Below are 56658 nucleotides of genomic sequence, written 5' to 3'. Positions count from 1 at the left end.
ATCGGAGGCGTCTCGGACCTGGAGGAGCGTCGTGCGGTCAGTTCGTACTCGGCTGAGGTGAGGGTGGCCAGGTAGAAATCGAGACCGCAGCGGGTCTGCTCGTCGAGTTCACCGTCCGTCGCCTCGGCCACCGCCCGGTGCCGGGCGTACGCGCGGACCTCGTCGTGGAAGCCGTACACCGTGCCCCGGGCCGCGTCTTCGCGCACCGTGATCAGGAGGCCGGCGCCCGCGAGGGCGGCCAGCTCCTCCTCGGCCTTCTCCAGTGGGAGGCCGCAGACGGCGGCGGTTACTGCCGCGTCCAGGTCGTAGGGGGAGAGGTGGCCCATGCTGCGGAAGATGCGGGCGCTCGGGCGGGGCAGGCCCCAGTAGGCCTCGCTCAGGGAGCTGTTCATGGCGACTCCGAAGGGGGTTAGGCCGTGCGTCGAGGCGATGACCTGCTGGCGCCTGTGGGTCAGTGCGGTGGCCAGCTCGGCCAGGGAGCGGTCGGGGTGGGAGGTCAGTACGGTCCCGGCCAGGGCGAGGGAGAGGGGAAGCCCGGCAGCCAGGGAGGCAATGGCGTGCGCGCCCTGTCGGTCGCCAGCGACGCGGTGTTCGCCGGCAACGGTCGTCAGGTATTCCTGGGCGGCTGCGGGGGAGAACGGCTGAAGGAGGTGGTGGGCTCCGTTGCGACCGAGATCAGTCAGCGGCGTCCGACTGGTGACCACGAGCAGGTGTTGGCGCCCGCCGGGCAGTAGCGCGCGCACCTGATCCGCCGCGACGGCGTTGTCCACGAGCACCGCAACCGGCCGACTGGAGCGCTCGGCCGTAACTGACCTCCACCACGCGGCACGCTCCTCCACCGCGGCCAGCCGCTGGTATCGGCCCGCGCCAAAGTCGGCCACGACGTGCTGGTGCTCGGGGGCGAGCAGCCGCTCCAGCTCGTCCAGGTCCTCGTCGGCGAGCCCGTAGCAGCGTGTCAGGGCCAGCGCGTGCGCGTGGGACCACGCCGCCCGGCCTGCCTCCCGGCGGCGGATCCGTGTCTCGGGCAGTTTGAGGTAGGCGGCGGCTCGAGCCGGGGAGATGTCGGCCCGCTCGCGCGCGGCACGGAGGACGGTGCCGAGGATTACGTCGTCCACGGATATGTCGCGGCATCGATCGCCCTCGCAGGAGGGGCCGCGCCTGCCTGGTGGGAGAGCGTTCAGCACGCCGCCCTCCTGAAGTCCGCATCGGCCCCACGGGCTCCGGCCTGACCGTGCCGACGGGCGTGTGGCGCCCATGGCCCGCCTCCCTGCATGGCTTGCCGGAGCTCGTGAGCGCTGATCGCCACCGAGAGTGCCCGCTGGGCCGCGGCCTCGAGCACCTGCCGCTCCCGGCGAGCGGGGGGACCGTTGCGCACCAGGGACGGCTGTCCGGTCGCGTGCGCGACGTACAGCTGGCGCCGCTCGCGTTGTGCCGCGCGTCCGTCCCAGCCCCGCGCCGTGAGGGTCCACTGGGTCACCACCCCCGGCTCGATCCTGAAGCTGGCCGGGACCAGCCGGACGCTGAGCGCTTGGGCGTCGAGGAGGCCGACCAGCTGAGCAAGCTGTTCGGCTGAGAGCCAGTCCAAAGCGGGTTCGTGCAGCAGCAGCGTCGCAGTCCAGCGGGCCTGCTGAGGGCTTGGGGCGACGACGGCCGCCGCAGCGTGAAACGCCGGCTGGAGAGGGCCCGTCGTGAAGATCACGGTCTCCCGGCTGGCACCCCTCAAGGCCGCCGCCCACGCCCCGCTCCCCAGCGGTTCGGCACCGGCCTCGTGCACATGGTCGCTCCCGCTCCGTTCCACCAGGGCAGCGGCGTAATGCATCTCCTCCTCCGGCGCGCCGTACACCTCCAGCAGGGAGCGCGTGACGCGTTCGCTCAGCAGCTGCCGCGCCAGCTCGGTCTGGCTCACACGAGAGGTGGGTATCCCGGCAAGCCGTCCGGCCTGTGCGACGGAGAGGCCTTTCACGCTGCGGTGGTGGCGCAGGAGGGCGCCGACCAGCAGCTGCGACACGGAGGGAAAACCGCATGGCGGTGTGCACGACCGCAAGGTGAGGGCGTCAGGCATGGCGAGCCCCCTGAAGAGGTACAGGGGCGGTGAAGCGGATCATGGAGACTTCCTACGAAAGCGGGTGCTAACGGGGCTAAGTGGGCCGCCGCTGGGGGGTGAAGCCGCGGATGCCCTGGGCGATGCCGAGCCGCTGTGGCGGTGGAGGGGTGGCACCGTCACCGCCCGGTCCCGGAGACGGGCCGGGCCGGCTCCCAGCCAGGACGGGTTCCTCCGTGCGCGGCGGTGGGCCGGATAACGGGTTCTTCTTGGCGAGTCGTTCGCGCAGGCCCTGGAGTCAGACACCCACCGGCTGGTTGAGGATGCTGCTGAGCTGGTCGCTGTCGAGGGTCAGGCGCAGGATGTGGTGGTCGGAGAGGTCCTCGTCGACCTCGATCACATCGAATCCGGTGATGGCCGGCAGCAGCTCGGGGGTGAGGTAGGCGCGGTCGACTCGACTGTCGGGGCCGTGGGTGTCACAGGCGTTGACGGTGCGGGAAAGCGCGCGCGGGTCGCCGTGCGGGGCGGTCGCCCGGTACAGCGCCGCGTCCTCGAGGCCGGCTGTGCGCAACGCGGTGTCGGGCCGGGTGTCGGGCACGCGCTGGCCGGACGGTCCGGCGTACGAGCGGTGGAGGCGGTGAGGCAGGTTCTTGACGGTGGAGAGGTCCGGCAGCGGCAGGTCGCCTCGCGAACCGGTGGGGTAGGAGTTGTTGTCGCCAGCGTAGATCGCGGGGAGGGTGTGGCGGTGTCCGTCGGGCATGGCCCAGCCCTTGTCAGCCCAGGTGGTCAGCCACTCCGCTTCCAGCAGGCGCTGCTCGGCGCTGGCGTAGTTGAGGTGGTACGAGATCGCGTTGAAGGGCAGCGCGTTGGGCCCGGCGGCCTCGTGGCGGAGCGTGAGGGCGGTGGGCAGCATGACGTAGTGCGGTGCCCGGCTCTGGGTCCAGTCCCGGACGACGGAGAACTTCGCCGGGTTGTAGAAGAGGGCCGTGCAGGACCCCTCGCCGAGGACGCCCTGCAGCCCCAGGGTGCGGATCTGCTCGTTGAAGATGACCTTGCCGTCGGCGCCGGCGTCCCACAGTTCCTGGCGGAAGATGATGTCGGCGTTCAGCGACCGGAGCAGCTCGTCGCCGGCGCGCCGACGCTGGGGGTCGCTCTTTCCGTTGTTCTCGAAGTTCCAGCAGACCAGGGTGAGGGTGTTGTTCATGCGCGGGTTGCTCCTTCGTGGTCGGTGCGGGCGTCGGTGGGGCGGTACATCGCGGGGGTGGCGTGGAGGACGTCGCGCAGGCGCGCGAGGTCGAGGGTGGCGCGCAGGGGGAGGTGGTCGGACAGGCGGCGCAGCTGCGGGGTGTCGCAGACCTCGTAGCTGGTCAGGGTGGGGGCGAGTTCGGCGCTGAGGTAGCCGCGGTCGATGGTGTGCCGGGGGCCGGGAGGCCTGCCGGGGTGGTCGCGGTAGCCGGAGGTGGGGGCCAGGGCGTCGGGCTGGCCGAGGTGCTCGGCGGCGTGGCGGGCCATCTCGACGTAGCCGGCCGCCAGCAGTTCCCGGTCGGGGCCGACATCGGTGTGGCGACGGCCGGCATGCTCGTAGGTGCGGTTGGCGACGAAGGCGTGGTCGGTGTAGTCGTCCCAGCGGATGTCCGTGCCGACGCGGTAGCTGTTCCAGTCGCCGAAGATCACCGCGAGCCATCCGGGCTTGGCGAGCGTGGTGCACCAGCGGGCCTCGGTCAGGCGCAGCTCGGGTGACCAGTAGCAGCAGTGCGCGCTGACGGCGCTGATCTGCCGCGGGCTGAGGGCGCCGTCGGCGTCGCGGAGCCGGACGGCGATGTTCGCCGGGGCGTGCCAGGGCGCCCAGGCCTGCGGGTACTCCTCCGTGCACACCAGCGGCCCGCCGGGGCGGACGAAGATGGCGTTGTCGTTGGAGCTGCCGGGGCGCGGAACGGCGATGTGTCCGTCCATCTCCAGCAGTTCCGACAGCCGGGCGAGCTGGTCGGGCTGGACCTCCTGCTGGAAGAAGAGGTCGGGACGCTGCTCGCGGACCCAGCGGGCGCCCGCTTCCAGGTTGATGCCCTTCTCCAGGTTCCAGTTCAGGACGGTGATCGACTCGGTCATGCCGCGTGCCTTTCGCTCGTGACCGGGGCCGGTCCGATGAACGCGGTCACCGCCGGGCCGGGGCCGGCGAGGTGGTGCCGCGCGAGCAGAGCGGCTTGCTCGTGCTGGGGCGGCAGTCCGACGTCGGCTCGCCGCTTGTCCAGGCCGTCGGGGTCGGCGACCGGGTGGAGTTCAATCCGCCCGTCGCACAGCCAGTACTGCGTGCCGTACTCCTGCGGCCCGCTGTGTACGAGACACCGGTCGTGCAGGCGCGCCCACTGCGCGGTCGTGGCGTCCCCGCGGCGGGAGGCCTCGGCGAGCATCCTCAACAGGGTCTTCTGGAACGCCGGGTCGTGGTCGGCCTGCAGCGCGATGGTGAGCGCGGCTTCGGAACCGCTGTCGCCCACCAGGCAGCGGCCGGGCCAGCCGTGCTTGGTGACGAGCCGGCGCAGGGCCTGGGTGTCCGCGAGTACGGCGTTGTGGGCGGCCTCTACATCGTCCGCCGTCGCGGCGCCGCGGACGTGAGCCGGTGCGCGCCACGTGCGGCGGGCTGCCTCGACCCGGCCGATGAGGTCCTGGGCGATGTCCGCGCGGGCGGGGTATGCGGTCAGGCTGGTCATGAGGCGTCCGCCGGGCTGGTTGACGTCTTGCGCTGATAGCCCTTGGGTCGCATGGTGACGCCGTTGGCCGTCAGCAGGCGGTGGATGGCCCCGTAGGAGCGGCCCGTCTCCGCACAGATGCTGCGGATCGACTTGGTCTCATACGCCTTGATGACGTCTACGGTGAACCGCTTGGCGGACTCGCCGGTCAGTCGTCGGCCCTTCTCGATCCGTCGCAGGCCGGAGTCGGCGCTCGTCGACGAGGCGGTCTGTTCGTCTGGCGGCTGGGACGCGGTGGTGGCGATGCTCATGGGTGGCTCCCCCCGGAGGTGGTGTCAGATGCTGGTCTCGCTGCGGGCCAGCGCGAGGAAGCCGCTGCGGGCCCGGAGGACGGCGAGGGTGTGGGCGTAGATGTCGTGGAATGGGCTGATGTCGACCTGGGAGACCGCGACAATGCCGTGGATCTCGCCGGCGTCCAGCGCCGCGAAGAGCCGGGCTATCTGCGGGCGGAGCGCCGGGTCGCCCGCCCCGGTGCTGTCGAAGGTGGTGACGAAAGGCGTCCAACGTCGGCGATGGACCACGGCCTGGGTCTCGGCAAGACGGTCGGCCGGGTCCTGGCGCGGCTCGACGAGGCTGTAGCAGCCAACCCGCACGGCCGTGCCGGCGTCGGCGAGCCGGGCTAGCGCACGGTGGAGGTCGGCCTCCCTCAGCGCGCGCAGTTCGGCTGCGTCGGGCCGGACCGCACGCTGTGGGGGTGCCTTGGGCGTGTGCGCGGGCGGCCGGCTGCTGGTGGTCCAGGTCTCGAGTCGCGTCGGGGGGCGCAGGCCAGCCGGTGCGAGCAGGGTCTTCACTGGGCTTCCTTCGGGGCGGGTGCCAGACGGGATGCGTTCCGGTCGGCGATCTGGGGGAGGGCATCGGCCATGCGGGGGCGGGAGAGCACGACCTCGACCGCGTGGTGATCACTGAAGCTGGTGGTGTCGAGGACGGTGACGTCGACGACGGCCTCGATGAGCCATGCGTCCAGGTAGATCCGGTCGATACGGCACGGTCCGCCCTGGCTGGGCTTCCCGTGGCCGGCGGTGGCGCCGAGGGCACCCTGCCGATTCAGGGCGCGGGCGGCGTGCCGGGCCGGGTCGCACAGGCCGGCGGCCGTGAGGGTGTCGTCGACGTAAGTGCAGGCGACCCGCCGTCCCGTAGACGGGTCCTCGTTGGTGCGGTGGGCCATGTGCAGCCGGTCGGTGACCGTGCCCCAGTCGATCGGTGGGACGGCCTCCCCCTCCGGGTTGGGGGCCTCGTTGCAGTCGCCGCCGCCGATGAAGGCCGCTCCTTGGTTGATCTTGTCGGCGAAGGCGAGGATCTCGTCCGTTTCCCGCTCTCTGCTGCGGGGGCTGTTGAAGGCCAGGTGCCAGCTGATCGCGATGATGTCCACTTCGGGGGCGTCCCACAGGCGCAGCACGGTGTGGGTGGGCGGTGTGCGCCACGGGTGGACCTGGTGGGTGACGTGCTGGTGCACCACGAAGGTCTCCTCGCGCACGAACATCCCTGTCGGGTTACGTCCGAGACCGGCCGTGCCGAGGAACCCGCGCATGCCCAGAGCGCGTTCGGCCGCGTGGAGACGCCGGTGGTGACTGTCGCGGCTGTAGGTCATCTCCTGGCGCAGGAGGAGGTCCGGGCGCCGCGAGCTGACCAGCTCCTGCGCCTGGTGCCACGCCCGGGGCGGGCGTCCGTCGACGTCCTGACCGCCGTCGTGCTCCAGGTTCATGGTGAGCAGGCGAACGACCGGCTCGTCTCGCGTTGTTGCCGTCATGTGGGCTCCGTGGGAAGAAGAGGAAGGCCGGCGTGGGGACGCTCTGCGGGGCGTCGGCCGACGGTCAGCCGCCGCCGACGACGGTCAGCCGCCGCCACCGGCGGCGGTCAGGCGCAAGGCGGTGTCGATGAGCGGGACGTGGCTGAAGGCCTGGGGGAAGTTGCCGACCTGGCGCTTCAGGCGCGGGTCCCATTCCTCCGCGAGCAGTCCCAGGTCGTTGCGGATGCTGAGGAGCTTCTCGAACAACTGCCGGGCCTCGTCGACGCGGCCGATCATCGCGAGGTCGTCGGCCATCCAGAACGAGCAGGCCAGGAAGGCGCCTTCATCGCCGGGGAGGCCGTCCACGCCCGTGTGCTCGCCGTCGGTGGGGTAGCGGAGGATGAAGCCGTCCGGGGTGGACAGCTCCTGCTGGATCGCCTCGATGGTGCCGATGACGCGCTTGTCGTCCGGCGGCAGAAAGCCCATCTGCGGGATCAGCAGCAGCGACGCGTCCAGCTCGCGCGAGCCGTAGGACTGGGTGAACGTGTTGCGCTCCTTGTCGAAGCCCTTCTCGCACACGTCCCGGTGGATCTCGTCACGCAGTCGCTGCCAGCGCTCCAGCGGGCCATCGACCGCGCCCGATTCGATGAGCTTGACGGTGCGGTCCACGGCCACCCAGGCCATGACCTTGGAGTGGACGAAGTGGCGGCGCGGGCCGCGTACCTCCCAGATGCCTTCGTCCGGCTCGTCCCAGTGCTTCTCCAGGTACTCGATCAGCTTGAGCTGGAGGCCGCTCGCGTAGTCGTTGCGGGCCAGCCCCGTCATGTGGCCGAGGTACAGGGCTTCGGTGACCTCGCCGTACACGTCCAGCTGGAGCTGGTGCGCGGCGCCGTTGCCGACCCGCACGGGGGCGGAGTCCTCGTAGCCGGGCAGCCAGTCCAGCTCCGCCTCGCCGAGCTCGCGCTCGCCGGCGATGCCGTACATGATCTGGAGGTTCTCCGGGTCGCCGGCCGCCGCGCGCAGCAGCCAGTCCCGCCAGGCGCGGGCCTCCTCGCGGTAGCCGGTGCGCAGCATCGACGTCAGGGTGATCGCCGCGTCACGGAGCCAGGTGTAGCGGTAGTCCCAGTTGCGCACCCCGCCGATGTCCTCGGGCAACGAGGTGGTCGGCGCGGCGACGATGCCGCCGGTCGGGGCGTACGTCAGGGCCTTGAGCGTGATCAGACTGCGGATCACGGCCTCGCGGTAGGGGCCGCGGTAGGTGCACTGGTCGACCCAGTCGCGCCAGAACGCGGCGGTCGCCTCCAGCGCGCCCTCGGGGTCGGGCCGGGCGGGCGGCTCAAGGTGCGAGGGCTGCCAGCTGAGACTGAAGGCGACCCGCTGGCCCTCCAGAACGGTGAATTCCGCGTGCGTGGTCAGGTCCTCGCCGTGGCTCTCGGTCGCGGAGTCCAGCCATACCGAGTCCGGTCCGGCGACGGCGACCGTACGGTCGCCCACCTTGTGGACCCAGGGCACGACGTGTCCGTAGGAGAACCGCATTCGCAGCGTCGAGCGCATCGTCACGCGGCCGCGCAGGCCCTCCACGATGCGGATGACCTGCGGTGCGCCGTCGCGCGGCGGCATGAAGTCGGTCACGCGCACGCTGCCGCGGCCGGGCTCGTCCCACTCCGAGGTCAGGATGAGCGAGTCGCCGTCGTAGCTGCGGCGGTCCGCGGCGCGCGGTCGGGCCCCTTCGCCGGGGACGGGGCCTATCCGCCAGAACCCGTGCTCCTCGGTGCCCAGCAGGCCGGCGAAGACGGCGTGCGAGTCGAAGCGGGGCAGACACAGCCAGTCGACCGTTCCGTCCCGGCAGACCAGGGCCGCGGTCTGCGTGTCCCCGATGAGCGCGTAGTCCTCGATGAGTCGAGACATAAGTGGTAAATCCGTCCCTTTTGGGCGTAGTGCGGCTCGTGTGCGGTGCTCGGGTCCGTCAGGGCGCCGGTTTTCTGCGGGGCCGGGTGCCGGCGAGGGCGACGGCCCGGGCCAGGCGCCAGGCGGTCCCGTCCAGGGGTTCACCGGCGAGGCGGAGGTGTGCGGTGATCAGTGCGCGCAGTACGGCGTCCACGTCGGGGCGTGAGGTGGCGGCGTCGAGTGCGGCGCGATGCTTGCCCAAGGCGGTGTGCCGGTCCGACCACGGGCGGTCCACGAGGTCGTCGCCGAACGGTAGGGCCCGGAGCGCTGTCCAGCCGCCGTCCGGGACGGCGAGCGCGCGGGCCTGCTCCTGCATCTGCTTGGGGAGCCGCTCGGCGGCGGGCGGCTTGGGCTGGGCGGCCAGCCAGCGCAGCCCGTCCGTCGCGTCCTGGTGGAGACCGGCCGCGATGCTCACGACGTTCGCGGCCGCGAGCACCGAGGGGGGAGGCAGGTGGCGCTGGTGGGCGTGCTGGTGGGCATGCACTGCCGAGTCGGCCGCCAGGACCTCTTCCGCGGCCATCAGCGTGGCGCGGGCTCCCCACAGGCCCGTGCGTGGCCGGTACGGAGTGAAGGCGGCATCGCTGACGACGCCGGCGCCGATCAGGCGTTCGGCCCACGCACCGAGCGTCCCCATCGCGGCGGCGGCCTGCGCCGTCTCGGCCAGCCGGACGGTCAGCACGGTGTGCGGCAGCTCGTCCTCGTCCCGGGGCGTCAGCCACCAGATCGAGCGCGGGAGTTCGGCGACGAGTTCTGGCAGGTGATCGACGAGGAAGGCGTGCCGGGTCGGCCCCTGGCAGTGCAGGCGGAGGGACATGTAGGGGGAGGCGCCGGGCAGTCGGGCTTCGCTGCGGTGCGCGATCGGCGCGCCGCGCAGGGGTGGTGCCGGCCGGCGTGGCGCCGCGGAGGCGAGGTGGGTGACGATCTCGTGGGGCCGGCCGCCGCACCATCCAAGTGCGTCGTCCGGCTCCGCCTCGATGAGGGTGAGCTGTCCCAGCGACCGGGGCCGCTCCAGGTGCATGCGCAGCAGTGCGCGGTGGGATGCCTGCTCCAGATCCAGCGGCAGTCGTGAGTCCCAGTGCTCGAGGTGGACGTGCCGGGGCAGGCGCCACCGCTCGCTCAGCGCAGCGAACTCCTCCTCCCACTCGTCGACAGACGCGTCGGGGCCAGGCAGCCCGGTGTGCACCAGGCGCCAGGAGGCCGGGCTGAGGACGCTGCGGCCGACGCGGACCCGCGGCTGGAAGGCCAGATGCCGGGCAGCGCCCCAGTCCCAGGCGGACAGGTTGCCGATGCTGCCGATGAGCCGGCTGCTCTGGCCGCGCTGCATCTCGTCGAGCAGCCGGGCGACGGCCGGGGTCTGGCACTCGATCTGGAGCGGGTGCGGGATCGCGGCTTCCAGTACCTGCCGACGCGAGAGGGAGACCAGGTGCAGCCGTTCCTCGTGGCAGATCACCGCCAGGTCGTCGGGTGCGAAGACACCGGGATCGGGCTCGCGGAACTCGGACAGGGAGATCAGCGGGGCGAGCAGGCGGGGCGTGTGCGTGATGTGCAGGGCCCTGGGCAGCAGCGAGGGGAACGCGAGCTGTACGGGCAGGGCACCATGCACACTGGTTGGGCGGCGGGCCAGCGTGCCCAGCAGATCGCTGGGACGGTCCTGGTCAGCGAGCAGGGCGGCGAACCGGCCGCCGCTGAAGTGCCCCCACCCGCGGCCGACGCGGCGAATGGCCAGCGTGAACTCCCCGGCGTTCAGCTGCTGGGCGCTGGCCGCGTGCACGGAGACGGCCAGCTCCACATGGGCGGGGGCGTCTGCGGCGGTGGCGGGCCGAGGCCCGGCGAGCTGCTCGATGAGGTCCTCGTCCAGGACGAGGTCCTCCCCGGCGGCGGCGGCGCGCTGCGCGAGCGCCACCAGGACGCGGTCACGCCGCGCGGTGTCCGGCTGCGGGGCCCGCTCGGTGCCGTGATAGTCCTCGGGCAGACCGAGCCCGGTGTGCGGGTCGACCAGGTCCAGCAGCGGCACGAGAACGCCGTCGCCGTACCGGTCACGAAATCGTGCGCGGTAACGCGTCCATGCCACGGTCCCGTGCGGCTCTGGTGTGACGCGGGCCAGCACACCGGCGGCCGCCTGCGCTTCCCAGGCCACGACGCGGGGCACCGTGAGGTGCCCGTCCATCCGCACGTCCACGGCGAGCGGCGTGGGCCGGTCGACGACCTGACGCATCTGCCCGGTCACCGTTGCCCGGCGCTGCTGCGCGTGGGCCGGGTCCTGGCCGTACCGGCGGTCGAGCCAGCCGATCTGCGCGTGGATCTCCCGGACCGCCGCGACCAGACTGGCCGCGGGAGACGACGGGAGTACACAGGCGCCTTCCAGCTGCCGCACCACATGCCCGAGGGCGTTGGTCTCGGTGCTCGCGGGCTGGAGGCTGGTCAGGAACATGCGCTGGGAGATCAGCAGATCCAGCAATTCTTCGGAGCCAGTGACGCCGAGCTCGGGGTGAGCGACGGCGAGCTTGCCGGCCACCTCGCGGTAGGGCACCGGCGAGACCGCCATCTGCACGGCGGCTTCGACGGCCGCGGTGCGCCGGATGGCCACTTCGCGAACGGCGGTGCCGGTCGCCTCCAGAGCCCGCTGCTGCCAGGGCAGGACCAGCCGCTCACCGCGCGTGCGCAGGGCGTTGTTGGTCATGACCCGCAGGCTTCGCCGGATCTCCGGGACGCCTTCGAGCTGTTGAACGACGGCCGCCACCCACTCGCCGTCCGCCCGGGTGAGCAACCGATGCTCCGAACCCCACCAAACAGCGGCCTCCGAACCGAACTCGCCCTCCGTGACGCCACCGAACAGACCGAACGGCGTCGGGCGCGACAGGCGCAGCACGTAGCTGAGCAGCGACAGCGCCACACGCCGTACCTCGTCGCCGCTCCGCTCGGTCAGCTCGTCGATCTCGCGGCCGAGGGCGGGACTCGCGTGGCAGACGGCGGCCGCGACCTGCGGGATGTTCCAGACCCGCAGGATCCAGCGTCGCCAGGCCGCCGGCGCACCATCCGCGAGCGGGGATGAGTCCGGAAGCGGGGGAATCGGCAGGTCGTGCAAAAGTACGGAGCGCACCAGAATGCCGCGCTGGGCGCGGAAAGCGGGTTGGGAGCTCATCGCCGTGGCCTTCTTGCTGAGGGCGGTCAGGGAAGCGGTGCGGGAGGGTCAGACGTCACCGAAGAAGTGGTCCAGCGCGTCAGCGGTTCGGGGCACCTCGGCTTCCTGAAGGTCGATGACCTCGGCCAGAGCCGGACCCTCACGCCCATCGACCAGGCCCTTGGGGCGTTCAGGAGCAGGTCGATCGGCCTGGGACAGCGCTGTGGTGAGGCAGGCGGTGGGCATGGTCAGGCCTCCGGTGCGGGAGAGACGGAACAGGTGACTTCGGCGGCGAGGAGGGCGACGATGGGGTGGAGCAGCAGCGGGCGGCTCAGTGGGTCCCCGTCCTGGCTCACCCACCCGCACGTGCCGTCGCCGTCGGTGAGTCCCCAGGTGAAGGGCGGCAGCGTGACGCACGTGTCGGCCTTGAGGTACGTGGTGCCCGGCGGCCAGGCGGGGTCGTCGGACTGCTCGGGCAGGAAGACACCCCAGTGGCCGTCGTGCGCGAAGATCCAGCCCAGGGCGTGCGCCGCCGCGGATCGCGTGATCGCGTCGGTGACGATCCGGGCGAACGGCTCGGGCATGAGCAGCACCTCCCAGCCCGGCCCGACCTCCCGCGTCCGCGGACCCGCAGAGGGCCTGGGCGAGAGGTCAAGTCCCCTCGGCTGAGGGAGCGTTGCGAGGCTCATGATGCGGGTCCTTGGGGGCGTGCCTGCGGCAGGTCGATGCCGGCAGCAGCGGTACGGGGGGACAAGTCGACGGCGATCGCGGCCTGGCTGTAGCCGCGCAACAGGTTGTTGAGGACGCGTACGGGCTCCCCGTCGAGCGTCAGGTGCGTGCACCGCGCGGCCAGGGCCCGAAGGATGGACCGGGCCTGGAGGACAGCGAGCGGGACGCCGGCACACAGATGCGGGCCTCCGCCGAAGGCGAGGTGGTTGTCGTTACGGGGGCGCCGGATGTCGTACGTGTTGGCGTCGTCCCCCCAGCGGCGGTCGTCACGGCCGGCGGATCCGTACAGCAGCCACACCTGCTCGCCCTCGGCCAGGTCCACGCCGCCGAGGGTGGTCGGCTCGGTCAGCCGCCGGCCGAAGCCCTGTATCGGGGCTTCGAGGCGCAGCGCCTCGTGGAAGGCGGGCGCGGACCACCGGACGGGGTCCCGGCGCAGGGCCTGCCACTGCTTGGGGTGTCGGGCGAGCTGCACGATGCAGTCGGCGAGGCCAAGGACGGTCGTGTCGATGGCTGCCGCGGTGTAGGCGCTGGCCAGCGGAATTGCGTCGGCTTCCTCGATCTGTCCGGCGTCGACGGCCTCGAAGATCGCGCCCATCCACGTCCCGCTCGCCACGTTCTCGCGGGTGAGCTTGTCGTGGAGCAGCTCGACCATGCGCGAGGCCAGCGGCAGCGCCTGCTGGTAGCGGTCGTTGTCAGGGCCGAACACGTCGAAGGTGGCAGCGGCACCGCTCAGCAGCACCTCCCGGTCCGCGCCGGGCATGCCCATCAGCTCCATCACCGTGTCGCAGACCATGTGGCGGGACAGGGCCACGGCGTCGAACCGCCCGGATTCCGTGTAGGTCGCCACCAGGTCCTCGGCACGGGCGACGATGCGGTCGGCCAAGTTCTTCATGGCGCGGGGGGCGAGCTGCTTGGACAGCACCTTGCGGAGCTTGGCGTGCCGCGCACCGTCGGAGGCGAAGACCGTGCCGCCGAGTATCTGCTGGTTGGCCAGGTCGGTGAGGGCTATACCTCCCTCCGACGCGAAGACGTCGGGCGACTTGAGGATCTTGGCGACATCGGCGTGGCGGGAGACGGCCCATACGCCGTACTCCTCCAGGCGCACAGCGGCTCCGGTGGCCCGCAGCTCGCCGTACGCGCGGTACGGGTCGGCCAGGACGCTCTCGTCGAACAGGGGCAGGGAGAGGGAGGGGGCGAAGGCGGGCATGAAGGGACCTCCGGGTCTCAGGCGTTGACGGGCCGGGCGAGCCGGTATTCCAGGAGCTTGAAGCCGCTTCTGGCCGACGGCGCTCACTGGCCAGCTCCCGCCGACGCGGTCGCCGGCTCCTCGTCGAGCCATTTCCAGGCGTGGGCCAGGATGATGAGGTGCGTGAGGCCGGTCGCCTCGGCGTGCTCCACGAGGCTCCGAGTCCGCTCTCGCACTTCTGTGCGCGCGATGCCGGCGCATCTGGCGATCTTGCTCGGGTGCTCATGCTGGGCGAGGGCCCGCAGCAGGTCCATCTGCGAAGGAGTGATGTCAGGGGCGGGCCTTCTGGGCGCCGGACGCGGCATCCGGCCGGACGCGATCAGCGCGTGCACGAGAAGGTGCTGCGGGCAGGGCCACCTCAAATCCACCCTCGCGCACAGAATGCGGATCTGTTGGTCGACCGCAGGGCGCGACAAGTAGTTGCACAGAGCGATGTCTGCGGGGCTTAGGCCGCGTATGAGCTGCTCGGCGATTTTCCGCTGGACCCTGGTGAGGGGCCTGATCGGCGCCGTGATGGTGGTCATGGTCGGAGCTTCCAGGTCGGTGCGCGGTCAGCTCGCGCGGCCGGTCGGGGTGCTGTGCTGCGTGGCGTCGAGGCGGTCGAGTAGGCGGTGCGTCTGCTCGACCGTCAGATTGACTTCGAGCCGCGCGCATGCGTGCTCACACCCGGCCTCCGCCGTGGCTTGGACAGCCGAGCCGACGATTCCAGAGAGCAGCCACTTCATGCGCTCGGCCAGGCGGCGGATGCCCCGCCGGCGGTGCAGGACCAGGCCGGAGTCGATGCCAGGAGCACCGAGCAGGGAGGCGAGTGTGACCACACAGGCCAGGTCATCTTCCGCGAGGGTGAGGGCGATGCCGGCGGTTCCTACGGCGAGGTCGCTGGTCACTGCGTGGGAGTCCAGGAGGGTTTCGAGTTGGTCGGCGGCGGTGTAAGCGGTGACCCACGGCATCAGGAGCAGGTCGATAAACCGGAGCACGGCGTCGGCGGTGTGCAGGTTGAGGACGACGTACAAGCCCTCGTTGAGCGTGGCCGTGGCGGCGATGCCTGCCTGGTCCAGCCACTGTGCGGCTTCCCGGTCGTTGGTGAAGGGCGCTTTCTGGCTGTACACCGTCAGGTCGAGGGAGCCTTCGACCTCCCCTTTGCCGACCAGCGCCTGGAAGTGTGCCTTGTCCAGGGTGTCGATGAGGTCTTTCTGCAGCCCGGTGGCGGGCGCTGTGGGCGGCGCAGACGGAGTCACGGTCGTCTTCTCTTCCTGGAGGTACGGGCTATGGAGTAGGTGGAGCCGCCAGCCCCTGGTTCCGTGGGAGGGAGCGGTGGGGGCTGGCGGCGGTCCCGTGCGCAGCGAGGTGAAAGGGGGACGGGACGCGGGGTGTGCGTCCAGGCGCCGGGTCAGGCCGGAACCGCCGTAGCAGCGTGGGGTGCGGCGGGGTCCGACCCGGCGAAGCGGCGGGAGTACTGGCCCTTGGTGAGGCCCAGAGCGGTCTCTGCCAGCCTCAGCAGTTGGATGTCGGAGGTGCCGGCGGGCGCGTATATGTGGTGGGCGTCGCGCAGGTAGCGCTCCATGGGGCGGTCGGTGTGCAGGCCCGCGGCCGCGTGGATCTCCATCGCAGCGCGCGCGGAGTCCAGGGTGTACTCCGCGTTGACGTACTTCGCGTTCATCAACTCGGCGTCACAGGGCGGAGGGGCGCCTCGCCCTGCGGAGTCGTCGTGCTCGCCAAGGTCGCGGTCGAGGAGACTGGCCGCGTGGTAGGCGGTGAGCCGGGCGGTCATCAGGCGCGACTGGATCTGGCCGAGCTTGCGCTGGATCGTGGGCAGGGCGTGCAGTGGCTTGCCGTAGCGGGTGCGCTCACGGCAGAACGCCGTGGTGGTTTCCAGGATGGCTTCGTGTATGCCCAGGGCCACGGCCGTGAGGTTGGGCCGGCCGTACAGGATGCTCGAGGAGTAGGCGACGTCCCGGCCGTCCCCTTCGGCGCCGAGCCGGTTGGCGACGGGAATGCGGCAGTTGTCGAAGACCAGCTCGCCGAATGAGAACCCGTGCAGGCCGAGGGTCCCCTGGTGCGGGGAGACGGTCAGGCCGGGCCGGTCGGACTCGACGAGGAAGGCGGTCAACCCCTGGGAGCCTTCACCGGTGCGGGCGACAACGCCGTGCAGGTGGCCGATGTGGGAGTTGCCGACGTAGACCTTGGCGCCGTTGAGGACGTAGTCGCTGCCGTCCCGCTCGGCGGTCATCTGCATGCCGAGCACGTGACTGCCGGAGACTTCCTCGGTGACCGCGATCGTGGGCAGACACGTACCGGCGGCGATCCTGGGCAGCCAGGTGTTCTTCTGCTCCTCGGTCCCGAAGTGCATGATCTTCGCGGTGCCGAGCTGCGATGCCTGCACCATCGCGCCCATCGCGCCGCTGACGCGGGAGAGCTCCGCGATGATGATGGTCTTGGCGAGGTGGCCGACGGCCATCCCGCCGTGTTCCTTGCCGATCGTGGCGCCGATCCAGCCGCGCCGGGCGATCTCGCCCGCCAGTTCGTGCTCGATGCGGCGGCTTGCTTCCATGTCCGCGACGCGGGGCGCGACGACGGCCTCGGCGAACGCGCGTACCTCGTCACGGAGCTGCAGGTGGCTGTCGGTCAGGAACGACTCGGACACTGAATTCCCCTCCAATGGGACACCCGGGCCGGGTGTCGTCGGCGAAGCGTGACTACGGGAGTCGGAGACCGGCGCGGTCGTAGGCGATCTGCAGTACGCGGTCGCGGTACTGCTTGATCAGGGCGAGCGAGGCCTGGCCGGTGGACTGGGCCTTCGCCTCCAGGCCGACGAAGCAGACGGTGCCGAACACGTCGCTGCCGGATCCGTCGGGGCGCTCGTAGATGAGGGGAGCGCCGGCGTAGGTGCGAATGCCGAGCTGGTCGACGACCGGGTCCACCGCGAAGCGCGGCTTGGCGTAGACGTCCGGCAGGATCAAGGCATTGGTGCGCCGAGCGACTTCCGGGCAGTACCCCCAGTCAGGGGACATCGACCTCTCCACCTGCGGAAGTCCGTTGCCCGGGGGCGCCGAGAGACCGACGAACTTCTGGCGGCCGGTCGCCGGGTCGAACGCGTTGACCATGGCGTACGGCGTGCCGGCCTCGGCCGCCAGCTCGGTCGCCATGGCGTCCAGTTGAGGGTCGAACTGATCCAGTCCGAACTGCTGCAACAGTTGGAGGCGGGCGTCAGCGGCCGGTGTACCGAGGGCGGGAATCATGGGCGGGCTCCGAGGGCGGTGTACGGGGAGGCGGGCAGGCGGTACAGGGCATGACGGACGAGGTCGATGAGGACGTCGCGCACCGAATGGCGGTCGCGGGCGTCACAGGCGACGACCGGCACGCCTTGGTCCAGGCGCAGGGCCGCGCGGACTTCGTCGAGCAAGTAGCGGGGAGCGTGGTCGAACAGGTTCACCGCAACGAGGAATGGCAGCTGACGGGCTTCGAAGTAGGCCACTACGTCGAAGGCGTCCTCCAGACGACGGGTGTCGACCAGCACCACGGCGCCGCCCGCGCGGTGCGAGAGGTCGTCCCAGATGCGGTTGAACCGGTCCTGCCCGGGGGTGCCGAACAGCATGAGCACGATGTCCGGATCGGCACCCGGTGTGGGCAGGGTGATCCGTCCAAAGTCCATGGCCACGGTCGTGGTGCTCTTGGACTCCACCCCCTCCAAGGTGTCGATGCCCTCGCTGGCCTGGGTCATCGGTGCCTCGGTGAACAGGGGCCGGACCTCGCTGATCGCCCCCACCAGCGTCGTCTTGCCCGTGCCGAACCCCCCGGATACGACGATCTTGAGCTTGCGTAGACGCGGGGACGTCTCTTCAGAGGGCGCGTAGACCGACAAGGACGGCCTCCAAGAGTTCTCGGTCGGGGCGGCTATCGGCGTCGTCGACTTCGGCGATGACCAGGGCATTGATGTGGAGCAGATCGGACGCGAGGATCTTGGCCACCTGCACGGGCTGGCCGAGATGCGATGCGAGTTCGGCGACTGGCTGGGGAGTCGCGCACAGTAGCCGGATCCGTTCGCCCTCCGGTCCAAGGTCAACGTCGGCCGGCACCGGGCGGGCCGCCAGCAGTGTGTCCAGCTGCAGCGGGTGGAGGGGACGCGTGCGCCCACCGGTGAGCGTGTACGGACGAAGCCGTGAGCCGACCGAAGGTGCGGGGGCTTCATGGTGAGGACCGAACACGTCACTGGACCAGCCGGGGTGCGCTGGGGGCGGGAGCAGCCGGGGTGGTGCGCACAGGGTCTTGCAGGTGCGCGCGCATCCTGTCGATCCACTGGAGCATCTCGTAGCCGACCACGCCCGGGTCGGCGGTCGAGTTGGTGCGTACTGCCAGCAGCGCGCCGACCATGTCGGGGGCCTGCCAGGGGCCGTCCGCTCGCATGATGAAGAAGGTCCCGGAGTCGTGTTCGACGGCGGTCTGCTGCACCCGGCCGGGCGCGCCGAGAAAGATCCCGCTCGACAGGGACGCGATCCCGCTGATTCCCGCGGCGATGGTGTCCGCGTCGGTCTCCGAGAGACCCGCGTACTGGTTCACGAGACCGTCAGCGGTGACGAGGACGGCCGCGGCGACTCCAGGGACGCGGTCGACGAAGTCCGCCAACATCTGACCCAGGGCACTCAACTCGTCGGTGTGCTGTGACATGCGGTTCCTCCAGGTGGGGGGTAGGGGGTAGGTCACTCGCCGGCCGGACGGTGCAGCGCTGCTTCTCGTACTCCCGCGCGGTAGTTCGCCAGGAGTCCGGGCGTCGGCCCTCTGCTCGGCACCGGCGCACCTGTGGGTTGGGTAGAGGCGGCGTCGGAGGCTGCTGCGGTTGGCCGGACGGGCAGTGGGGCGCGTCCCTCGGTCGGGGCCTCGGTCGTGTGCTGGCGCGCGGCCGGAGCGCTCGGCGGGCTTGAGTACGGACCACCCGGTTGCCCGTGTCCGGAACGGTTGTGCCGGACCGATGGCTCGGTGTTGGTCTGGTGCGGCCACGAGGACTCCGTCGGTGCGGGCGCGCTCTGGGCCGCGGGCAGCGGGGCGGAGATCAGGACGGCGGCGGGGACTAGTGCGAAGGCAGTCACGCCGGCGCCGTCGCTGTTTGGCTGCAACTGGACTCGGATGCCGCACCGTTGAGCGAGTTGTCCCGTGACTACGAGGCCGATGCGTCCTGCTCGCAGATGCGCGTGCACGTCCACCGTGTGCGGCGCGGCCAACTGAGCGTTCAGCTCGTACATCCGCGCGGGCTCCATAGATATGCCCTGGTCTCGGACGGCAATCACCAGCCCGTCCCGCTGTTCGGTGGCAGTCAGCTGAACGAAGGTCCGAGAGTCGGAGAACCGGACCGCGTTCTCCAGCAACTCAGCCAGGAGGTGAACGACGCTCGGTCCCACGTGCCCGGGGAATGCCAGCCTCTCCGACGGCGGCGTGACCCGAACCCGGTCGTACCGCTCGATCTCCTCGACCGCATGACGCAGCGCGGTGGCGACCGGCAGGGGCTCGCGAGGGCGGCCCGTGAGGGACTGCCCGCCCAGGACTGCGATGTTCTCCGTCGACCTGCGCAGCTGCGTCACCAGATGATCGATGCGGAAGAAGTCGTTGAGAATGTCGGGGTCCTCGACGCTCTTCTCCGCCGCGTCGAGGGCCTCCAGCGCCCGACTCACCAGCGCGTTCTGCCGCTGAGCGATGGTCCGCAGCAGGTCCGTCTGCGCGCGCTCCCCGAGCGCGTTCTGCTGCTGAAGCTGCGCAGCACGGCCGATGGCATGCTCCACTTCGGTGCGAGCGAGGAACAGCAACTGCTCCACAGCGAGCGCCGGGTCGGCATCGAGCGCACCGATGAACTCCGGTGGGGCCGCAGGCACGCCATTGAGGTCGCCGCGCTCCACTTGCTCCAGGGCCTTGCTGACGCCGGTGCGCAGATGCTCGAGGCCACTGACCAGGTTCTCCAGATGCTCGTTGGAGCCATGGAGGGCCGCATCGGCGCGCCGAACGCCGTAGAACATGGAGCCGAGCCAGACCGCGGCGGCGCTCGGTACGGTCACCGAAAGCGGAGTCTGCGCTGCCTGATGAGCTGCCCACGCGGCGCCCGCCGCGGCGCCCGTCGCCAGCATCGGGTGAAGGACCAGGCTGCGCAGCGACGCCTGACTCAAAGGTGCCGATTTGGTTGCGCGTCGACGGAGTTGAGTCGGGCGGCGGTGGTCAGACATGCGCTTCCTCACGGTCTCGGGCCCAGCGGCCATCGACGGGGGGCAGGGGAAATCGGTGGGCGAATGACCACCAACCGCGAGGCCGCCGCGGACCTGCGGGGCAAGCGCCCTCGCCGCGGACATGGGCGAGCAACTCCTGGACGCTCTCGGCGGCCAACACCAGGTGGATCCGCGACTCCACGTGGCCGACGGGGCAGGGCAGCTGCCCCAGACGGCGCATCCGGGCGAACCGAGCGTTCGTCTCGGCACTCACGTCGACAATTCGGAGCAGAACCTCGAGGTGGGTCGAGAACCGGCTGAGAAGCTGATCGACCTCGGACTGCAGAGCCGGGAGCGGTCTGTCATCGCCCAATACCAGGTTGACGTCTCGGTGCGCGAGGGCGACGAGGGAACTGGCCTCCAAAGAGGGCTCGCTGCCCGCCGTGCGCGGCCACCACCACACGCGGGCCGCCGCGGCAGGCCGAGCCCGCCGAGGGGCGAAGGCGGTGAGGATCATCGAGACTCCTGGAGGGATAGAGCGGCTGCTTGGGATGCGGACTTCATCCGGAACTAAGCGTGATCGCCACGCTGCGGCACCGGTACGCCAAAGCGTGGCCACCTCATGGCCATATCGAGGGCGCGCGGGGCAGCGCCCTGGCCCTTCCTCCGCTTTCACCCAGGGTGCAAATAGGGTCAAACGGCGCCCTCAGTGAGCCGCCCCGGAGGCGCGCGCGGCGCGTGGCCATCTCGTGGCCACCTTTCCGGAACCGCTTGACAGTGCCTGACTGAGTGCACTCATGAAGGTGGCGTTTACTGCATTTATGGGCGTTATGCCGACACTGATGTTCGCCGAATCCAAGGCTCCCACTCCTCCCGAGCGCGAGTGGCAGCCTGTTGCGAGCGCGATGGCTGGGGGCAGATTGGTGAAGTTTCGACGTGGAGCGCGCGACACCCGCGGGAATGTCGTCAAGGCGCCGCCGTGCTCTATCCGGGCCCCGACTGACTGCCTGGAGGAGCTAGACCCGTTGACCGCCAGCCTGCACGGCCCAACTCGGCGTCATTCCGCAGCCAGGCACGTGCGCGAGGTGTTTTGGCAGGTCATCGTCCCAAGTGTTCAAATTGTCGTCATGCCGATGGGCTTACGGCGGTACGAGGGAACGGGGAGCTCCCGCCCTTGCGGACTCCATGCACAGAATCTTCACGGGCGAGATGGCCACAACGTGGCCAAGGTTTGGCGTACCGGTGCCACAGCCGGTCGGACAGGGTTGATGGCGGGCCGGTTTTCCGTCCCGCCACATGGCGTCTCGACACGCAAGGAGACGAAGGTGCCGCCGACAGCCGCCGACTTGATCCGGGAACTGCCCCTGGGGCCACTGGTCGACCACCACGCCTTCGCGCTGACCGCCCGGGAGGAACCACTGGTGTGGGCGCGCAAGACGGTCCGCCGGGTGCTCGCCGGGCGGACCGACCAGGGGCGGATCGAGGACGCCGTGCTGGTCGTCGTCGAACTCCTCACCAATGCAATCCGGCACGCAGGCGGGCCTGTATGCCTCACGCTCGACATCTACGAGATGGGCGTCATCGTGGGCGTCGTTGACCGCGGAAGGGACACCACTGCCATTCCGACCGATGACGACAGTCTTCTGCCCAACCTGCCGGGCGAGGTGACCGCCGCGACCGGAGGGGGGGATCTGCCAGAAAGCGGACGGGGCCTGTTCCTGGTCAACGCGTTCGCCAACGGCTGGGGGGTCGAACCCGCTCGCGAGGGCAAGGTCGTGACCGCCGCCTTCTGCCTGGCAGGGAGTGCCGCGTGACGGGTCATGACCTCGGAGCACGGCACTTGTGCCGCGGGATCCTCACCCACCCGCTCGGACTCCACTGCAATGTCCCCACAGATGAAACGCTCCCGGACGGATCGGTGAGGGCCAGCCGGTTCCTCGCGGGACTCCACCGCGCTGTCGAGCGCGGCGCCACATTCTTCGACACCGCCGACTCCTACGGCTGCGGGTACTCAGAACGCGTACTCGGTCAGTTCTCTCGACAGATCTCTCGACAGAACCCGGAACTGACCCTGCAACTGAGCAGCAAGGTCGGCCAGATACGCGGCAGCGCGGAGCATCCCTACGCTGGGCGGCACATCCACCACCAGCTTGAGCAGACCCTGGAGAACCTGTACGCCGAGGAGCTCCACCTCTACACGTTGGACAGCTTCGACTTCGGCCCGGGAGACCGCTACCTGGGCAACGCCATCGACGCGATGCGCACACTCCGGGAGGTGAAGGCGATCAGGGCGATCGGGATGCGGGGCCCCTTCACGCACTACGCAGCTTCCCCCGAGGAATGGGCGGCCCAGGCAGACCGGTTCCTGTACCTGTTCCGGCTGATCAAGCCGGACGTGGTCTGGACGCGGTTCAACGCGTTCACCCCAGCAGTCTCACTCGACGGCCAGGACCTGTTCACGTTCGCGGCTCGGAACGGCGTCGGCTTGGTGCTGGCGGCTCCGCTGGCGCATGGTGTGCTCGTCGGAAATGACACTGCGAGTCATTCTTCGCACGCACCCGTTCCTCCTCGACGTGCCGGGTTGATGCCCTGGCTCAGGGAGCGGGTCGACGAGCAGCTGCGTGTCCTACTCAAGCACTTCGGGGACGCTCCCGGCACTCTCGGGCGTCTGGCCCTGCGCTCAAGCTTGCAACGCAGCGATCAGTGCGTGGTTGTTGCCGGATTCAGCACTGCGGAGCAGGTGGAGGAGAACTTCAGCTGCCTGGGTGATCCTCTTACAGAGTTGGAGCTCGGCATCGTCGACGACGTCTACGCCGGCCTTCGGACACAGGTCGGAGAGGCGGCGTCGCGTTTGCCCGTCAAAGAACTGCAGCCATGAGCATCGCGCTTGCCGGCGGAGCCGTCTGCCGTGTAGATGGGGGGACGCCGACCGCTCCGCGCCGTCGGCCGGAACACTAAGCGGGGAGCCGCACCGAGGTGTCAGCACGTGTGGGGGCGCCCGTCCGGCTCTTCCCGCGGATGAGCGGGCCCTTCCCGGGGACGGACGCTCGACAACGCCGTGCTCGCGATGTCCCGCCGCCGATGCCCGGCGGCGGTTCGGTCCTGATCGTGGGGGCCTCGGTCAGCGGCGCTCGGCAGAGACGACGAGCTGGCCGCCCGCGCGCGTGATGTGGGACAGGACGTAACCCTCCGGAAGCAGCGGGGCAGACGTCGTGGTCGTGGCCTGCGATGACTCCGGAACCGGCACCAGGAGGGTGACGCGGTCCACCAACGACTGGCCGAGCAGCCGTTCCCCCAGCTTCGAGGGCCCGACGAGCAGAACGGTGCGGGCTCCGGCCTCAGTCAACGCGGCAACCGCGTCTCCTGGTTCGTCAGGCACCGAATGGGCGGGCACCAGAAAGCGGCGTCCGTGACTGCCGATCCGGCCTTCCTCGGCCGAGCCATCGGGGGAGATCAGCAGATCGTGTGCGTGGCGCTGGAGCTCGATCTCGGCGAGCGCCTCGGCAGTAGGAGTGGTGGGGTGACCCGCGGGATCCGTCTGGATCATTAGGTGTAGGACGGGACGCTGGAACGACAGGGAGGCGCGCCAGGGCCCGAGCACAACCAGAGCTTCTTCCTCCAGGACGTGCGTCTGGACGTCGACGCCGGCCTTGCGCAGGCGCGCGGCTCCGCCCTCACCCCGGGAAGTGGGGTCCATGACCGCGATCAGCACGCGCGCGATCCTGGCGTCCAGGAGGGCTTGGTGACAGGCTGGCGTGAGGCCTTCGTGGTTGCACGGCTCCAGCGTCACTACCGCCGTGCCACCTGCGGCGCGGGCGCCGGCGGCAGCGAGCGCGTTGACCTCGGCGTGCGGATCCCCTTTGCGCAGGTGGTAGCCCTCGCCCACCGTGCGACCGGCGGCATCAAGGATCACGCAGCCGACTGCCGGGTTCGGGCTGGTGGCGCCAAGCCCGCTCGCGGAGATGATGATGGCGCGACGCATCGCCGCCAGCTCCACCGACGTGGGCACTGCCCCTCCCTCAGCTCTGTGCGACGACCCGGATCAGCTCAGCCACCCCAGGGGTGTCAGAGGCGGAGCGCATCGCGTCGATGGCAGCGATCGTCTCATGCAGGATTCGCGTCGAACCTCCGCTGCGGGCAACGACGAGCGCCTGGCGGGCATAGTCGACGCCCTGTTCCGCGTCGCCGGTCCGGGCGTGAGCGGTAGCAAGGCGGGCGTGCAGGAGACCGCGGTCGCGCCGGTAGACCTGGGGCATGGCGGCGAGCGCGGTCGACAGGATCGGGACGGCGCGGTCCGAGCGCCCCAGGAGCAGCCAGCAGTTCGCGCGCTGCCCCTCCAGGTACGCCGGAGTCGCGAAGTCGCCGTGCCCACTGCGGCCGTCTCCCGCACTCTCGGGCCGTGCGGCGAAGGCCTCGGCTTGATCAATCAGCCGGTGGCATGCGACTTCTTCGCCAGCGAGGGCGTATCCGTGGGCCTCCTGCTGGAGGGCGGCGGCGCGCATCTGCGGGGTCAGGACATGGTTGTAGCGTTGAACGGCGCGGGACAGGCTGATGCTCGGAGCTGCGTGACCCTTGGCGGTCGCCTGCTGGGCACGCCGGAACAGGGTCCATGCGGTCATCACGTCATCGCCGGCCTCGACGGCCCAGGCCATCGCCTGGTTCGTCCAGTATTCAGCCTGTGCGGCGCCCGACTCGTCGGCGGCGCAGTCCTCATGCAGCCAGGCCGCGGACTCGGCGTAGCGGGCGGCCAGGACCAACGCTTCGCCGCGCAGGTGAGGCTCGGCGTGCTCGAGGAGCTCCTGGAGCACGCCGAGGTTCTGATGAACGGTGGCGAGAGCGTGAAGCGGGCCCAAGAGGTTGTCGCTCTGGACGAGCAAATGCCACATCTCGCGCAGGTGCACGAGCAGGGCTTCTGACTGGTCCGGCGTCATCCGCCCGAGGCGATGCCTCGCGGAGCCCCCGGCGGGACCGGGAAGGAAAGGCAATGCTGCTGCGGCGCTCCCTGCCCGGAGCAGCTGGCGTCGGTCCACGTCTGCGCCTTCCTGCCGGAGGAACGGGCTTGGAGGAAGGATTCCCCCCTGCACCGGTCCCGACCCGAGGAAGCTCTGGAAAGCAGCGGTACCGTCGTCCGCTGCCTCGAGCTCGGCGCCGTCGCTCTCACCACCCGCAGCGACGTCGCCGAAAAGCCGCGCGACGGGCTGCTGGAAGAGGTGCTCGAGGATGGCCCGGGTGTCCCGCTGCGGCAGGCCCTTCAGTTCGCCGGCCATCCACCGGTCGAAGGTACGGCGAGCGACGGTGACGCCCACAAGACGGCTGTTCCCGGACTGTTCGGCCAGCTCCCGTCCCGCTCTGGCGAAGTGCGTGCTGAACGTCTCGATCGTGGTCCAGCCCTGCTCCTGAACCAACTGCCGGAACAACGTCATCCGCATCACGTGCACCTCGTCCCAATTCGCGTGTTCCTCGGTCAGCTCGGCTGCCGACCGGAGAAGGAAGGCGAGACGGACCGCGGGCACAGAGGAACGCTGCGCACGACCCGCCAACGGTAGGCCGGCAAGGGATCGGTCGTCCGCCAGAGTTCGACGAGTTCCACGCTGCCGATCTCCAAGGACACCGGCTCGAGGGCACGCAGGCGGGCCACGCTCTCAACAACGGGCGCAGCGGGACGTTCCCGGTTGCTGTACTGCACGCCCAGGTGAGGACGGAAAGCAGTTGTGGGCTTGCCTCCGGGGACGTTCGCACGTCGTCCGGCCTCGCTGAGAGCGGCATGCAGCCGGATCAGCGGCGACCACGGCGCGAGGGTGAAGCGGACGGCTCCCCGCGATCCCGCCAACGGATGGGCAACGATTTCGAAGGCCGTCAACGGCATCTGCTCCGCCAGGTCGGCGACGATCTGTACCTGGTCGGTGGACACCAGGTCGGTGCTGCCGATGCGGGTCAACGTCACATGCAGACCGTCACGGGGGACGCGGTCCATGCCCAGGTGCGCCAGTGCGTCCTGGCACTGGCTCGCCCGGCTCATCAGCTCGCCGGCATCGGGGAACGTCAACATCCAGTAGTAGGCACGGAACCCGTCGGGCCACCCCGGGCGTGCCCAGTGGTTGGTCATCCGCTCGACAGCGGTGAACGCTCGCCAGTCGTGCTCGACAAGCAGCTCGGCACTGTCGAGGTCCGGCGGCGGTCGGTGGGGAAACGCTCCAGGGAAGACGTCCAGTTCGGGCGTCACGGCTCTCCTTACTGCTGCGGTGCGAGCGCTACGCCCGAGCCGCTGATGATCGATTTGGCCTGGGGGCGGGAGCGCCAGGTCCGAAGTTCCTCGGCATAGTCATCTACATCAGGCTCGGCGTGCCAGCGCCCGGCCCGCTCGTACAGCTCGTTCGCCCTCTGCCACACGGATGCGATGGGCGCGGTGGTGCCGGCGTGGAGCGCGCGCCGCCCAAGCGCCATGGCGTGTTCCACCTCCGGCTGCCTGTGCTGCAGGAGCGCCGTGGCGACGTCGAGCCGGACCAGTGCTCGGCTCCACTCGGAGTCGGACACCTCGATCAGACCGTCGATCTGTTCCGCGCAGGACAGGACCTCGCCAGTATCACCGAGGGCCAGACGCGCGGTGATCTCGTTGGCCAAGGTTCGGGCCAGGCTGTAGGGGGCGAAGGAGATGCACGACGTGATTCCGGAGGGCAGGGACGGCTGCTGATCGGAGAGATCCAGTGCTCTCCCGATGGCTCGCTCCGCGCCCCGTCGGTCGCCAAGACGGGCCAGGGCCCGCGCTCGTCCGTTGACGAGAAGCCTGATGGCCTGATCGTTGTTGGGCGCCAGGTCGACTCCGGCGGCCGCTGCCGCGTCGGCCTCGGCGTAGCGCTGCTGGTAGTACAGGCTCAGCGACCGGGTGCCGGCGGCCCACATCTGCAGCTGCGTGTCTCCGATGTGCTCGGCCAAGGTCTCGGCCTGCGCGCAGTAGGCTTCCGTGACGGCAGGCTTGGCTCCGGCATTGACGGCCATGTACGCCAAGAGGCCCGCTGTCTGTCCGGTGAGCCTGAAAAGTTCGGCGTGCACCGACGGCAGGTGTTGACGGCCGTGTAACCGGGCTGTGAGCTCCCCGTGCAGGGACCGGGCCTGGCCAGCCAACGCCTGTGGGCCCTCCGTCTCATAGCGGTCGACAATTCCCTGGATTTCCCGCCCGAAATGATCCAGCACTGCCGTGCCTGTGCTGGACTGCGTCAGTAACTCAGTCTGTGTGATCACAGCCAGCGGGTCGTCGAAGGCGCCCTCGCTGCGAAGGGGGGCGGCCGACGAGCGCGGCGGAGCCACGGGCTCGACCTCGTCAGCGGCTTCCTGCTCCATTCCCTCCGGGGTGGCGAACAGGAGCGCGACGGGCTGCTGGAAGAGGTGCTCAAGGATGGCTCGGGTGTCCCGCTGGGGCATTCCCCTCAGCTCACCGGCCATCCACCGGTCGAAGGTACGGCGTGCAACGGTCACACCGGTGAGGTGACGCTCGCCGGTACGTTCGGCCAGCTCCCGCGCTGCCCTGGCGAAGTGCGTACTGAACGTCTGGACCGTGGTCCAATGCCGTTCCTGAACCAGTTGTCGGAACAGCGTCATCCGGGTCGTATGCACATCAACCTCCATGACGCTCGTCGAGCGTCAGCATGGCCACGTCGTACTGGCTCACTCGTCGGAGTTGAGGAGCAGTGAGCTCAGCACCGCATTGACCGGCGCACGGCTGGCTGGGATCGCTCTCGTCGCGCGCCGGGCCGAAGGCTGCGGGGGGCGGACCGAACAACTCAAGACAGGGGAACCCCAGAAGATGCTCCAAGACCACCTGGTGGTCACGCCGCGGCATGCCCCTCAACTTGCCGGCCATCCACCGGTCGAACGTGCGCCGGGCAACAGAGACCCCTGCGAGCTGGGGAGAGTCAGCCTTCCGAGCCAGGTCACGGGCCGCACGCTCCAAGTGGCAAGCGAACACGCACCAGTTGTCCCATCTGCGCTCCTGCACTAGCGCTCGGAACAGCGTGGGGCGGGCGGGCATCTCAGACCTTCCTGGGTGAAGGCAGGGGAGCGTGCATCCGAACTACGTGAGCTGGGTCACCGCAACTATGCTCGCTACTCTGTGGCGTTGGCAAGCCTCACTCTGCAACCTGCATAGTTCGGGTTGCAGTCTGTTCGCCTCGCGGGTGCCGTGGCACACTTCAGCGAACGACAGCTGCCGGCCGAAGGGGAGAGGAACCGGCGTGAGCGAACCGAAGTCCGCCCCAACCGTGCTGGCCATCGTCTTGGGCCGGCGCCTGGCCGCCCTGCGCGAGGCCGCCGGCTTCACCGCTGCTCAGGCCGCCAAGCCCCTGCGGATCGCGCCGACGACGGTCACCAGGATGGAGAAGGCCGAGACTTCTTTGAAGTACGCCACCGTCAAGACGCTTCTCGAGATCTACGGCGTCCCCCAGGCCGAGATCCAGGAATTCCTCGCCCTCCTTGACCAGGCAAGTACGCCCGGCTGGTGGCAGAGTTTCCGCGACGTACTCCCGGGCTGGTTCGGGGTGCACGTATCGCTGGAAGGAGCTGCGACCAGCCTCCGCGGCTACGAGCCTGGAGTCCTCCCTGGTCTGCTGCAGACACCCGGATACGCCCGCGCCGTCATGGAGCGAGGACTCCCTCGCATGGCCCCTGATGTGCTTGAACGCAGTGTTGACCTGCGCATCAAGCGCCAGGAAATCCTCACGCGCGAGAAGCCGGCCCCACCCCAGCTGTGGGTTGTAACGGACGAGACAAGCCTACGGCGCCCCGTCGGCGATGCGGCCGTCATGCGCGAGCAGATCGAGCACCTCTTGGATGTGACCGACCTCCCGAACGTCACATTGCAAGTGTGTCCCTTCGCCGCAGGGCTCCACCCAGGCGCCTTCGGGCCTTTCACAATCTTCCGATTCGAAATTCCCGAACTTCCCGACATCGTCTGCACCGACAGCCTGAGCCGCGCCGGATACAGCGAGGATAAGGAAGAAGTCGCCCTGTTCCGTGAAGCGCTGGGCGAGATGAGTGTGTACGCATTCTCAAAGCAAGAAACCAAGAAATTCCTTGGTGATATTCGCAAGGAGCTGTACCTATGAGTCACGTCCTGCGCGCCGCTACAGAGCTTGGAGCGGCAGAGTGGGTGAAGCCTTGGAGTGGTAGCAACGCCGGAAACTGCGTGGAGGCGAAGCCCCTCGACGATGGCCGCGTGGCGCTGCGCCAGTCGACCGACCCTGACGGCCCCGCACTGATCTACACGCGGGGAGAAATCGCGGCATTCATTATCGGGGCAAAGTCCGGGGAAGCGGATTTCCTCCTCTCCTAAGCCCCACGTAGCTCACAATAAGCGCGCCAAAAATCCGACACGAAGGGCAAACAGAATAGCGATGACGTTAAAGCCCATCGATACCAGCCGGCCCCACCCGGCCCGCATGTACGACTACTACCTCGGCGGCAAGGACAGTTACCCGGTCGACGAGGAGGCTGCCGAGAGGGTCATATCGTTCCTGCCGGCCATCAGGGTCGCTGCCCGCACCAACAGGGGCTTCATGAACCGGGCTGCCCGGCTCTTGGCTGACCGCGGCGTGCATCAGTTCCTCGATATCGGAACCGGCATCCCGACCGAACCCAACCTTCACCAGGTCGTCCAAGCGGTCAACCCGCAATCACGTGTGGTCTACGTCGATAACGACCCCGTCGTTCTCCGCCATGCGGAGGCGCTCCTACGGAGTACGCCCGAGGGGGCGACGAAGTACATCGAGGCGGACGTCCGCGAGCCCGGGAAGATCATCGAAGGCGCCCAGGAGATCCTCAACTTCGAGGAGCCTGTTGCCCTCTCGCTCGTGGCCCTCCTGCACTTCGTCTCCGACGAGTACGGGCCCTACGATCTTGTCAACGAGCTCTTGGCCCCGCTCCCCGCAGGTAGCTTCCTCATGCTCTCGCACGTGACGGGAGACTTCGACCCTGCTGGGTGGGACAGGGCCGTCGAGATCTATCGGAAGAGCGGCATACCCGCGCAAGTGCGATCGCGAGACGAATTCGCCCGTTTCTTCACGGGACTTGACCTGATTGATCCGGGCGTTCAGGTCGTCACCAACTGGCATCCGGAGCCTGATCAGGAGTTCGCCGACGAACAGGTGCCTCTCTACGTCGGCGTCGCGCAGAAACCGTAGGCGCCCGCATTGCTGGTTCACCGTCGTACCCCGCAGTGCGTCAGGATGGACCACTTCACCCCTTCAAGAGCCTGTCCAGGAGCAGTCCGGACAGAGCACGGTGATGACCTGCGGAGAAGCCCTATGGAAAACAGCAGGGGGTATGTCTGATGGGCGACCGAGGCCTGGAGGACGCGCGTGCCAGCAGGCTGGTCGCCGTCGACGAGCGAGATCTTCGCTTTGTTCCCCGCGCCCAGGGTTCGTTTTCCGTGTACTGGCGGGACGTTCACGCATGTGCGGTCCAGGCCCTGTCGGCGGGGGAGCCGGTCTTGCTGGCCCCGCTTGTCGACTTCGCCTACGTTAGGGGGTGCGAGGAAGCCGGACTGGATCCCCGTTCGGAGAAGGGTTTCCGCGCCTACGCGGGCCGATGGGTCCCGAGGAACGAGCTGTGGTCCTTCGCGGGAGAGACGGCTGACGAGATGCTCCTGCAGATGAAGCGGGAACAGCAGGCATGGGCCACGGCTGTTCGCTGCAGGAGCGTGTTCGACGCGGTGAACGCGCAGCACCCCGGTGCGGAGGCCTGGGCGAGAAGCTACTCGGCGGGCGTTCTGACGGCGCTGACTGAGGAGGCGGTGCGGCGTGTCGAGTCGCGCGGCGGCGCCGGCGGCCGGATCGCCTTGGTCGCCAAGGCCGGAGACCTGGAGCTCGGTAGCTACGCGATGCCGGTCGGCGTCATCGGCGGGGCGGCCCATGTACCGGATCGGGACCGGGAGCGATTCGTCGCGCTGCTGGGAGCCTCGCTCGTCGCCGCGTCGAGCGGCGTTCTGACGCTGGTGACCGGTGACGACGGCCCAGTGCAGGTATGGACCGTAGGGAGGCAGGGGTTGGTGCCGAGCGACCACGGCGAACTCATCCTCGAGCCGAATGACGCGCGCGGCCGGTCGGCGACGTACGTGCCCGGGTTTCCGCTGCCGTCGCCCGCGTAGCTGAGCGTCCCGGTCACGAGCGCCGCAGTCAGAGGGCGCTGTAGGGGATCGAGGCCGCCACGAATCGGTCTCGTTCGGCCGCAGCCATCAGCTGACGCTGAAGTTCCTGTTCGCCGCCGCGGAGCGGCAGCCCGAGGTCATCGGACACGTACAAGACGACGTATCCCACCTTGTTCGCGAGGTAGTTCCAGCGCGGTGGCACGTCGCCCGCCAGTGTGAGCAGGGGTTCGTCTTCGTTCGGCATGTGGACTTCGATGGTTCGGGCGTCCTGGTGCAGAGTCATCCGCCAGCCGTGCGCTTCGCGGATGCGCATGGGGTGTCCGGCCTTGACCAGGGGGAGGCCAGCGGCGAGGAGTACGGCCAGCAGCTTGGGCATCAATGGTCGTTCGGGCCGAGGCGTACTTCCTCATGCGAATCCTGAAGGGCGTACCAGGCCAGCTTGTCCTGCGACATACCGGCAGACCATGCCCTGGTCTTTGCTTCGGTGGTGCTCATGCAGCTGCCTCATCTCGCGCGCGGTCGGGTGGCCCCGGCCGGTTAACGATCGGCTGTCCCGCTGGCTACGGGAGCGGCGACCCGGCGGGCCGGGTCACGAACCGAGTGACGTTCCGGCCGTCGACGGAGGACTACGACACGCAGACCGACACACCGAGCGCACCAATGATCATGTACGGGCCGAAGGCGATGCGACCGCGCGTGCGTCCCTGGAGCAGGTTCACTGTGGCGCCGAGGGCGAACATCGCGAAGGTGCCGACGAGCACGGTGGCCCAGTTGTGCCAGCCGAGCAAGGCCCCGAGGGTGGGGGCGAGCTTCACATCGCCGAGTCCGATGCCGCCGAAGGTCATGAAGGCGAACGCGGAGCCGAGTGCGGCGGCGGCAGCAAGGCAGCGGGCGAAGCTGCCGGGTTCTCCGGCCGCTGCTGCGGCTGCCAGCAGGGTGATCGTCCCGGCGAAGGCGGGAACGGTGAGGATGTTGGGGAGCCGGTGCACTTTGGCGTCGATCAGGATGAGCGCGGTGCCGCAGGCGGCGACCCAGTAATGCGCGGCGGCCAGCCAGCCCGTCAGGCCGGTGGCGGCGACGAGGGCGAAGGCGAGCGCGGTCATGGCCTCGGGGAGGCCTCGGGCCGGGTACCAAGGCGTGCGGCATGACGCACAGCGGCCTCGCGGCGGTGCGAGGAGCCGGATGGCCGCTGGGGCTGGTGCGTCACACGAGGGGCAGGCGTGCCGGAGCGGTGCGCCTGCGGGCACGGTCCTGGTGAACAGCAGCGGGCGGGTGGCGGTGCCGGCCAGGGCGCCGGCGAGAAGGGCCACGGTCGTGGTCAGCACAGTCATCACGGCGGCTCCCGGTGTCGTTCTGCCCCGGCATATGTCGGGATCTTGGAGCCTATGCGAGTCGCCCCCTCGGTTCGATGGGGTATCGGGGAGCAGGTCGAAAGCAACGACCAGGTCACGGCGCGAGCAAGGGCCCTGATCACGGTGGATGCGCCGGGCCGGTGCTCCTACCGTTCAGATTCAGAAGCGCGATCACCGAACCGCGGAGGGGCGGAATGTCACACGGCGGCGGCTGATCGCACCTCTATAGGCGACAGCGCCGAGCGCACGGGCACGACGAAGGGGGCATGGGTCCATGACGATCACCGCCGATCTCGGGAAGGCGGGGGCGGTCGGGGGCGGCCGCCGCCGGGTCGTGTGGACACGTGGCCGCCGCATCACCTTCGGGATCATCGGGTTCGGGTCCCTGCTGATCGCCCTGACCGGCTTCGTCGGCTCCTACACGGCCGTACGCGACCTCGCCGAGGAGAAGGGTTTCGGCTGGTTTGCCACCATCTTTCCCCTTGGGATCGATATTGGCATCATCACGATGCTCGCCCTCGATCTTGCCCTGACCTGGGTCGACTTGCGGTATCCGCTCCTGCGGCACATCGCCTGGCTGCTGACCGTGGCAACGGTCGCATTCAACGCCTTCTCCTCTTACCCGGACATACTTGCATCTTTTATGCATGCGGCGATTCCCTTGCTGTTCATCGCGATCACCGAGGCGGTCCGGCATGCGATCGCCATCGCGACGGCGCGCGAGGAAGGGCGGGAGGATTATGCGCTCTCACTGGGCCGGTGGCTTCTCGCCCCCTGGTCGACCTGGTTGATCTGGCGCAGCAGGAAGCTGTGGCCGAGCACGATTTCCTCCTACGAGGTGGCGCTGGCGCTGTACCAGGAGAAGCTGGACTACCGCCGGGAGTTGCGGGACGCCTACGGCTGGCGCTGGCGGAGGAAGGCCACGCGCGAGGAACTGCGGCCGTTGCGCCGCAGCCGTCTGGGATACGCCGTCCGCCCGGCAGCAGAGCTGCGCCGTCCGGAGCGGGAGGACCTGGCCGAACAGTCCGCGCCTACCGCGCCCACCACGCCGGGGGTCGTGCTGAAGAAGGTGCAGGCCGGCCATCCGCCTGCCCTGTCGCTGGCCTCAGCCTCGGCGTCGCCCGAGCCGGAGGATGCCGCCGAGCACGAGCGCGCGCAGTGCCCGCCGGCGGACCGCGCACGAGCCGGCACCGAGCCTGCGGAGGAGCCGCTGCTCGAGCACCCGCGCGAGGACCTCTTTGCCGGCGACACCCCGGCGGACCAGGAAGCCGAAGCAGCCGAAGACGAAGACCCCCTCGAGCAGCGAGAGCCCGACACGGGGCAGGCCGGGGGCCAGGCCAATGTGGACGTGGACGAGGCCGAAGACGAGGAAGGCCCCGACGAGGGGGATGATCCCGCCGCTGCCCCGCCACCGACGATTGAACTGGGACCTGCTCCGGCGAACGAGAGCAAGAGGCAGCGGGCCGAGCGGATCTACCTGGCGCACCAGAGGGCGGGCGTCGAACTCACCCGCAAGGACCTGACCCGGTGGGCCGGATACCAGAACGAGGGGTCGGGACGGAGCGCCTACAACGACCTGGAGCGCAAGCACGGGCCGATCGTGGCCGGCGAGGCGGCGTGGGAGACCGGTGGCGCCGAGCTGGCCACGGTGCCGTCGTAGAGGGCGGCCGCGCGCAGCAGGCCGGCACCCACTGGCGATCATTCCTGCCGCAGCAGGTCATCCCCACCGGGACGGGCGCCGGGAACCGGCCCGCGGCGCTGACCGTCCCGCCCGTGGTGGGACACGGTCTTCGCCGGTGTGGGAAGCCTTGGTCCGTCGGCCGGTTCACTTCTCGCGGGCGCGCCGCCGTCGAGTGCCGGACTCCTGTGCTGGAGCGGGTGATTCACGGTCGGTCTCGGGCGCCGCGCTCATGAGACCGTGCGTCGGTGGGCCTCGACCCATCCGTCGGCTGTGTGCTCGGCCAGGTACCGGCGGGAGAACGGCGCCTCGCGCAGCGCGTTGAGCACCTCCTCCTGGTCGTAGGAAGAGGCGATGACGCGCTCGTCGGCGAACTCGTCCTCCTGTACAGCGACGCCGTACAGCAGTGGGTCCGTCGTCCTGTCCCTCCTGGGCAGATCCCACCACGGTATTCCGGCACGCTTGTGCGCGGTCCGGCCGCTGCTGCGCCGGGCACCACCAACTACCTCTGGGTCAACCTTGGTTCAGCCATCGGCACGCATCGGCGCGATGAACCGGCGCATCGCGACCATGAGCAGGCCGGCAGATGCGAAGCCGACCAGCAGCCCGGCCGCACGCACCGCCAGGTCCGCCCCACCGGCAAGGTCCAGGGCGTTCGCGACCGAGACGGCGCCGGTCCATCCGGCACCCCACAACACCATGCAGCCCAGGAACAGCAGGGTTACCCGCATGCCGAGCGATACCCGGGACGCGGGCTGCGACGCGGGCCCGAGGCAGCGCCGGGCGTGAGCGGCATACGCCGCCCACGCCTGCTGCGGTGTACCTGGGCGGTGCGGAGGCAGCCGGCCGCACGAGCACACTGCCCGGTGCTGGGCCTCGCCGGCGGACGCTGAGGCGTCCTCGTCGATGACGAACTGCGGCTCATGCCGCCCGTCGTCGACGACGAACCGGTCATAGTCCACCACGATGTGACGTCCCTTCGGTGAGGAGGGCCCCCGGGCCCCGTCCGCCCGCCTTCAGCGGGGGCCGGTGGCCGGGCAGGCTCGGCGGAGTCAGGGGAGTTGGCAGCCGTACCGTTCCAGGACCTCGCGGGTGCCGCGGTCCTGCGGCCGCAGCGGGTGTGTCCCGCCGTCCTCGGCCGGGCCGAGCCGCAGCGTCGTATCCCCGCTGATCGGGCGGATCACCAGGGTCCTGTCCGCGACCTCGGACTGGATCGCGTCGTCGCGGTAGGGACTGGCGGCCAGGCAGCCGTCGCTGAACTCACGCTCGTAGCGCTCGAACGGGCCCGCGAAGAAGTAGCCCGCGACCGGCCCTTGCACCTGCATCACCAGGTAGGCCGCCACCCCCGCGGCAGCACCCGTCAACGCGATCGTCCGGCCAGGCTGCCGCATCAGACGCGGCCCAGCCCGGTGAATGCCATAGGCGCCGAGCCCCGCCAGGGCGACAGCGCCGAGCAGTATCGGCTTGGGGTGGTCGGTGAGCACCCGGGCTTTCATGCCGACCGTCCACGGGATCGCGGCGATCACGAGTACCAGCCACCCGAGTACGGCGAGGGTGAACCCTTGGAGGGTGGTCAGCTTCTGCGGCCACGGCGTCAGCCGGGGCACCGCCTGCTGCTCCCGGCCGATCCAGCGGGCCGCCCCCTGGAGACGGGCCGCCCGTCCCGGGGCCGCGGGCCCGTAATGGTGCTCCAACAGCCGCAGCACCGCGGAGCCGAACGCCTCCACCCGCTCGTGCACGGCACGCTCGTTGTCCTCCAGGGTGCGCAGGGCGCCCTTGCGGCCCGGCTGGATGCGCCAGCCATCACCGCGGGCGAAGTTCTGGTTGACCCAGTGGCCCGGATCGGGAAACCCCGGCAGCGTTCGTGCCGTTCGGCCGTCGGAGAACCCGAGGGACGAGCGGTCGGGGATGTAACGCTCGTACAACCGGGGGCTGGTGCGGTGACCGTGGTGACTTGCCTGCAGATCCCTGATCGCTTCGTTGACGTCCACGAGGATCTCGTCGTGGCCGGCGGCCTCGGCCTGGGCGAGCAGCGATGCTCGGGGGATTGCCCGCCACACACCGCCGCTGCGATCGTGCGCGTGTTGCCTCCACATGTGTCGCCACGGACGTGGCCACACCACCGCAACCGGTCTGCGCAGCGGTGGCCGGTCCCGTGACAGATGGGCGCGCAGCAGGGCGGTGACACAGCGGAGGTAGTCCGCCTCGCACACCTGCCACACGGCCTTCGCCGTGGTCAGCCGATCCCGGAGCTCGTCGAGGTCTGTGGCGTCGTCTGCGACGGCGTCCATGAACTCTTCGACGCGGCGGCGCGCTGCGCGTACGGCTTCATCCTGGGCGCGCAGTGATGCGATCGCCGTCCCCCACCGGGCGTGTGTCATCTCCGCCTCCCCTCCCTGGCTGCCTGGGCTGACAGTACCCAACGGCATCCGTCCGGGTCAGGTCTGTTCGTGCTGGTCGCACCGCGGACCGGACCCGAACGGCCGGGCACCCCCGGTGGCCGTCAGTCCGCCAGAACGGGCCGCCGCACCAGTGCTCACCGGCGCCGGGGGAGCCGGACCAGCCGTTGCCACAGTCGGGGCGCCGGCACGGGCGGCGGAGGACCGGCTGGCCGCGGGGGCAGCACGATGCCCGCTGACGTCCCGGTCCCCGCGGGCGGCGTCACACCGCCCGGCTGCTCCGCCGCCCCCCGTCGCCGGCAGGAACTTCGGCTCGGGCGCACTGTCAGGACCGTGCTCGTCCAGCCGCTTGGCCCTCGGCACGGAAGTCCGCGCTCTGCTGTTCACCATTTCGGCCTGTCGGGCCCGCTGGCCCGCCTGCGAGAACCGGCGGTGAAGACCGGCATGGCTGGCACGAAACGGCCCCGGCCGTCATGCACGGGGGACGCGACGGCCAGGGCTCGTTCGCGCCAGCCTAACTTCCACAAGACGCGAAGGAAGCCATTCTGGTCGGATTGGCGCATGCTCACCGGCGGCTGATCAGTCCGGCCGGTTCAGGTACGTGCTGCGCTCCCGGAACCGGCCGGGCGGCTAGAACAGGGTCAGCGGCTCGGGAGGGGCCGGCGTGGTCTGGTGTTCTCGGATCGCGTCGCGAAGCTGGGAGGCGGTGACGCGGGCGGCATCGAATGTCTCGGTCCATCCGTTGGGCATCTGTGCGGCGGTGAGGAAGACGCCGTGGCCGGCGGCGCGCAGACGCCGAAGGATCGTCTGCTCGACGGCCAGGGCGTCGTCGCCGGTGGGCACGTGGTGTTCGTAGAACAGGGTCCATCCGAGGCGGCGATGCTGGGCGATGCGGTCGTTGCGCTGAAGGGCGCCGGCGACACCGATCTTGACGGCGCCGTGCTGCGCGTGGGTGACGACGTAGACGCGGGCGGGCGCGGCGCGATCGAAGCCGAATCGGGCGCAGTACCTGCATCCGCGGCCACTGCGGATCTTGGCCAGGGTGGGGGTTGAGGTGCGGCCGCAGGTGGTGCAGCGGCAGCGCCAGGGCGTCATGCTCGTGGTGTAGGGCTCCAAGGGCTCGAGGCCGGCCTCGAGCATGGAGGTGGCGGCGCGCTCGGGGTCTTCCCGTCGGGCGGCGCCGGCGCGGAGGTCGGCGCAGCGCCGGCATCCGCTCTGGCCAGCGAGGATGGATCCGAAGGTAGGCGAGGTGACAGTGCCGCAGCCGTGGCACAAGCACCGCCAGGGGTACTTGACCCCACGGTACGGTTCCTGGGGTTCGAATCCGTGCTCGCGCATCTCGGCGACGGCCAGGTCCTCGTCGTGGCGCTGCGCCTCGCCGTTGGCCCGGTCGGCGCACCGCTTGCAGGCCGGACGCCGGCTCTGGCCGGTCAGGGACCCCAGGCGGGGGGAGACGATGGACCCGCACTTGGCGCAGCGGCTCTTCCACGGGAACGCGGTCCCCGGGTAAGGCTCCAGCGGCTCCAGGCCCGCTTCCCGCATCACCGCGGCCGCGGTCTCGGCGTCGTGGCGCATCGACTCGTTGGCCTTGTGCCGGCCACAGGGGTAGCAGCCACCCTGTCCCTGCCGGATGGAGCCCAGCGTGGGTGCCCCGGGCGCTCCGCACGTCCGGCAGTGGACGGGCCACGGCGTGTCCACCCCCGGGTACGGGCCCAGGGGTTCCAGGCCTGCTGCCCGCATGTCGGCCGCGGCGACGTCGGGGTCGACCGGCGCGTTCGGTGCGCACCACCGGCAGGGCCCCGTACCGGAGTTGATCCGAACGTAGGTAGGTGTGACCTCGCGCCCGCAGGCGACATGGCGGCACCGCCACTTACGGTCACTGCCGGGATAGAGCTCCAAGGGCTCCAGGCCGGCCGCCCGCATCACGCTGGCCGCGACCTCAGGCTCGATACGGGCCCGCCCGGAGCAGTACACGCAGCCGCGCTGTCCCTTGGTGACATTGCTCAGGCGGGGGGTGACCTCCCGCCCGCACGCCGTATGGCGGCACCGCCACGGGGCGGAGCTGCCGGGGTAGGGCTCCAGCGGTTCCAGGCCCGCCGCCCGCATGATCTCTTCCGCCTCGCGGGGGTCCTTCCGCGGTCGGCCGATGCGCGCCATGGGACCAACTCCCCGCTCGTGAAGGGTGAGCGGGGTCGTGCCTCGCTGTGCGGCGCAGCATAAGGGCGACCACTGACATCGGCGTCGGTGATCGCCTTGCCGCTGGTGGGAGCCGGTGCCCGCCTTCGCCCGGCTGCCCGGGTTCAGTCCGCAGGTTCGGGTACGAGGGGCGGGGGACGCATCGTCGGCGGGCCGGTCCGGCCGGTGCCGGCCGTCCGGCCAGGTACGCGCACAAGGCGTCAAGCCGCCCCACCAGCGCTCCCGCAGGCCCGCCCGCCACCGAGCGGTCCGCGCGCAGCCGGGGCCGCCCGGGCGGCCCCGGTCAGAGGCGGCGCAGCACAGCGACGACTTTGCCGAGGATAGCGGCGTCGTCTGCCGGCAACGGCGCGTAGGCCGGGTTGTGCGGCACCAGCCAGACGTGGCCGCCCTCGCGGCGTAGGCGTTTGACCGTGGCCTCACCGTCCAGGAGCGCAGCGACGATGTCTCCGTGGTCGGCGGAGTCCTGGCGGCGGACCGTGACGATGTCGCCGTCGCAGATCGCGGCGTCGATCATGCTGTCGCCCCGCACTTTCAGTGCAAACAGCTGGCCCTCGCCGACGAGGCGGCGGGGCAGGGACAGTACGTCCTCGACGGACTCTTCGGCGAGGATCGGTGCGCCTGCGGCGATCTGGCCGACCAAGGGGACGTCGGCTGTCTCGGGTGCGGTGCCAGTGGACGCCTGGTCGAAGCCGGTGTCATGGTGGGGCCGGACGCGGTAGGCGCGGGGGCGGTGGGGGTCGCGGTAGAGGATGCCCTTGCGCTCCAGAGCCATGAGCTGGTGCGCGACGGATGAGGTGCTCTTGAGGTGGACCGCCGCGCCGATCTCGCGCATCGACGGGGGGTAACCCTGGCGGGCGACGGTGCGCTCGATGAAGGTGACGATGGCCGCCTGCCGGGTCGTGAGTCCGTCGGGGCCGGTGACGATTCCGGGCGGGCGTCCGGCCCGGCCCGCTGGTTCGATGACGTGCATGGTGCTTCCCCCCTGACGGGATCTTGCTTGACGTGGACCGTAACCCCGAAACCACAGCAAAGGGAACACCAATTCGATGAACGCTCCCCGGCGCTGGTCAGGATGCGGCTCGGTAGGCGGCGGGGCCGATGACGTCGGCGCCGAACTTGTCACGGACCCGGTCGACGGCGGCTTCGGCCACCAGACGCGCCTCGCGGGCGTGGTCCAGCGTGATCTGCTGGGCCACGGTGCCGGCGTCGCACAGCTCCTCTGCCCGAAGGGACAGTGCGGTCAGGCGTCCTCGCTGCAGACCTGCGGCGTCCATGAGCCGGTAGGCGGCAGCGCGCAGATCGTCCTCGTGCGCGGAGGGCTCGGGCAGGCGGTGGGTCTTGCTCCAGCGGCCGGTCCCGGCGAAGGACAGCGTCAGCGTCAGCGCCTGGGGTGATTGCCCGCGACGACGCAGCATCCGTCCGAGCTCCACGACCAGGCGGAGCAGGGCGGAGCGCACGTCGGGGCCGTCCAACGCGTGCCGGGCGAAGGAGCAGCTGACGCTCGCGGAGGCGGGCAGGGAGCGCGGGACGACCGGACGGGGGTCCGCGCCGCGCGCCCGGTCGCGGGCCAGGCGGCCGGCGCGCCCGCCGAGCAGCCGCTGGACGGTCTGGGCCGGGACGGCAGCGAGCAGACCTACGGTGTGGATGCCGTAGTCGTGGAGCAAGCCCGCCTGCCGGGGGCCGATGCCATGCAGGGCTTCCACCGGCAGCCCGGCGAGCCACTCCGCGGCCCGGTCGGGGGCCACGACCAGCACTCCTCCAGGCTCGGGGACCTGAGCAGATGCGGTCGCGGCCACGCTGATCGCGGCCACGCTGATCGTAGGACCGATGCCGATGCGAAGGTCGGCGCCACAGCGGGTCAGCGTTCGCACGCGCAGCATCTGGCCCAGTCGGTCCACGTCCGCGCCGACACCGTGGTAACACAGGGCGCCCTTCAGCTCGGCGAGGGCCGCGGTGGGTGGCAGTGCCTGCACGACGGGGGACAGCTCGGCCAGCTGCTCGAGGACGAGGCGGTACAGCTCCTCCGGGAGACGGTCCGGGCAACGCATGTGCATCACGGTGGGAATCCGCCCCTTAGGTGCCTGGTCGATCGTCACGTCGCTGCCTCCTCCCTCCTCAGAGTATCGAACACGTGACCGAATCGCTGTGCGGGGATCTCGCTCCGGACGAATCGTCCCGCCGCTGCTGCTCCGCTTCGCCCGTCGGGTCGTGGTGGAGCAGACGGCGCCTCGCCCCACCCGCCCTGCACGGGCCGGCGGGCCCACCCCCCTCCGGCGCGGCGGGCGGTTACGCGATCGCGGTCCCCACCACCGAGTTCGCTGCCAGCAGCGCATTGAGCAGGGCCACGGTCTTGGGCGAGCTGTCGAGCCCGGTTTCGGTCGAGATCCGGTTGAGCTGATGGGCGGTGCGTTCGAGGCCAGCCCGGTCGCCGGTCTCGCTGTAGATCTGGAACAGGTCGCGGTAGAGCAGTTCGGCCTGGATGTCGCAGGTCAGTCCGATGGAGACGGCGCTGGCTGCGGCGCGGAAGTCACGGACGGACATGCGGCGCATCGCCAGCTCGTGGGCGACGTCGACGCTGGCAGAAATCATCTCCTGAATGTTGTGCTCGGCCCAGGCGTAGCGGCTCTGGTCGATGCCGGAGAACGGTCGGCCCCGTACGAGGGCCAGCGCGTGGGCGAGCGCGGTGTCGGCGTCCTCGCCGTGGTTGTGCATGCCCTTGGCGTACAGGTCCTGGAACTGGTGCCAGTCGGCGATGACGTCGGCGTTGAAGCTGTAGACCCCGTCGGTCACTGGCAGCAGGTACGTGCTGTCGGGGGCGTCGGCGGGCAGGCGCGGGTCACGCCCGAGCCAGGTCCGCAGCTTGCTGATGGAGGTGTTGCGGGTCTTGGCGTTCACCCGCTGGCCGGGCCAGATGGCCTCGTCAAGTTCGTGGCGGTTGCGTCCGGGGTGCAGCACGAGCCACGCCGCGATCTCGGTGAGGCTGTTGCGGCGGTAGGACTCCACACGACCCAGCGCACCGACCACGTCGACCGTGCCCAGGACCCGGATCTGTGGTGCTGCCGGCGGGTCGGGCGGGGTGTTCAGCGCCGCGAGGATGTGGGAGGTGACGGCGGTGACCCGGGCCAGGGGCGGCCTGGGCGCCTGCACGGCTGCAGCTTCGGGGGACAGGCCCTGCTGCGGCGCCCCGTCGGCCGGCGGGCCTTCGAGGTGGGCGGGGCCGGCCGCGCCGTCGCTGGTCTCGTCGAGCGCGTCCGGCATGTCGGTGCCGGAGGCGGTGGTCTGCTCGTCGAGGACTTCCGCGATCACCTCGTCGAAGTCGAGGGGGGCTTCGCTGTCCGGGGCAGCGGGCGCCACCTCCTCGTCCAGGTCCTCCGACGTAGGGGCGGCAGCGCTGCTGACGGCGGGGTTCAGGGCACTGTCCTCGTCCGCCCGCCAGGGGTCCTCGGAGCCCTCTTGTTCCCCAAGGACTTCGGGGGCGGGGAGTTCCCACTCGGGCTCGAAGTCGGCGTACGCCGATTCCTCTTCCGGGTATGTGGCCGCATCCGGTGCGAGGGCGCTGTCGCCGGAGGCCTCGGGTGACAGGCCGCCATCGCCTACCGTCTCCGCCTCGCCGGGTCCGGCCGGCGCTTCTGCGGCCGGTGCGAGGGCGCTGAAGTCGGGCAGTGCCGTGGCGAAGTCGCCTGCGGTGGCGGAGGAGACGTGGACCGGCACCTCGCGGGACGGCCGGCCGGCGGCCTGCATCTCGCCAGCCGCCTCGGTCGCGGCGGTGCTGTCCTCGGCGGCCTCGGTCCATGCCGGGGCGGGGACGTCGTCAGTGCGGTTGGCCGTCCCCAGCAGATCCAGGAGGGGGCCGTAGGCGTGGGGCTCCAGGCGCTGCAGGGTGACGGTCAGGTCGAGACCGGGCAGCTGGACTGCGGCGCCAGGGGCGGCGGGAACCAGCCAGGCGCCGGGCAGCTGGAGGGCTTCCTCGGCGGAGGTGATCACCGCCAGGGCGGTGCGGGGGCGTGAGGAGAGCAGGTCGGACAGGGTCTCGGCGTGTTGCCCGCTGGGGGCGGTCGGGCACATGAGGACCCGGGGGATCCAGGTGTCGCCGCCGTCGGCAGATAGGCGGGCGTCCAGCAGGCTGTCCGCGCCGGCCGCGTCCAGGGCGCCTCGCTGGAGGGCGTCGTGTGCGCGCAGTTCGTCCAGCGCGGCGGCGAGCTGAGCGTGGTGCTGGATGCGGGCGGGGAAGACGGCCTCAAGTTCGGCCCCGAGCCCGGACAGCAGCAGGGCCGTGTCGTCGGTGAGTGCGGAGGAGGCGAGTTCGACCGCCATCCCGAGCATGACCGAGGTCACGTCGTCGGTGCTGCCGTGGAGTTGGAGCAGGCCGATGGTTTCGAGGTTGACCAGGACGGGGTCGCCGGCGGGGGTTTCGCCGATGCTGACCAGGGCCGGGTAGGGGGCGGTGATGTCGCGGCCCTCGTCGGGGCCGAGCAGGGAGGTGCCGCGGGCAGGGCACCACCACACGGCGGGGTCGGACTCGCTCTCGGTGAAGGGAGCGATCGCCGGGGCGGGCGCGGACAGGTGCAGTTCGAGGCCGCGCGCATCGAGGCGGGCGGCCTCGATCTCGGGCAGGGGCCGCCCGCTGCGGGCGCAGTTGGCGGCCAGGGTGCGCAGGGCCTGGTGGAGGAGGTCGAGGCCGTCGGCGGAGGAGTTGGCGCGCATCTCCTGCTCGAGTTCGGCGCTTGGGGTGTTCGCCTCGGGCATGGGGATACGCCGCTTGTGGCGCCTGCGGCGCTGCTGGTGGGCGCGGCGTGCGCCGAGCACGGCCAGGACGGTGGCGGCGAACAGGCTGGTGACGGCGGCTGCTGTGACGCCGACGCTCGGCCCGGCCTCCTCGCCCGCGGGCTCGGCGTCCGGGGTGTCGTCGTCGGCGGGAGCCGACGAGGCCTGCTCGGGCGCGGCCTGCTCGGGGGCGGGGGTGGAGGGCATGGTGTCCCGGTTGGTGTCGGAGCCGGCCGCGTCGCGGTCGGGGGCGGCGGGCTGCTCGGGCGGGGCCGTGTCGGACGGGTCCTTCGCGCTGTCGTCCTGCTCGGCGGGGGAGTCGTGGTCGCCGTCTTCGTGTTCCTCGGCGGGCTTGTCCGGGGCGGGGGAGCCGGTGTGGGGCAGGGCCAGCTGCCATCCGGGGTGGATGTCGTCCGGGTCGGTGAAGGTGCGGCCGTCGGCCTGCTTCTTGCCCTGGTTGAGGCGGGCGATGTCCATGTAGTCCGCGGCGTCGCCGAGTTCGTCCTCGGCGATCTGGGAGAGGGTCTCGCCGGAACGTACGGTGTGCTCGCGGTGCCCGGCGTCCTCGGTGTGCTGCGCGTCCTGGGGCTGCGTGTGCTTCCAGTCCTTGGGCATGAGCAGCTTCCAGCCCGGCTGCAGGACACCGCGGGCGGAGAAGGTCGTGCCGTCAACCATGGTGCGCCCGTCGTTGGCCTGTGCGATCTCCGTCCAGCGGTTGGCGTCGCCGAGTTCCTGCAGCGCGATCTTCGTGAGGCTGTCGCGGGGCTGGACGGTGTAGCTCGACGCGGACGCGGACGCGGCGGACTGCGGGGCGCTGGCGGGCGCGCTCTGCGGCGCCGCGGCGGTCACCGAGGCAGCGTGTGCGGGGGCTGTATGGGACGGGGCGGCCATGGCGGCCTGGGCCGGCAGCAGGAGCAGGACGCCGCCGACCAGGGTGGCGGCCAGCCGCTGAACGCCCAGTGTCGGCATGGACAGGCTCGGCCGGCCGCGCAGCTGCGCGGGGATCTCCAGCAGGGTGCACACGGCGAAGACGGCCCAGCCGGCCCACCCGCCGGCCATCACCACGGCGAAGAACGGCGCACCGAGGTTGCGGGACGTCATCAGGGCGGTGATCTCGTCCAGGGAGACCCCGTGCGGGAGCAGCACGCCGGTGAGGAACCACAGCAGGGCGGGCAGCCCGGCCAGCAGGGCGAGCAGGGCCAGGAGGCTGGCCAGGCCGCGCGCGAGGTTCGCGGCGAGGCTGCCGGAGCGGCGGGGTGTCATGGCAGGCCTCACTCCTCAGGGGCGCCGACGCCGTGGAGCAGCTCGGCCGAGGCGTGGCCTTCGACGTCCAGCGAGGGCTGGCCGAGGATCTGCAGGAAGACGGTGGGGCGTTGGGTGGTGACGTCGACGGTGATGGTGGTGCCGTTGCCGGCAACGGTGACGGTGCCGTCCACGCCGGCGGCAGACAGGTAGCGGCGGGCCTCGGCTGCGGCCTTGCCCGGGTCGAGGACGACGGCGTCGCCGGGAACGGCCTGGCTCTCGTCGATGGCCTGCGCGCCGGCCCGGGCGGCTTCGGCAGCGAGCGCGTCGGCGTGCTCGATGTCGTGCAGTTTGCCGCCCAGGTCATAGGTGATCCCGAGCATGATCAGCAAGGGAATCACCATGAGGATCCACCACAGCGACAGGGAGCCGTCATCGGCGCGCAGCCGGGCGCGGAGCGGGTGAAGGTGCATCGGGAGTCTCATCGCTGGCGGTACCTGTCGATCACGGAGGTGAAGGACGACTCGACGGTCTTGGAGCCGAACCCGCTGCCGAGGTCGGCGAGTTGGACGGTGCACCGTACGCGTGCGGTGACCGCTCCGTACGCGCCGAGCGGGGCGGAGAAGCCGGAGGTGTCCACGGTCACGGACGTGCTCGAGCAGTGGAGCTTGCGTTCGGCGAACGCCGCCCGGGCCGCTGCCACGGCGCGTGGGTGGGCCTGGCCGGCGGTGCGGGCGAGGGAGGCCTCGCGGGCGGCGTCGGCGGCCGCGGCGTCGACCGCGTTGTCCGCGGTGATGATGCGCCCGGCGGTCATGGCCAGGGCGAAGAACACAAGCACGGCCGGGACCCAGAGAACGAACTCGAGCGCGATACGGCCCGAGTCGTCGTCCAGGTCCCGGCGCCACGGCGCCATCACGGGTTGGACCACCTCTCCACCGGGCCCGCCGCGTGCTCGGTCACGGTGATGTTCAGACCGAGCACGGACTGGGCCTTGCCGGTCACGGTGAATTCGATGCGGTCGGCGCTGCTGTGCGCGCTCACGCTGGGGGCGAGGAGGGTGTCTCCGACGCGGTCGAAGACCGCATCGGCCCGCCTGACGCCCTCGCCGGTGGTGCTGCCGTAGCCGCGGGCGCCGGCCACCGCCTCGCGGGCGGCGGTGGTCGCTGCGGTCTTGGCGTAGTAGATGTTGCAGGCGTCCACCACCAGGAACAGCAGCATCAGGACCGCGGGAAAGCAGATGAGCATCTCCAGCGATGCGTCACCGTCGTCCTGACGCAGCCGTCTCGCTTGGCGGCGGAGCCAGCTGGGGCACCGGATCACAGGTCACAGACCCGTCATGCCGTCGAGCTTGCCCTGGCCGAGGATCTTGAACGCGGCGATGGCGGCGCCGGCGAAGACGACCACGGCGACGATCCACATGATCATCGAGACGTCGTTGTTGCCGCGGTCGTTTTCCTCGCGCAGCTCGTCCAGGTGCCGGCCGAGTCTCTCGGCGAGGTGGAGCACGGCGGCGTGGGCGTGGACTGCTATCCGCAGGTTCAGGTTTCCGGTCATGATGCTGCCTTCCTTGCGTGGGTCAGATGGCGAAGATGCGGGCGAAGGCCGGGAATCCGAAGAACACCAGCAGCACCATGGACAGCAAGCTGACGGGCACTACGAGACTTTCGGATGCGGCGTTGGCGCGCGCCTGGTCGTCGGCGGCCTGCTCGGCAGCCAGGCTCTCGGCGCGGCTGCGCAGGGTGGCGTAGATGGCGGCGCCGTCGGTGCCGGCGCTGGAGACGATGTCGGCGATGTCGTCGGCGGCCGGCAGGTCGAGTTCGTCGGCGATCTGACGCATCGCCTCCCAGGCGGGCGCACGGTCGAGGCGTGCGCGCAGCAAGGCGGCCTGGATGCGCTGGAAGACCCAGCCGCTGCCGACCTCCGCGGGCCGCTCCAGGGTGTCCTGCGCGCCGGCGCTGGAGATCCGTTCCATCGCGGCGAGTTCGGCGTACGCCATGATCGCCTGGGTGGCCTCGGCGCGGGCGCGCGCGGCGCGCCGGGCGAGCTGCCGGTCGGGCAGGAACCACATCGCCGCGCCGGTCAGCAGCCCGACCAGGCCGGACAGGGCGATGGGGAACTGGATGCCGGCCATCGCGACGATCAGGGTGAACAGGGACGGCAGCAGCAGGCCCACGGTGAAGTGGAGCAGCTTCGCGCCGAACAGTTCACCGACTGATTCGCCCACCAGGTTCAGGTTCTTGACCGGGATGGTGATGCCGGGCCAGTGGCGTAGGCGCTCGGCCACCGCCTCGCCCGTGCGGGTGAGGAAGGGCGCCTCGTCCTGGTTGCCCTTGCGGGAGCGGGGGGCCGGGGTGCCGTGCAGGCGTTCCAGGGCGGGGCCGAGAGCGGGCCCGGACGGGAAGAGCTCGCGCACGAGCAGGAACAGGCCGGCGCCCATACCGGCACCGATGAGCAATGACAGGGCGAGCGGGGTCACTTGGCTCCCTCCGGCTGCACGGCCGGCGCTGCCGCGGGTGTGGCGGGGACGGCGCTGCCCATGAAGCCCGGCAGGGTGACCGTGGCTCCGAGCCGGTTCATCCACCAGAACAGGGCGATGACGGCGGCGACCAGCAGCAGCATGACGATCATCCCCAGGGGGGTTCCGTAGGGGGCGACCTGCTCCTTGTTGAAGGAGGAGGCGATGACGACCACGACGGTGATGGCGCAGATCCAGCGGACCGTGGTGCGGTGCTTGGCCCGGTGGGCCTCGGTGTCACGGCGGCGGCGGACGATGTCCTTGGTCCGGGCCGCCATGTCGGACAGGACATCGGCCAGGCCCGGGCCGCGGTCGCGGATGCGCAGCAGCAGGGCCGCGGCGACTAGGTCGGCCCGCGGGTCGCCCAGGGCCCGGGCGAACGCGGTCAGGGCCTCGCGCGGCTCCATGCGCGAGTGCAGCCGCACGGCAAGGTCGGCGACCTCCCGCTCGATCGCCTTGGGCGCGGTGCGTACCGAGGTGGCGATCGCGTCCTCGATGCCGGTGCCGGTCATGACCAGGTCGGACAGACGCTGGGTCCACTGGGCGAGCGCTTCGAGGCGCTCGATCTGCTCGGTCGCGGTCCGGTTGGGGTTCAGCAGCCACGGCAGGAAGAACACCGCCAGAGCCGTGAGCAGCGCCGAGGGCAGCCAGCCGGTGACCGTCCAGGTGAGCATGGCTCCGCCGGCGGCGCCGGCGAGCTGCAGGCGCAGGACGCGGCGGGCCCGGGGCGGACGGGCGGTGCGGACCTTCACCGGGCGGGCGGCAGCCGGGCCGCGGGTGCCGCGCACCCCGGCGACGATCAGCAGCAGGCCGGCCACCGCACCGGCGGCGGCGAATCCGGCAATCAGCATCCCCATCTCAGGCCACCTTGCCGTTCGGGCGGGCCGTCCAGGCCCCGATGTTCTGGTACGTGGACAGCCACTCCGGGTGGAATCCCGCCTGGAGCAGGTCGTCGAGGCAGGCGGGCTGGATGCCGGTGGGCACCGCGCGCCCGTCGGGGCCGGGGCTGTAGATCCGGTTGAAGGACGGCGCGCCGGTCAGTTCGCTGAACTCGCCGGTGACTTCCAGCACCTGGTGGACGAACCGTTCCTTCGTGCCGCCGTGCTCGGTGCGGTCGTCCATGTGGATGTGCACGACGAAGTCCAGTGCCATGGCGGCGGTGAGGTAGGCGAGTTCCTGCGTCATGCCGCCGCCGTGCTGGATGCACAGCTGGGCGATCCGGGCGAAGACCGCGTCGGCCCGCTTGACGTGGATGGTGCACATCGAGCCGCCCTCGCCAGCGCTCATGGCCTGCAGCATCGGCACGATCTCCCTCGAGCGGACCTCGCCGACGATCATGCGGCGCAGCATCATGCGCAGCGACGGCGCGATCAGGTCGGCTAGCTCGATCTCGCCGGCGTCCCGCCCGTCGACCCGTTCCCCGTTGCCCTCGCGGGCCTCCATCGGCACGACCTGCTGAAGGTGGCCGATCTCGTGCAGGAACAGCTCGTACTCGGTCTCCAGGGTGCCGACCCGCTCCTGGGGGTCGATCTCGCGGGCGAGCGCGATGAGCATGGTCGTCTTGCCGACGCCCTGCGTCCCGCTGATCATGATGTTCTTGCGGGCGGCCATCGCGGCCTTGAGGAAGTGCATCAGGCTCGCGTCGATGGTGCCGAGTTCCACCAGCTTCTCCAGGCTGGCGTCGCGCACCCGCTGCTTGCGGATGACGACGTAGGGCCGCGGCGTGACCTCAGTCAGCGCCTGCAGACGCGAGGTGTCCGACAGGCGCAGGGCCAGCGTGGGCGAGGCCTTGGACAGGCTGCGCTCACCGGCTCCGTGGCGCCGGGCAAGCATCTGCAGCAGCTCGACGAGCTCTTCGTCGGACTCGGCGATCGGAGCGACCCTGCGGTTGGGCTGGTCCGCGTAGTCCACCCACACGTCATCGCAGCCGTTGATCAGGATGTTCTCCACCGCGTCGTCGTCCAGATAGGGCTGGAGCCGACCATGGGCGAACTGCAGGTCGAAGACGGCCTGGGCCAGGCTCGTCTCGTCCGCGGACGTCGGCGAGATCTGCCGAGCCGCGGAGAAGTCGGCGGCCCAGCGCGCCACGAGGTCCTGGATGATCTCCCAGCCGCGCTGCTCGGCCTCCTCGGCCGACATCTCCGTGCCGGCCGACTCCTTGTACGTCTGGTACTCCGGCGCGATCCGCGCGCTGAGCTCGTCCCGCAGGGACCGCACCGTGGCCCAGTCCCACAGCGCCGCGCGGCCGGCGGCCCTGGGCGCGCCGGGCAGCACCGCCGGGGTGCGCTCAGTCGGCGCGGCCGTTCCGCCGTCCGCTGCGACGGGAACGTCGGCCGGCGTGCCGGAAGGCGAGAGGGACGCAAACTGGCCCGGCCCGGGGGAGGTGGCCCCCGGGAACAGCGGCCTACCGCGCTGTGTCATGAGCAGCTCCCTTCGTCAGGCGGCGCAGGACGGTGGACGGGCGCAGTTCGGCCGGGGCGTGCAGCCGCAGGTGCTCCTGCACGGCCAGAGCCTGGAGCGTGCGGGCCATCTCCGCGCCCTTGCGCATCAGCGGCGCGCCTGCGAAACCGCGGCCGCCGTCGCCGCCGTGAGTCAGGACACGGGCGGCCTTCTCGTCAAACGGCAGCTCCGCGAAGATCGGCAACTGGAGCTGCTCGGCGACATCGCGTGCCCGATAGGGACCTTCGCCGATCACGACGAGGCCGATGCGACTGCTGTCGCGTCCGTGCAACTGCAGCGCCGCGCGCAGGGCCTCGACCCTGGGCTTGGCCGCGTGGACGGCGCGCAGCGTGGTGCGGACCACGATGGCGGTGAGGTCGGCGCTGCGGGCCAGGGCGCTGGCGGCGCCCGCGGCGCCGGAGCGGCCGAGGTCGACGAGGATGTCGTAGCCGCTCTCGCGCTGCTCCAGGTCGCGGAATAGCTGGGCCAGCCGGGGCCAGGTCTGGTGCAGGCCCGCGGCCTGGGCCGGGCTGGCCAGTCCGGGCAGCAGCAGCCGGTTGGCCTCCGCCTCCGGCTCGGACAGGTTCAGCAGCTGCTGCCAGAACACCTCCTCCAAGTGGCCGCGGCGGTCAGCGATCTGCAGGTGGTGCAGGCCGTGGTCGCCGAAGACGCGGGACTCGAGGTAGCCGGCCGCCACCGACCCGCCGTCCGGGTCGCATTCGGCCAGCACGACCCGCCGTCCGCCCGGCAGCGGCCAAGTCAGCAGAGCGGTGAGGGTGGTTGTGGTGGTGCCGGGACCGCCGCTGGCGCCGCAGAACGCGATGACGGCCATCTCAGCCCTCCGCCGGGACGATCGACAAGGTGACCTCTCCGGCCGCGGCCCAGATGGCCAGCCGGGTGCCGTCGAGCTGGGTGACGGCGAGGTCGACCACACGGGCGCCGGAGTTGTCCGGGCGGCCCACCTCGATCACCGTGGCCTGCATCGACTGCCCGGTCTCCTTGTCGTCATCGGCTGCCCCGGTCGCCGAGTCCTTCGGCGTATGGATCACCTTGACCTTCTGGCCCGGGCTCAGCCGGGTCGCCAGAAGCCGCGAGGGGGTGAGCGAGACACCGACCAGCTGCTCCCCGGCCTTCACGAGGGGCTCGTCCGTCACCGACGAGCGGGTCAGCAGGCTGCCGCGGGCCAGGCCCACCGTGGTGCGCTTGCCGATCAGCTTGTTCAGGTCGCGGGCCGGAACAGGGGTGAGCGCCGGATCGGTGGCGATCTGTGCTTCGACGAGGTCTTCGGCCTTCAGCTCGGCGCCCATGGGCACGTCCCGGGCGACGGCGACGACCGGCTCGCGGTGGCTGGTCTCCGTGTACAGCCAGCCGCCGGCGGCACCGGATATGCAGATCACGGCCACGCCGAGCGCGATCCAGCTGGAACGGCGCCGGCGCACGACGGGCTGGCGCACCAGCGACTGCGGAGCCGGCGCCGGGGGCGCAGTGTCGGGTGCTGACGGCTTGGCAGTGGTGCTCATGAACGGCTTCCTTCGCGGTGCGGGAGCATCAGGGCTTGGCGACGGCCTGGGCCTCGCCGATGGTGATCTGGGCGGGCTCGGCCTCCCGCGTCGTGGTGATGTCTCCTTCCTGGCCGCCGCCCACCCAGTGGACGACCCAGGTCGTGGTCGCCTTGACGGTGAAGGCGTTGTCCGGCTGGGAGGCGGATGTCTTGGTGTAGAGGTAGCCGCAGTCGGGGCTGGGCCGTCCGCCGAACCGCTTCTCGTACGGTGTGCCTGCGGTGGTGCATACCTCGGTGCCGCCGTCCCCCATCACGTATTCGATCTTCTTCACGGTCGCGGTCGCGGTGACGGTGATGCCGGGCGCGGAGGCGCTGTCGGTGATGGGCCCCCAGGTGCGCAGGGTCTTGTTGTTCCAGATCCACACGGGCATGCCGACCAGGCCGGTCTTGCCGGCCCCCGGCGCGGTGCGGATGTCGGCGCCCAGCAGGCGCATCTTCTTGATCGCTTCCTGGGCCAGTTCCTCGGCCGTGGGACCGCCTCCGAACCCGGGCGGCGGGTTCAGGGACCAGGTGCTGCCGCCCATGAGCTCCCGCCCCGCGCCGGGGCAGGTCACGTTGTAGACCTTGCCCTTGGCGCGCTCGGCGTCGCTGTCGGGTGCCGCGGTGCCCCATTCCCAGTCGGCAGCGTCCTTCGCCGGCTGTGGTTCGAGGATCTCCCAGTAGCACTGACCGACCGGGTTGAACCAGCCCATGTCCTCGTCGTAGCAGGGCACTTCACCGATGTCGTCCCACTCGATGTAGCACTTGGCGGACCCGCCGCCGCCCCCGCTCGGCTTGCCGCCCGGTTTCGGCTTGTCCGGCTTGTCCTGGCCGCCGCCCCCGCCCGCGTTGATGTCGCAGTCGGGGACGAGCTCGGGGCACGTGACGCCGCCGCTGGGCTTGTCCCCGTCCTCAGCGAAGGCCGGAGCGGCGAACAGGCCGAGGTGGAGGGGGACGGCCGCGGCGGCGGCCGCGAGGAGCACCCCGCGGCCGCGCAGGTTCAGCATGTCGACCCCTTGTCGATCGTGGAGTCCGTGATCATCCACCTGCCGCTGCCGTACTGGGCCTTGGACGTCTGCACCTTGCGCCGGCTGGTGCTGTCGAGCTCGGACTTCTTGCCCGTCTTGCGGTTCTCGGGCACGAAGTTCGTGCTGTCGACGCAGTCGACGATCACCGCGCTCTTCGACGAGCCGCCGAGGCTGAGCGTGACCTTCGGGTCGTCCTTCAGCTTCGGCTCGCCCTTCACCACCAGGTCGTTGTTCTGGTAGTAGAAGGCCGCGGCGCGCACCTTCGCCAAGGCCTTGTCGGCGGCGTACTTCTCCAGCTGCGAGCCCTTGAACGACCCGCTGGCGTAGATCTTGACCTGTTCGGCCCACATGCCGCGGTAGGCCGCCAGCACCTGCTCCCGGGCCTGCTGCTCCGGATCAGCGGAAGGAGACGTGCTGGTGACGGGTGCAGCGGACGTCTTCTTGGCGGCCGGGGAGTCGGAGTCGGTGCCGCAGCCGGCCAGGAGCACAGCGGCGCCCAGACTCAACGCGGCCGCCGTGCGGATCTTCGCGGCCTTCGTGATGTCGGCCTTGGACAGTGCCATTGACATATCCCCCTCAATCGTGGTCGTGGAAGTACACCGTCCGGCCCCCGGAGAGGCCCGGGTCAGCCAGCGGGGCCCATGCGAACTAAGGAGCGTACGCGGCCAACCTGCGCCCTGGCATGGTCATTTCTCTCGCCGCTCGTGTTCCGCAGCGCTTGGGCCGCGCAGGCGCCCTCAGGGCGCGGCGCCGGGTGTGGAGAGCCGAGCGGGCCACCACGTCGAAGGGTCTGCCGAGGAGCTCGGCCAGCTCGCGCAGGAGCGCCGGCTCCGGTATGAGGACGCCCCGTTCGATCCTTGACCAGCGGGCCTGCGGCAGACCGAGCGACCTCGCAAGATCGCGCTGCCGGACGCCGCCCTCCACTCGCAGCCGGGCCAGGTCCTCGGTCTCGACCGGCACCAGCAATGACCGAATCTCCACGCCGAGCGCCCTGGCCAACGCAACGAGCGTGCTCAACTGCGGCACGCGCGCTCCGACTTCGTACAGGCTGACATGGGCAGCGCTCAGGCACGGCTCGTACCGGGACGCGGACCGGGCCAACTCCTCCCGCGACAGACTCACGCCTGTGCGTTCGCTCAGCAGCGCGGCCGGAGCAAAGTCGGTCACTCCGCGACCGGCCACCGTCACGTCCTTCCCGCACGAACACGGTCCGGGGAGTCCGCGCGCTCCCCATCGCCGCGGCCGACATCGATGCAATTGAGCGCATCTGACACCCCCTCCGCCCGCAACAGCACAGCCTTCGACAACCACCGCTCCGCCGTGAATCTGAGCGGTGATCAACCCGAATCTGACACCGAACCCCAAGCCCGTCAAGATCGTTTTGTAAAGGTTTGTCCGCTTTGATTGTTCGAGTATTTGCAGGCAGGCAGCATTGCGCGGACATCACTTCGCAGCTGCCGATGTCTGGTCCTTCCCGCGGCGTGACGCGCTGCGCTTCACCGCAGCACCGGCCGCCGAGGCGCGCCGGTGTGCCGCGTCGATGACGGCGAACGAGGCGAGGAACGCGTAGAGGCATGCGGCGACACCCGCGCAGAAGGCGCCGACTGCGGCGGGCAGAACCAGCAGGCGGCCCCATGGCGCCGGCAGGTAGATCGTCGTCATCAGCGTGCCGACGAGGCTGACGGCGAGCAGCGTGAAGAGCACGGCCCGCCCGATGGCGCGCGCCGTGGTCATCTCGGCGGGTGCCCCTCCAGCGCCGGCCCCACGCCACAGCAGCCGGCGCACACGTGCCGCCTTGCCACGCGCTGCGGAGACAACGACCTCAGAAACTGGCTTCATGGGAAATCCCTTGGACGGTGAGTGGGTGCCCGCTCCTACTGGGGGCTGAGGGGCGTGGGCGGGATGATCCGCCCGGGCAGGACGGCACCTATGCGGCGATGGCCTCGGGATGGCCTGCGCTCAGCGTGGGGTACCGGGACTGGACCAGGGCGAGCGCCGCCAGCGTCACGCCGCAGGTGATCCGGCCATCGGCCAGCCAGCGGGGCAGCTCCGCGGGTGCGATCCAGACGGGCTCGCTGACGGACTCCATGGCCTCCGGGTGGGCCGGCTGCGTCTCCGTGGTGTCCACCGGCGCGACGAAGACATGGATCGAGGAGGCGATGATGCCGGTGTCGGCATGAATGAGGCCGAGCCGGCGCGGCGCCTCGCAGATCAGGCCTGTCTCCTCGCGCAGCTCGCGAGCGGCGGCCGCGGCGAGTTCCTCGTCGCCCTCGACGCCGCCCCGCGGGAACTCGATAGACCGGCGTGGACGGGGTAGCGATAGGAGGGCACGAGGGCGTACCCAGCCGAGCCGACCGGAACAACGACGACGCCGTCCTGGTTCCATTGCCACCGCAGGTACTGGCCGGCGGCGCCCGACGGTGCGACCACATCGTCGTTGAACAGGGTGCCGAAGCGGTTACGGAAGACAGCGACCTCCCGGACCCGTCGTATGGGCGCCGGAACGTCGACAGGCTGCGCGGACCTGGGCCCGGTCACTGTGGTCACTTTGGCCTCCTTCGGGGATCTCCAACGCCTATAGAGGTGTCGGGATCAGACGGCGTGTGACACAGCTGGCGGAACTTTTCCCGCGAGCGGCGGCCGGGGCGCGGCCGCTGGCCGAGTACCTGGACACGGGTGAACCTCGGCGGGAGGCGCCTGCCCACCTCACCCTCAGGGCAGGCGCCTGAGATCCCGTCCGCCGGGTTTCAGGCCACCAGCCGGCGCAGCCCGCTCATCACGTCGGCGTCGGCGCCGTCGAGGAGGACGGCGAGCTGTGGGAACAGCAGCAGAGCGACAACCTCGGTGGGGGCGTGGAACCACGCGTCGTCCGGGGGCAGTTGAGTGAGCCGGGGGCCTGCAGTGTCAGCCGCCCGTGCCGGTCGGCGTACATGGCGGGAGCGGGGGGAAAGTCGACGGAGCCACCGCGGCCGAGGGCCTGCACGAGGCGCCCGCCGCGGCCGCAGCGCACCGCGGTGGCCTTGCCGGCGGCTAGCTGCTGCTGCAAGGCCTCGTCGGCGTGACCGTGGGCGGGGGAGGGGGACAGGCGGATCTGCTCGAACACGGCGGCGTTCACCGATTTGGTGATCTCTGGTGCGCTGTCGAGCACGGTGACGGCTTGACGGCGATGCGGGCACCCGCCTTCGTCAGGACGACGTCCTGCTGCAGGGCTTGCCGGAGCACGTCGATGACGTCCGTACGGACCGCGGCCTCGGAGGGTTTCGTGCCCGACGCCTGCGCCCACGTGGTGGAGCCGACGGTGACGGTGACCTGTGCGGATGCCTGGATGCGTTTGCTCTGTCCAGCCGTCCTCCCGTCGTGACGGGTTCTCTGGACGGCTTGGTGTTGGCCGGGCGCCGTGGCCGGGGCGGATCCGATCACTTGAGAGCCCCCTCGAACATGAGGCGGTCCCCGCCGCGCTGTTCCGCGTCGACGGTCACGGGGCCCGGGACCGCGCGGGAGGGAACGGAGACGTCGACCGTGCTCGTGGCGGTGCGATGCGGTGCGATGGGCGCGTCGTGGTAGCCGAGGCCGGCCGACGCCGTGTCCGCGGTGGTGAGCTCGGCGCCGACCAGGACCCGCACGGTGACGCCCATGCCGGGGCGGGGGTCGTCACTGTCGTTGCGTACCGACAGCTCGAGGGAGGCCTCGCGGCGTCCGTTGTCGTCCGCGGCGAGCTGCAGCGGGGAGATCCGGACGCCGTCCGGGGACCACTGACCGAGCGAGAGCCTCGCGCCTGCGGCCGCGGTGGCCGCGGGAGGGGACGAAGCGGGGGCGGTGGCGCCCGGAACCTTGCCTTCGAAGAACACCGCGTCGGCCTGGGCGAGGCCGGCCTGCGTCGCCTCGAGCGTGACGGTGGCCCGCTGCCCTGCACTGCGCGGGGGAACGGCTACACCGAAGTCGGCGGTGAACGTGGCTCCGGGCTTGACCTTGGTGCCGACGTCCGGCTCGGGGAAGCCGGCAACGCCCGGGCCGGTGAACGGCTTCGTCTCGAGGCCGAGTTCTCCGACGCGGACGGTCACCGAGGTCTCGGGCAGCAGAGCGATATCCGTCCCGGTGTTGGTGAGCGCCACCTTTACGCGGGCCGCGGACCAGCCGGAGGGCACCGAGTCCTTCGCGGGCGGTGTCATCTCCTGCAACGAGCGGACCGTCGCCGTCCACGATCCGCTCTCGAGCGGCTGGGCGGCACCGAAGGAAGCTATCCCGGCCGGCAGTTCGGCCGAGCCGGCCGTGGCCGGCTGCCGGGACCCGGAAGGAGCAGCGGGTGCCGGGGCGTCGTCTTGGCCGCATCCGGTCAGGACGAGGGCCAAGAGCACCGAGGCGGCGCCGACCAGAGGGGCGGTCTTCATGGGTAAAACTCCGTTGATGTGGGCGAGGCTGAGGCTGCGATAGGGATCATGCCAAAGCACCTGATCCGCTCGACAGGCTGTCCGCCCTGCATCAGGTCCACGCGCTCATCTTGGCCGGATAAGGCCTACGAAGGGCGGGACGGTACGGGAGGGCGGCCAGGCGGGGTGCCGGAGGGCTGTCCGGAGATGGTGCTGCTCCTGGGGTGCAGATGGTCCGGTTCGTGGAACGGCTGGGGGGGGG

The 56658-nt window shown here is 70.5% G+C and carries 56 protein-coding genes; 7 read left to right on the top strand and 49 right to left on the bottom strand.

All coding sequences use genetic code 11. From position 1 onward, the window contains the following. Nucleotides 1-1177: 1177 nt before the first annotated feature. The 21 genes from ALMP_RS00280 to ALMP_RS00180 all read right to left on the bottom strand — a co-directional run bounded on the left by ALMP_RS00280 (nt 1178) and on the right by ALMP_RS00180 (nt 20256). Nucleotides 1178-2008, bottom strand: a complete 831-nt coding sequence (locus ALMP_RS00280; protein WP_264923786.1) for a helix-turn-helix transcriptional regulator — start codon at nt 2006-2008, stop codon at nt 1178-1180. 331 nt (nt 2009-2339) lie between these two features. Then, nucleotides 2340-3245 (bottom strand): endonuclease/exonuclease/phosphatase family protein, encoded by a 906-nt coding sequence (locus tag ALMP_RS00275; protein WP_264923784.1) that lies wholly within the window; start codon nt 3243-3245, stop codon nt 2340-2342. Beyond that, on the bottom strand, nt 3242-4147 hold the full coding sequence (locus tag ALMP_RS00270) for an endonuclease/exonuclease/phosphatase family protein (protein ID WP_264923783.1): 906 nt from the start codon (nt 4145-4147) through the stop codon (nt 3242-3244). The genes ALMP_RS00275 and ALMP_RS00270 overlap by 4 nt, the downstream gene beginning before the upstream one ends. Next, nucleotides 4144-4746, bottom strand: coding sequence for a DUF6624 domain-containing protein (locus ALMP_RS00265; protein ID WP_264923781.1), 603 nt, complete (start codon nt 4744-4746; stop codon nt 4144-4146). Before ALMP_RS00265 ends, ALMP_RS00270 begins: the two co-directional genes overlap by 4 nt. Beyond that, nucleotides 4743-5036, bottom strand: coding sequence for a helix-turn-helix domain-containing protein (locus ALMP_RS00260; protein WP_264923780.1), 294 nt, complete (start codon nt 5034-5036; stop codon nt 4743-4745). The genes ALMP_RS00265 and ALMP_RS00260 overlap by 4 nt, the downstream gene beginning before the upstream one ends. Before the next feature lie 24 nt (nt 5037-5060). After that, nucleotides 5061-5576 (bottom strand): hypothetical protein, encoded by a 516-nt coding sequence (locus ALMP_RS00255; RefSeq protein ID WP_264923778.1) that lies wholly within the window; start codon nt 5574-5576, stop codon nt 5061-5063. Next, complete coding sequence (locus ALMP_RS00250; RefSeq protein WP_264923777.1) at nt 5573-6532, bottom strand: endonuclease/exonuclease/phosphatase family protein; 960 nt, start codon at nt 6530-6532, stop codon at nt 5573-5575. Before ALMP_RS00250 ends, ALMP_RS00255 begins: the two co-directional genes overlap by 4 nt. Before the next feature lie 84 nt (nt 6533-6616). Then, nucleotides 6617-8419 (bottom strand): glycoside hydrolase family 15 protein, encoded by a 1803-nt coding sequence (locus ALMP_RS00245; RefSeq protein WP_264923775.1) that lies wholly within the window; start codon nt 8417-8419, stop codon nt 6617-6619. A gap of 58 nt (nt 8420-8477) precedes the next feature. Next, nucleotides 8478-11600 (bottom strand): lantibiotic dehydratase, encoded by a 3123-nt coding sequence (locus ALMP_RS00240; RefSeq protein ID WP_264923774.1) that lies wholly within the window; start codon nt 11598-11600, stop codon nt 8478-8480. Nucleotides 11601-11648: 48 nt separating this feature from the next. After that, nucleotides 11649-11825, bottom strand: coding sequence for a hypothetical protein (locus ALMP_RS00235; protein WP_264923773.1), 177 nt, complete (start codon nt 11823-11825; stop codon nt 11649-11651). 2 nt (nt 11826-11827) lie between these two features. Continuing rightward, nucleotides 11828-12163: a hypothetical protein gene (locus ALMP_RS00230; RefSeq protein WP_264923772.1), complete on the bottom strand. Its 336-nt coding sequence runs from the start codon at nt 12161-12163 to the stop codon at nt 11828-11830. A 101-nt stretch (nt 12164-12264) separates the two neighbouring features. Further along, nucleotides 12265-13515 carry a cytochrome P450 gene (locus ALMP_RS00225; RefSeq protein WP_264923771.1) on the bottom strand — a complete coding sequence of 417 codons (1251 nt, stop codon included), beginning with the start codon at nt 13513-13515 and terminating at the stop codon, nt 12265-12267. 83 nt (nt 13516-13598) lie between these two features. Continuing rightward, entirely contained in the window at nt 13599-14078 is a 480-nt protein-coding gene (locus tag ALMP_RS00220; protein ID WP_264923770.1) for a hypothetical protein, read from the bottom strand. Nucleotides 14079-14105: 27 nt separating this feature from the next. After that, on the bottom strand, nt 14106-14792 hold the full coding sequence (locus tag ALMP_RS00215) for a hypothetical protein (protein WP_264923769.1): 687 nt from the start codon (nt 14790-14792) through the stop codon (nt 14106-14108). A gap of 152 nt (nt 14793-14944) precedes the next feature. After that, nucleotides 14945-16198 carry an acyl-CoA dehydrogenase family protein gene (locus ALMP_RS00210; protein ID WP_264923768.1) on the bottom strand — a complete coding sequence of 418 codons (1254 nt, stop codon included), beginning with the start codon at nt 16196-16198 and terminating at the stop codon, nt 14945-14947. 52 nt (nt 16199-16250) lie between these two features. Then, the gene (locus ALMP_RS00205) at nt 16251-16793 is read right to left on the bottom strand and encodes a GAF domain-containing protein (RefSeq protein ID WP_264923767.1); all 543 of its coding nucleotides are present in this window, start codon (nt 16791-16793) and stop codon (nt 16251-16253) included. Beyond that, entirely contained in the window at nt 16790-17416 is a 627-nt protein-coding gene (locus tag ALMP_RS00200) for an ATP/GTP-binding protein (protein WP_264923766.1), read from the bottom strand. Before ALMP_RS00200 ends, ALMP_RS00205 begins: the two co-directional genes overlap by 4 nt. Beyond that, nucleotides 17394-17759 (bottom strand): DUF742 domain-containing protein, encoded by a 366-nt coding sequence (locus ALMP_RS00195; RefSeq protein ID WP_264923764.1) that lies wholly within the window; start codon nt 17757-17759, stop codon nt 17394-17396. The genes ALMP_RS00200 and ALMP_RS00195 overlap by 23 nt, the downstream gene beginning before the upstream one ends. A 1-nt stretch (nt 17760) precedes the next feature. Then, entirely contained in the window at nt 17761-18219 is a 459-nt protein-coding gene (locus tag ALMP_RS00190; protein ID WP_264923763.1) for a roadblock/LC7 domain-containing protein, read from the bottom strand. Between the two features lie 32 nt (nt 18220-18251). Beyond that, nucleotides 18252-19760 carry a sensor histidine kinase KdpD gene (locus tag ALMP_RS00185; RefSeq protein WP_264923762.1) on the bottom strand — a complete coding sequence of 503 codons (1509 nt, stop codon included), beginning with the start codon at nt 19758-19760 and terminating at the stop codon, nt 18252-18254. Further along, nucleotides 19753-20256: a hypothetical protein gene (locus ALMP_RS00180; protein WP_264923760.1), complete on the bottom strand. Its 504-nt coding sequence runs from the start codon at nt 20254-20256 to the stop codon at nt 19753-19755. The genes ALMP_RS00185 and ALMP_RS00180 overlap by 8 nt, the downstream gene beginning before the upstream one ends. Nucleotides 20257-20959: 703 nt before the next feature. Between ALMP_RS00180 and ALMP_RS00175 the strand changes: the two genes are divergently transcribed. Both ALMP_RS00175 and ALMP_RS00170 read left to right on the top strand, forming a co-directional pair. After that, nucleotides 20960-21553 (top strand): ATP-binding protein, encoded by a 594-nt coding sequence (locus ALMP_RS00175; RefSeq protein WP_264923758.1) that lies wholly within the window; start codon nt 20960-20962, stop codon nt 21551-21553. Beyond that, on the top strand, nt 21550-22617 hold the full coding sequence (locus ALMP_RS00170; RefSeq protein WP_264923757.1) for an aldo/keto reductase: 1068 nt from the start codon (nt 21550-21552) through the stop codon (nt 22615-22617). The genes ALMP_RS00175 and ALMP_RS00170 overlap by 4 nt, the downstream gene beginning before the upstream one ends. Before the next feature lie 243 nt (nt 22618-22860). On the opposite strand, the gene ALMP_RS00165 is transcribed toward ALMP_RS00170, so the two are convergent. The 4 genes from ALMP_RS00165 to ALMP_RS00150 are packed head-to-tail and all read right to left on the bottom strand — an operon-like array spanning nt 22861 to nt 27362. Next, nucleotides 22861-23748, bottom strand: coding sequence for a bifunctional diaminohydroxyphosphoribosylaminopyrimidine deaminase/5-amino-6-(5-phosphoribosylamino)uracil reductase RibD (locus ALMP_RS00165; RefSeq protein ID WP_264923756.1), 888 nt, complete (start codon nt 23746-23748; stop codon nt 22861-22863). A gap of 10 nt (nt 23749-23758) precedes the next feature. After that, nucleotides 23759-25252, bottom strand: a complete 1494-nt coding sequence (locus ALMP_RS00160; protein WP_264923755.1) for a hypothetical protein — start codon at nt 25250-25252, stop codon at nt 23759-23761. Then, entirely contained in the window at nt 25204-25962 is a 759-nt protein-coding gene (locus ALMP_RS00155) for a 2'-5' RNA ligase family protein (protein ID WP_264923754.1), read from the bottom strand. Before ALMP_RS00155 ends, ALMP_RS00160 begins: the two co-directional genes overlap by 49 nt. An 8-nt stretch (nt 25963-25970) precedes the next feature. Next, nucleotides 25971-27362, bottom strand: a complete 1392-nt coding sequence (locus ALMP_RS00150; RefSeq protein WP_264923752.1) for a hypothetical protein — start codon at nt 27360-27362, stop codon at nt 25971-25973. A 605-nt stretch (nt 27363-27967) separates the two neighbouring features. On the opposite strand from ALMP_RS00150, the gene ALMP_RS00145 reads away from it, so the two are divergent. The 4 genes from ALMP_RS00145 to ALMP_RS00130 all read left to right on the top strand — a co-directional run bounded on the left by ALMP_RS00145 (nt 27968) and on the right by ALMP_RS00130 (nt 30876). Then, nucleotides 27968-28837 carry a helix-turn-helix transcriptional regulator gene (locus tag ALMP_RS00145; RefSeq protein WP_210907566.1) on the top strand — a complete coding sequence of 290 codons (870 nt, stop codon included), beginning with the start codon at nt 27968-27970 and terminating at the stop codon, nt 28835-28837. Next, nucleotides 28834-29064: a DUF397 domain-containing protein gene (locus ALMP_RS00140; RefSeq protein ID WP_264923751.1), complete on the top strand. Its 231-nt coding sequence runs from the start codon at nt 28834-28836 to the stop codon at nt 29062-29064. Before ALMP_RS00145 ends, ALMP_RS00140 begins: the two co-directional genes overlap by 4 nt. Nucleotides 29065-29125: 61 nt before the next feature. Then, nucleotides 29126-29911 carry an SAM-dependent methyltransferase gene (locus tag ALMP_RS00135; RefSeq protein WP_264923750.1) on the top strand — a complete coding sequence of 262 codons (786 nt, stop codon included), beginning with the start codon at nt 29126-29128 and terminating at the stop codon, nt 29909-29911. Between the two features lie 149 nt (nt 29912-30060). Continuing rightward, complete coding sequence (locus ALMP_RS00130; RefSeq protein ID WP_264923749.1) at nt 30061-30876, top strand: hypothetical protein; 816 nt, start codon at nt 30061-30063, stop codon at nt 30874-30876. Nucleotides 30877-30904: 28 nt separating this feature from the next. On the opposite strand, the gene ALMP_RS00125 is transcribed toward ALMP_RS00130, so the two are convergent. Both ALMP_RS00125 and ALMP_RS00120 read right to left on the bottom strand, forming a co-directional pair. Next, complete coding sequence (locus ALMP_RS00125; RefSeq protein ID WP_264923748.1) at nt 30905-31252, bottom strand: hypothetical protein; 348 nt, start codon at nt 31250-31252, stop codon at nt 30905-30907. A gap of 250 nt (nt 31253-31502) precedes the next feature. After that, the gene (locus tag ALMP_RS00120) at nt 31503-31979 is read right to left on the bottom strand and encodes a prepilin peptidase (protein WP_264923746.1); all 477 of its coding nucleotides are present in this window, start codon (nt 31977-31979) and stop codon (nt 31503-31505) included. Nucleotides 31980-32502: 523 nt separating this feature from the next. Between ALMP_RS00120 and ALMP_RS00115 the strand changes: the two genes are divergently transcribed. Next, on the top strand, nt 32503-33888 hold the full coding sequence (locus ALMP_RS00115) for a DUF2637 domain-containing protein (RefSeq protein WP_264923745.1): 1386 nt from the start codon (nt 32503-32505) through the stop codon (nt 33886-33888). A gap of 542 nt (nt 33889-34430) precedes the next feature. On the opposite strand, the gene ALMP_RS00110 is transcribed toward ALMP_RS00115, so the two are convergent. The 22 genes from ALMP_RS00110 to ALMP_RS00005 all read right to left on the bottom strand — a co-directional run bounded on the left by ALMP_RS00110 (nt 34431) and on the right by ALMP_RS00005 (nt 56417). After that, nucleotides 34431-34871 carry a hypothetical protein gene (locus ALMP_RS00110; RefSeq protein ID WP_264923744.1) on the bottom strand — a complete coding sequence of 147 codons (441 nt, stop codon included), beginning with the start codon at nt 34869-34871 and terminating at the stop codon, nt 34431-34433. A gap of 87 nt (nt 34872-34958) precedes the next feature. Beyond that, nucleotides 34959-36287 carry a hypothetical protein gene (locus tag ALMP_RS00105; RefSeq protein ID WP_264923742.1) on the bottom strand — a complete coding sequence of 443 codons (1329 nt, stop codon included), beginning with the start codon at nt 36285-36287 and terminating at the stop codon, nt 34959-34961. A 648-nt stretch (nt 36288-36935) separates the two neighbouring features. Continuing rightward, nucleotides 36936-38462 carry a hypothetical protein gene (locus tag ALMP_RS00100; protein ID WP_264923741.1) on the bottom strand — a complete coding sequence of 509 codons (1527 nt, stop codon included), beginning with the start codon at nt 38460-38462 and terminating at the stop codon, nt 36936-36938. A 322-nt stretch (nt 38463-38784) separates the two neighbouring features. Continuing rightward, nucleotides 38785-39471: a transcriptional repressor LexA gene (lexA, locus tag ALMP_RS00095; RefSeq protein WP_264923739.1), complete on the bottom strand. Its 687-nt coding sequence runs from the start codon at nt 39469-39471 to the stop codon at nt 38785-38787. 97 nt (nt 39472-39568) lie between these two features. Further along, complete coding sequence (locus tag ALMP_RS00090) at nt 39569-40549, bottom strand: hypothetical protein (RefSeq protein ID WP_375803404.1); 981 nt, start codon at nt 40547-40549, stop codon at nt 39569-39571. A 238-nt stretch (nt 40550-40787) separates the two neighbouring features. Then, a complete protein-coding gene (locus tag ALMP_RS00085) occupies nt 40788-44528 on the bottom strand; it encodes a LysM peptidoglycan-binding domain-containing protein (protein ID WP_264923737.1) in 3741 nt (1246 codons plus the stop codon). Nucleotides 44529-44536: 8 nt separating this feature from the next. Then, nucleotides 44537-44980: a pilus assembly protein TadG-related protein gene (locus ALMP_RS00080; RefSeq protein ID WP_264923736.1), complete on the bottom strand. Its 444-nt coding sequence runs from the start codon at nt 44978-44980 to the stop codon at nt 44537-44539. A gap of 8 nt (nt 44981-44988) precedes the next feature. Further along, nucleotides 44989-45435, bottom strand: coding sequence for a TadE/TadG family type IV pilus assembly protein (locus ALMP_RS00075; protein ID WP_264923734.1), 447 nt, complete (start codon nt 45433-45435; stop codon nt 44989-44991). Further along, complete coding sequence (locus tag ALMP_RS00070; RefSeq protein ID WP_264923733.1) at nt 45420-45827, bottom strand: TadE family protein; 408 nt, start codon at nt 45825-45827, stop codon at nt 45420-45422. Before ALMP_RS00070 ends, ALMP_RS00075 begins: the two co-directional genes overlap by 16 nt. A gap of 3 nt (nt 45828-45830) precedes the next feature. Continuing rightward, nucleotides 45831-46061 (bottom strand): hypothetical protein, encoded by a 231-nt coding sequence (locus ALMP_RS00065; protein WP_264923731.1) that lies wholly within the window; start codon nt 46059-46061, stop codon nt 45831-45833. 22 nt (nt 46062-46083) lie between these two features. After that, nucleotides 46084-46983, bottom strand: a complete 900-nt coding sequence (locus ALMP_RS00060; protein WP_264923730.1) for a type II secretion system F family protein — start codon at nt 46981-46983, stop codon at nt 46084-46086. Further along, entirely contained in the window at nt 46980-47879 is a 900-nt protein-coding gene (locus ALMP_RS00055; RefSeq protein WP_264923729.1) for a type II secretion system F family protein, read from the bottom strand. Before ALMP_RS00055 ends, ALMP_RS00060 begins: the two co-directional genes overlap by 4 nt. A 1-nt stretch (nt 47880) precedes the next feature. Beyond that, nucleotides 47881-49443 (bottom strand): CpaF family protein, encoded by a 1563-nt coding sequence (locus ALMP_RS00050; RefSeq protein WP_264923728.1) that lies wholly within the window; start codon nt 49441-49443, stop codon nt 47881-47883. After that, nucleotides 49427-50293 carry a hypothetical protein gene (locus tag ALMP_RS00045; RefSeq protein ID WP_264923727.1) on the bottom strand — a complete coding sequence of 289 codons (867 nt, stop codon included), beginning with the start codon at nt 50291-50293 and terminating at the stop codon, nt 49427-49429. The genes ALMP_RS00050 and ALMP_RS00045 overlap by 17 nt, the downstream gene beginning before the upstream one ends. Before the next feature lies 1 nt (nt 50294). After that, a complete protein-coding gene (locus ALMP_RS00040; protein ID WP_063739495.1) occupies nt 50295-50981 on the bottom strand; it encodes an SAF domain-containing protein in 687 nt (228 codons plus the stop codon). 28 nt (nt 50982-51009) lie between these two features. Continuing rightward, nucleotides 51010-52008, bottom strand: coding sequence for a hypothetical protein (locus tag ALMP_RS00035; RefSeq protein ID WP_007490747.1), 999 nt, complete (start codon nt 52006-52008; stop codon nt 51010-51012). After that, entirely contained in the window at nt 52002-52592 is a 591-nt protein-coding gene (locus ALMP_RS00030) for a hypothetical protein (RefSeq protein WP_264923725.1), read from the bottom strand. Before ALMP_RS00030 ends, ALMP_RS00035 begins: the two co-directional genes overlap by 7 nt. Before the next feature lie 85 nt (nt 52593-52677). After that, nucleotides 52678-53196, bottom strand: coding sequence for a helix-turn-helix transcriptional regulator (locus ALMP_RS00025; RefSeq protein WP_264923723.1), 519 nt, complete (start codon nt 53194-53196; stop codon nt 52678-52680). 276 nt (nt 53197-53472) lie between these two features. Next, nucleotides 53473-53763, bottom strand: coding sequence for a hypothetical protein (locus ALMP_RS00020; protein WP_264923722.1), 291 nt, complete (start codon nt 53761-53763; stop codon nt 53473-53475). Nucleotides 53764-53956: 193 nt separating this feature from the next. Continuing rightward, nucleotides 53957-54415, bottom strand: coding sequence for an NUDIX domain-containing protein (locus ALMP_RS00015; RefSeq protein ID WP_264923887.1), 459 nt, complete (start codon nt 54413-54415; stop codon nt 53957-53959). 390 nt (nt 54416-54805) lie between these two features. Then, the gene (locus ALMP_RS00010) at nt 54806-55177 is read right to left on the bottom strand and encodes a hypothetical protein (RefSeq protein WP_264923720.1); all 372 of its coding nucleotides are present in this window, start codon (nt 55175-55177) and stop codon (nt 54806-54808) included. 268 nt (nt 55178-55445) lie between these two features. Further along, nucleotides 55446-56417, bottom strand: coding sequence for a hypothetical protein (locus ALMP_RS00005; RefSeq protein WP_264923719.1), 972 nt, complete (start codon nt 56415-56417; stop codon nt 55446-55448). Nucleotides 56418-56658: the final 241 nt, after the last annotated feature.

The organism is Streptomyces sp. A012304, assembly GCF_026008495.1.
Classification (GTDB): Bacteria; Actinomycetota; Actinomycetes; order Streptomycetales; family Streptomycetaceae; genus Streptomyces.
The sequence above is the reverse complement of the archived record's forward strand: the minus strand, read 5'-3'. Positions and strand labels throughout refer to the sequence as shown.

Coding starts and splice junctions, on each gene's coding strand:
- ALMP_RS00275 (WP_264923784.1), bottom strand. CDS start 3,245: ATGAACAACACCCTCACCCTGGTCTGCTGGAACTTCGAGAACAACGGA.
- ALMP_RS00270 (WP_264923783.1), bottom strand. CDS start 4,147: ATGACCGAGTCGATCACCGTCCTGAACTGGAACCTGGAGAAGGGCATC.
- ALMP_RS00265 (WP_264923781.1), bottom strand. CDS start 4,746: ATGACCAGCCTGACCGCATACCCCGCCCGCGCGGACATCGCCCAGGAC.
- ALMP_RS00260 (WP_264923780.1), bottom strand. CDS start 5,036: ATGAGCATCGCCACCACCGCGTCCCAGCCGCCAGACGAACAGACCGCC.
- ALMP_RS00250 (WP_264923777.1), bottom strand. CDS start 6,532: ATGACGGCAACAACGCGAGACGAGCCGGTCGTTCGCCTGCTCACCATG.
- ALMP_RS00245 (WP_264923775.1), bottom strand. CDS start 8,419: ATGTCTCGACTCATCGAGGACTACGCGCTCATCGGGGACACGCAGACC.
- ALMP_RS00240 (WP_264923774.1), bottom strand. CDS start 11,600: ATGAGCTCCCAACCCGCTTTCCGCGCCCAGCGCGGCATTCTGGTGCGC.
- ALMP_RS00235 (WP_264923773.1), bottom strand. CDS start 11,825: ATGCCCACCGCCTGCCTCACCACAGCGCTGTCCCAGGCCGATCGACCT.
- ALMP_RS00230 (WP_264923772.1), bottom strand. CDS start 12,163: ATGCCCGAGCCGTTCGCCCGGATCGTCACCGACGCGATCACGCGATCC.
- ALMP_RS00225 (WP_264923771.1), bottom strand. CDS start 13,515: ATGCCCGCCTTCGCCCCCTCCCTCTCCCTGCCCCTGTTCGACGAGAGC.
- ALMP_RS00220 (WP_264923770.1), bottom strand. CDS start 14,078: ATGACCACCATCACGGCGCCGATCAGGCCCCTCACCAGGGTCCAGCGG.
- ALMP_RS00205 (WP_264923767.1), bottom strand. CDS start 16,793: ATGATTCCCGCCCTCGGTACACCGGCCGCTGACGCCCGCCTCCAACTG.
- ALMP_RS00190 (WP_264923763.1), bottom strand. CDS start 18,219: ATGTCACAGCACACCGACGAGTTGAGTGCCCTGGGTCAGATGTTGGCG.
- ALMP_RS00185 (WP_264923762.1), bottom strand. CDS start 19,760: ATGTCTGACCACCGCCGCCCGACTCAACTCCGTCGACGCGCAACCAAA.
- ALMP_RS00180 (WP_264923760.1), bottom strand. CDS start 20,256: ATGATCCTCACCGCCTTCGCCCCTCGGCGGGCTCGGCCTGCCGCGGCG.
- ALMP_RS00150 (WP_264923752.1), bottom strand. CDS start 27,362: ATGGAGGTTGATGTGCATACGACCCGGATGACGCTGTTCCGACAACTG.
- ALMP_RS00140 (WP_264923751.1), top strand. CDS start 28,834: ATGAGTCACGTCCTGCGCGCCGCTACAGAGCTTGGAGCGGCAGAGTGG.
- ALMP_RS00135 (WP_264923750.1), top strand. CDS start 29,126: ATGACGTTAAAGCCCATCGATACCAGCCGGCCCCACCCGGCCCGCATG.
- ALMP_RS00130 (WP_264923749.1), top strand. CDS start 30,061: ATGGGCGACCGAGGCCTGGAGGACGCGCGTGCCAGCAGGCTGGTCGCC.
- ALMP_RS00125 (WP_264923748.1), bottom strand. CDS start 31,252: ATGCCCAAGCTGCTGGCCGTACTCCTCGCCGCTGGCCTCCCCCTGGTC.
- ALMP_RS00120 (WP_264923746.1), bottom strand. CDS start 31,979: ATGACCGCGCTCGCCTTCGCCCTCGTCGCCGCCACCGGCCTGACGGGC.
- ALMP_RS00115 (WP_264923745.1), top strand. CDS start 32,503: ATGACGATCACCGCCGATCTCGGGAAGGCGGGGGCGGTCGGGGGCGGC.
- ALMP_RS00105 (WP_264923742.1), bottom strand. CDS start 36,287: ATGACACACGCCCGGTGGGGGACGGCGATCGCATCACTGCGCGCCCAG.
- ALMP_RS00100 (WP_264923741.1), bottom strand. CDS start 38,462: ATGGCGCGCATCGGCCGACCGCGGAAGGACCCCCGCGAGGCGGAAGAG.
- lexA (WP_264923739.1), bottom strand. CDS start 39,471: ATGCACGTCATCGAACCAGCGGGCCGGGCCGGACGCCCGCCCGGAATC.
- ALMP_RS00090 (WP_375803404.1), bottom strand. CDS start 40,549: ATGCGTTGCCCGGACCGTCTCCCGGAGGAGCTGTACCGCCTCGTCCTC.
- ALMP_RS00085 (WP_264923737.1), bottom strand. CDS start 44,528: ATGACACCCCGCCGCTCCGGCAGCCTCGCCGCGAACCTCGCGCGCGGC.
- ALMP_RS00080 (WP_264923736.1), bottom strand. CDS start 44,980: ATGCACCTTCACCCGCTCCGCGCCCGGCTGCGCGCCGATGACGGCTCC.
- ALMP_RS00065 (WP_264923731.1), bottom strand. CDS start 46,061: ATGACCGGAAACCTGAACCTGCGGATAGCAGTCCACGCCCACGCCGCC.
- ALMP_RS00055 (WP_264923729.1), bottom strand. CDS start 47,879: ATGGGGATGCTGATTGCCGGATTCGCCGCCGCCGGTGCGGTGGCCGGC.
- ALMP_RS00050 (WP_264923728.1), bottom strand. CDS start 49,443: ATGACACAGCGCGGTAGGCCGCTGTTCCCGGGGGCCACCTCCCCCGGG.
- ALMP_RS00045 (WP_264923727.1), bottom strand. CDS start 50,293: ATGGCCGTCATCGCGTTCTGCGGCGCCAGCGGCGGTCCCGGCACCACC.
- ALMP_RS00040 (WP_063739495.1), bottom strand. CDS start 50,981: ATGAGCACCACTGCCAAGCCGTCAGCACCCGACACTGCGCCCCCGGCG.
- ALMP_RS00035 (WP_007490747.1), bottom strand. CDS start 52,008: ATGCTGAACCTGCGCGGCCGCGGGGTGCTCCTCGCGGCCGCCGCCGCG.
- ALMP_RS00030 (WP_264923725.1), bottom strand. CDS start 52,592: ATGGCACTGTCCAAGGCCGACATCACGAAGGCCGCGAAGATCCGCACG.
- ALMP_RS00020 (WP_264923722.1), bottom strand. CDS start 53,763: ATGACCACGGCGCGCGCCATCGGGCGGGCCGTGCTCTTCACGCTGCTC.
- ALMP_RS00015 (WP_264923887.1), bottom strand. CDS start 54,415: ATGGAACCAGGACGGCGTCGTCGTTGTTCCGGTCGGCTCGGCTGGGTA.
- ALMP_RS00005 (WP_264923719.1), bottom strand. CDS start 56,417: ATGAAGACCGCCCCTCTGGTCGGCGCCGCCTCGGTGCTCTTGGCCCTC.